This window comes from Shinella sp. (assembly GCF_052438155.1).
Lineage (GTDB): Bacteria > Pseudomonadota > Alphaproteobacteria > Rhizobiales > Rhizobiaceae > Shinella.
In genome coordinates this window covers 162,303-212,576 of sequence record NZ_JBQVPI010000010.1, presented here as the reverse complement: position 1 = coordinate 212,576, position 50,274 = coordinate 162,303, and the positions used below count along the sequence as shown (strand labels likewise).

The 50,274-nt window shown below is 64.3% G+C and carries 42 protein-coding genes (1 of these 42 cut by a window edge); 26 read left to right on the top strand and 16 right to left on the bottom strand.

All coding sequences use genetic code 11. The annotated features are described in order from the left end of the window. The first annotated feature begins 188 nt into the window (after positions 1-188). Together ACT6VE_RS19595 and ACT6VE_RS19590 are read left to right on the top strand one after the other, a co-directional pair. Positions 189-647: a YbaK/EbsC family protein gene (locus ACT6VE_RS19595; protein WP_444800190.1), complete on the top strand. Its 459-nt coding sequence runs from the start codon at positions 189-191 to the stop codon at positions 645-647. Positions 648-938: 291 nt separating this feature from the next. After that, complete coding sequence (locus tag ACT6VE_RS19590; RefSeq protein WP_444800189.1) at positions 939-2,231, top strand: NCS2 family permease; 1,293 nt, start codon at positions 939-941, stop codon at positions 2,229-2,231. A gap of 52 nt (positions 2,232-2,283) precedes the next feature. Here the strand turns inward: ACT6VE_RS19590 and ACT6VE_RS19585 are convergent, their stop codons facing one another. The 5 genes from ACT6VE_RS19585 to puuE form a co-directional block, all read right to left on the bottom strand. After that, the gene (locus ACT6VE_RS19585) at positions 2,284-3,081 is read right to left on the bottom strand and encodes an SRPBCC family protein (RefSeq protein ID WP_444800188.1); all 798 of its coding nucleotides are present in this window, start codon (positions 3,079-3,081) and stop codon (positions 2,284-2,286) included. Beyond that, a complete protein-coding gene (locus tag ACT6VE_RS19580) occupies positions 3,065-3,676 on the bottom strand; it encodes a winged helix-turn-helix domain-containing protein (RefSeq protein ID WP_444800187.1) in 612 nt (203 codons plus the stop codon). The genes ACT6VE_RS19585 and ACT6VE_RS19580 overlap by 17 nt, the downstream gene beginning before the upstream one ends. A gap of 97 nt (positions 3,677-3,773) precedes the next feature. After that, positions 3,774-4,259 carry an ureidoglycolate lyase gene (locus ACT6VE_RS19575; protein ID WP_444800186.1) on the bottom strand — a complete coding sequence of 162 codons (486 nt, stop codon included), beginning with the start codon at positions 4,257-4,259 and terminating at the stop codon, positions 3,774-3,776. After that, entirely contained in the window at positions 4,256-5,263 is a 1,008-nt protein-coding gene (gene alc / locus ACT6VE_RS19570; protein ID WP_444800185.1) for an allantoicase, read from the bottom strand. The genes ACT6VE_RS19575 and alc overlap by 4 nt, the downstream gene beginning before the upstream one ends. Positions 5,264-5,273: 10 nt before the next feature. After that, a complete protein-coding gene (gene puuE / locus ACT6VE_RS19565) occupies positions 5,274-6,692 on the bottom strand; it encodes an allantoinase PuuE (RefSeq protein ID WP_444800184.1) in 1,419 nt (472 codons plus the stop codon). Positions 6,693-6,853: 161 nt separating this feature from the next. Between puuE and uraH the strand changes: the two genes are divergently transcribed. From uraH to xdhC, 4 genes are read left to right on the top strand one after another with little or no spacing between them, the layout of a single operon-like run. After that, positions 6,854-7,219 (top strand): hydroxyisourate hydrolase, encoded by a 366-nt coding sequence (gene uraH, locus ACT6VE_RS19560; protein ID WP_444800183.1) that lies wholly within the window; start codon positions 6,854-6,856, stop codon positions 7,217-7,219. 4 nt (positions 7,220-7,223) lie between these two features. Beyond that, the gene (gene xdhA / locus ACT6VE_RS19555; protein WP_444800182.1) at positions 7,224-8,708 is read left to right on the top strand and encodes a xanthine dehydrogenase small subunit; all 1,485 of its coding nucleotides are present in this window, start codon (positions 7,224-7,226) and stop codon (positions 8,706-8,708) included. A gap of 3 nt (positions 8,709-8,711) precedes the next feature. Then, the gene (gene xdhB / locus ACT6VE_RS19550) at positions 8,712-11,066 is read left to right on the top strand and encodes a xanthine dehydrogenase molybdopterin binding subunit (protein WP_444800181.1); all 2,355 of its coding nucleotides are present in this window, start codon (positions 8,712-8,714) and stop codon (positions 11,064-11,066) included. 4 nt (positions 11,067-11,070) lie between these two features. Continuing rightward, the gene (xdhC, locus tag ACT6VE_RS19545; RefSeq protein WP_444800180.1) at positions 11,071-11,919 is read left to right on the top strand and encodes a xanthine dehydrogenase accessory protein XdhC; all 849 of its coding nucleotides are present in this window, start codon (positions 11,071-11,073) and stop codon (positions 11,917-11,919) included. Here xdhC and ACT6VE_RS19540 read toward each other — a convergent pair. Beyond that, positions 11,909-12,853 carry a LysR family transcriptional regulator gene (locus ACT6VE_RS19540; RefSeq protein ID WP_444800179.1) on the bottom strand — a complete coding sequence of 315 codons (945 nt, stop codon included), beginning with the start codon at positions 12,851-12,853 and terminating at the stop codon, positions 11,909-11,911. The two genes, xdhC and ACT6VE_RS19540, sit on opposite strands and share 11 nt — an antisense overlap. A 140-nt stretch (positions 12,854-12,993) precedes the next feature. Here ACT6VE_RS19540 and ACT6VE_RS19535 point away from each other — a divergent pair, with 140 nt between their 5' ends. Continuing rightward, positions 12,994-14,235, top strand: coding sequence for a urate hydroxylase PuuD (locus tag ACT6VE_RS19535; RefSeq protein ID WP_444800178.1), 1,242 nt, complete (start codon positions 12,994-12,996; stop codon positions 14,233-14,235). Next, a complete protein-coding gene (gene guaD, locus ACT6VE_RS19530; protein WP_444800177.1) occupies positions 14,232-15,575 on the top strand; it encodes a guanine deaminase in 1,344 nt (447 codons plus the stop codon). Before ACT6VE_RS19535 ends, guaD begins: the two co-directional genes overlap by 4 nt. On the opposite strand, the gene ACT6VE_RS19525 is transcribed toward guaD, so the two are convergent. Both ACT6VE_RS19525 and bhcR read right to left on the bottom strand, forming a co-directional pair. Continuing rightward, positions 15,576-15,872: a hypothetical protein gene (locus tag ACT6VE_RS19525; RefSeq protein ID WP_444800176.1), complete on the bottom strand. Its 297-nt coding sequence runs from the start codon at positions 15,870-15,872 to the stop codon at positions 15,576-15,578. A gap of 53 nt (positions 15,873-15,925) precedes the next feature. Beyond that, the gene (bhcR, locus tag ACT6VE_RS19520; protein WP_444800175.1) at positions 15,926-16,753 is read right to left on the bottom strand and encodes an HTH-type transcriptional regulator BhcR; all 828 of its coding nucleotides are present in this window, start codon (positions 16,751-16,753) and stop codon (positions 15,926-15,928) included. A 163-nt stretch (positions 16,754-16,916) separates the two neighbouring features. Here bhcR and gcl point away from each other — a divergent pair, with 163 nt between their 5' ends. The 4 genes from gcl (at position 16,917) to ACT6VE_RS19500 (ending at position 21,889) form a co-directional block, all read left to right on the top strand. Then, a complete protein-coding gene (gene gcl / locus ACT6VE_RS19515) occupies positions 16,917-18,701 on the top strand; it encodes a glyoxylate carboligase (protein WP_444800174.1) in 1,785 nt (594 codons plus the stop codon). Positions 18,702-18,712: 11 nt separating this feature from the next. Further along, a complete protein-coding gene (hyi, locus tag ACT6VE_RS19510; RefSeq protein WP_444800173.1) occupies positions 18,713-19,492 on the top strand; it encodes a hydroxypyruvate isomerase in 780 nt (259 codons plus the stop codon). A gap of 76 nt (positions 19,493-19,568) precedes the next feature. Then, on the top strand, positions 19,569-20,453 hold the full coding sequence (locus ACT6VE_RS19505; RefSeq protein WP_444800172.1) for a 2-hydroxy-3-oxopropionate reductase: 885 nt from the start codon (positions 19,569-19,571) through the stop codon (positions 20,451-20,453). A 167-nt stretch (positions 20,454-20,620) separates the two neighbouring features. Continuing rightward, the gene (locus tag ACT6VE_RS19500; RefSeq protein WP_444800171.1) at positions 20,621-21,889 is read left to right on the top strand and encodes a glycerate kinase type-2 family protein; all 1,269 of its coding nucleotides are present in this window, start codon (positions 20,621-20,623) and stop codon (positions 21,887-21,889) included. Between the two features lie 51 nt (positions 21,890-21,940). On the opposite strand, the gene ACT6VE_RS19495 is transcribed toward ACT6VE_RS19500, so the two are convergent. Further along, complete coding sequence (locus tag ACT6VE_RS19495) at positions 21,941-23,740, bottom strand: ABC transporter ATP-binding protein (RefSeq protein ID WP_444800170.1); 1,800 nt, start codon at positions 23,738-23,740, stop codon at positions 21,941-21,943. A gap of 256 nt (positions 23,741-23,996) precedes the next feature. Between ACT6VE_RS19495 and ACT6VE_RS19490 the strand changes: the two genes are divergently transcribed. Beyond that, a complete protein-coding gene (locus ACT6VE_RS19490; protein ID WP_444800169.1) occupies positions 23,997-25,199 on the top strand; it encodes a glycosyltransferase family 4 protein in 1,203 nt (400 codons plus the stop codon). Between the two features lie 17 nt (positions 25,200-25,216). Beyond that, positions 25,217-26,269: a glycoside hydrolase family 5 protein gene (locus ACT6VE_RS19485; protein WP_444800168.1), complete on the top strand. Its 1,053-nt coding sequence runs from the start codon at positions 25,217-25,219 to the stop codon at positions 26,267-26,269. Here the strand turns inward: ACT6VE_RS19485 and ACT6VE_RS19480 are convergent. Then, positions 26,216-27,550 carry a UDP-phosphate alpha N-acetylglucosaminyltransferase gene (locus tag ACT6VE_RS19480; RefSeq protein WP_444800167.1) on the bottom strand — a complete coding sequence of 445 codons (1,335 nt, stop codon included), beginning with the start codon at positions 27,548-27,550 and terminating at the stop codon, positions 26,216-26,218. The two genes, ACT6VE_RS19485 and ACT6VE_RS19480, sit on opposite strands and share 54 nt — an antisense overlap. Before the next feature lie 10 nt (positions 27,551-27,560). Then, positions 27,561-29,621 (bottom strand): GumC family protein, encoded by a 2,061-nt coding sequence (locus tag ACT6VE_RS19475; RefSeq protein WP_444800166.1) that lies wholly within the window; start codon positions 29,619-29,621, stop codon positions 27,561-27,563. Between the two features lie 372 nt (positions 29,622-29,993). Here ACT6VE_RS19475 and ACT6VE_RS19470 point away from each other — a divergent pair, with 372 nt between their 5' ends. The 5 genes from ACT6VE_RS19470 to ACT6VE_RS19450 are packed head-to-tail and all read left to right on the top strand — an operon-like array spanning position 29,994 to position 35,748. Continuing rightward, the gene (locus ACT6VE_RS19470) at positions 29,994-30,248 is read left to right on the top strand and encodes an acyl carrier protein (protein WP_444800165.1); all 255 of its coding nucleotides are present in this window, start codon (positions 29,994-29,996) and stop codon (positions 30,246-30,248) included. Next, positions 30,245-31,417 carry an acyl-CoA dehydrogenase family protein gene (locus ACT6VE_RS19465; RefSeq protein ID WP_444800164.1) on the top strand — a complete coding sequence of 391 codons (1,173 nt, stop codon included), beginning with the start codon at positions 30,245-30,247 and terminating at the stop codon, positions 31,415-31,417. Before ACT6VE_RS19470 ends, ACT6VE_RS19465 begins: the two co-directional genes overlap by 4 nt. 4 nt (positions 31,418-31,421) lie before the next feature. Further along, positions 31,422-32,336, top strand: coding sequence for an amino acid--[acyl-carrier-protein] ligase (locus tag ACT6VE_RS19460; RefSeq protein ID WP_444800163.1), 915 nt, complete (start codon positions 31,422-31,424; stop codon positions 32,334-32,336). Positions 32,337-32,338: 2 nt separating this feature from the next. Continuing rightward, positions 32,339-33,292, top strand: coding sequence for a DUF1839 family protein (locus ACT6VE_RS19455; protein ID WP_444800162.1), 954 nt, complete (start codon positions 32,339-32,341; stop codon positions 33,290-33,292). An 11-nt stretch (positions 33,293-33,303) separates the two neighbouring features. Next, positions 33,304-35,748, top strand: coding sequence for a beta-mannosidase (locus tag ACT6VE_RS19450; RefSeq protein ID WP_444800161.1), 2,445 nt, complete (start codon positions 33,304-33,306; stop codon positions 35,746-35,748). A 4-nt stretch (positions 35,749-35,752) separates the two neighbouring features. Here ACT6VE_RS19450 and ACT6VE_RS19445 read toward each other — a convergent pair whose 3' ends face one another. From ACT6VE_RS19445 to ACT6VE_RS19430, 4 genes are all read right to left on the bottom strand, one after another. Continuing rightward, complete coding sequence (locus ACT6VE_RS19445) at positions 35,753-37,546, bottom strand: alpha/beta hydrolase (RefSeq protein WP_444800160.1); 1,794 nt, start codon at positions 37,544-37,546, stop codon at positions 35,753-35,755. Between the two features lie 6 nt (positions 37,547-37,552). Next, positions 37,553-39,082, bottom strand: coding sequence for a lipopolysaccharide biosynthesis protein (locus ACT6VE_RS19440; RefSeq protein WP_444800159.1), 1,530 nt, complete (start codon positions 39,080-39,082; stop codon positions 37,553-37,555). 72 nt (positions 39,083-39,154) lie between these two features. Then, on the bottom strand, positions 39,155-40,039 hold the full coding sequence (locus tag ACT6VE_RS19435; protein WP_444800158.1) for a glycosyltransferase family 2 protein: 885 nt from the start codon (positions 40,037-40,039) through the stop codon (positions 39,155-39,157). Positions 40,040-40,235: 196 nt separating this feature from the next. Next, positions 40,236-40,427 carry a hypothetical protein gene (locus ACT6VE_RS19430; protein ID WP_444800157.1) on the bottom strand — a complete coding sequence of 64 codons (192 nt, stop codon included), beginning with the start codon at positions 40,425-40,427 and terminating at the stop codon, positions 40,236-40,238. A 152-nt stretch (positions 40,428-40,579) separates the two neighbouring features. Here ACT6VE_RS19430 and ACT6VE_RS19425 point away from each other — a divergent pair, with 152 nt between their 5' ends. Both ACT6VE_RS19425 and ACT6VE_RS19420 read left to right on the top strand, forming a co-directional pair. Beyond that, positions 40,580-41,161, top strand: coding sequence for an IMPACT family protein (locus ACT6VE_RS19425; RefSeq protein ID WP_444800156.1), 582 nt, complete (start codon positions 40,580-40,582; stop codon positions 41,159-41,161). Positions 41,162-41,418: 257 nt separating this feature from the next. Next, positions 41,419-42,078: a peroxiredoxin gene (locus ACT6VE_RS19420; protein ID WP_069060444.1), complete on the top strand. Its 660-nt coding sequence runs from the start codon at positions 41,419-41,421 to the stop codon at positions 42,076-42,078. Between the two features lie 116 nt (positions 42,079-42,194). On the opposite strand, the gene polA is transcribed toward ACT6VE_RS19420, so the two are convergent. After that, complete coding sequence (gene polA, locus ACT6VE_RS19415; RefSeq protein WP_444800155.1) at positions 42,195-45,182, bottom strand: DNA polymerase I; 2,988 nt, start codon at positions 45,180-45,182, stop codon at positions 42,195-42,197. 377 nt (positions 45,183-45,559) lie between these two features. On the opposite strand from polA, the gene ACT6VE_RS19410 reads away from it, so the two are divergent. From ACT6VE_RS19410 to ACT6VE_RS19390, 5 genes are all read left to right on the top strand, one after another. Beyond that, the gene (locus tag ACT6VE_RS19410; RefSeq protein ID WP_444800154.1) at positions 45,560-46,000 is read left to right on the top strand and encodes a MarR family winged helix-turn-helix transcriptional regulator; all 441 of its coding nucleotides are present in this window, start codon (positions 45,560-45,562) and stop codon (positions 45,998-46,000) included. A 136-nt stretch (positions 46,001-46,136) separates the two neighbouring features. Further along, on the top strand, positions 46,137-47,528 hold the full coding sequence (locus ACT6VE_RS19405) for a M20/M25/M40 family metallo-hydrolase (RefSeq protein ID WP_444800153.1): 1,392 nt from the start codon (positions 46,137-46,139) through the stop codon (positions 47,526-47,528). Positions 47,529-47,725: 197 nt separating this feature from the next. Next, the gene (locus tag ACT6VE_RS19400) at positions 47,726-48,673 is read left to right on the top strand and encodes a lysylphosphatidylglycerol synthase domain-containing protein (protein WP_444800152.1); all 948 of its coding nucleotides are present in this window, start codon (positions 47,726-47,728) and stop codon (positions 48,671-48,673) included. Between the two features lie 101 nt (positions 48,674-48,774). Next, positions 48,775-49,203 (top strand): BA14K family protein, encoded by a 429-nt coding sequence (locus ACT6VE_RS19395; protein ID WP_444800151.1) that lies wholly within the window; start codon positions 48,775-48,777, stop codon positions 49,201-49,203. Positions 49,204-49,397: 194 nt separating this feature from the next. Further along, positions 49,398-50,274: the 5' portion of a transglycosylase domain-containing protein gene (locus ACT6VE_RS19390; RefSeq protein WP_444800150.1), read on the top strand. The gene runs 1,355 nt beyond the window's last position; 877 of the gene's 2,232 nt are visible here — the first part of the coding sequence; it begins with the start codon at positions 49,398-49,400; its stop codon lies off the right edge, out of view.

Below are 50,274 nucleotides of genomic sequence, written 5' to 3'. Positions count from 1 at the left end.
CCCGGTAGCTCGTCAGGCTCATAACCTGAAGGCCGCAGGTTCAAATCCTGCCCCCGCAACCAAATCAAACAAAGCCCTCCCGCAAGGAGGGCTTTTTGCGTTCCGGCTGGGCGGAACCAAACATAGCCTGCAACCGCTTTGCAAGCTCCCTCTTGCGCAACGGCGGTGTCACTGGTTATGAAAATACCATGTCGCTCGAATCCGTCCGCACTTTCTTTTCAGAACACGCCCCCGATATCGCGGTGCTCGTCACCGAGCAGAGCTCGGCGACCGTGACGCTGGCCGCCGAGGCACATGGGGTGGCACCGGAGCAGATCGCCAAGACGATCTGCCTGCGGGTCGGCGAGGAGATCGTCCTGCTGGTCGCAGCCGGCACGGCGCGTCTCTCAAACCGGAAATTCAAGGATCGTTTTGCGGCAAAACCCCGCATGCTCGATGCGGAACAGGTACTGGCCGTGACCTCCCACCCGGTCGGCGGTGTGTGTCCGTTCGGTCTGCCTTCGCCCGTGCCGGTCTATTGCGATGTGTCGCTTCGGCCTTTCGACGAGGTCGTCCCGGCCGCCGGTGCCACGAATGCGGCTGTGCGCATTGCGCCGGAGCGCCTGGTGGGGCTTGTTCAGGGTGCGTGGGTCGACGTCTGCGAGTGACGCAGGCCGTCTGCGGATCAGGCAAAGTGTGCTTCCCATCGGAAGAATCATGAAAGAGTTTCGCTAAAATTCGGGGAAATGCCCGGCTGGCAAAATTCCGCTCAAACAAGCATTATAACGAAACTGTGATCAACCGCGGCCGGCTTCCGGCGGACAGCGGCGCGCGGGCGCGGGAAATCCGCGTGGGCGACGGTTCGCAGCGCGAAGCGTCGGTCGGGGCCGGGTGGCTGGAGGAGCTTTGACCCGGAAGTTTCGCACGGCGCAGCCGCTGGCGCGCCAGGGGGAGAAAACATGTTTGAACGGCTTTTCAAGCTGAGTGAGCACGGTACCACCGTGCGCACAGAGGTGATCGCGGGTCTCACGACCTTCCTCACCATGTCCTATATCATCTTCGTCAACCCGGACATCCTGTCGACGACGGGCATGGACCGGGATGCCGTCTTCGTCGCGACCTGTCTGGCCGCGGCCCTCGGCTCGCTGGTCATGGCGCTTGTCGCCAACTGGCCGATCGGCATGGCGCCTGGCATGGGCCTCAACGCCTTCTTCGCCTTCACCGTCGTCGCGGCCCTCGGCTTCACCTGGCAGCAGGCGCTGGGTGCGGTGTTCATTTCCGGCCTCATCTTCGTCATCCTGACGGTGACCGGGGTGCGCAGCTGGCTGATCGAAGGCATTCCGCATTCGCTGCGTAGCGCCATCGCTTCCGGTATCGGCCTCTTCCTCGGCATCATCGCGCTGAAGAATGCCGGCATCGTCGTCGACAACCCGGCAACGCTCGTCGGCCTCGGCAGCCTCAAGGAGACCGGTCCGCTGCTGGCCATCCTCGGCTTCTTCATCATCGCCGTGCTCGATGCGCTGCGGGTCAAGGGTGCGATCCTGATCGGTATTCTCGCCGTGACGATCCTCTCCTGGATCACCGGCGTCAGCCAGTTCCAGGGTGTCGTCTCCGCACCGCCGTCGATCATGCCGACCTTCCTGCAGCTCGACATCATGGGCGCGCTGCATGGCGGCCTGCTGCATGTCATCCTGGTCTTCGTGCTCGTCGAAGTGTTCGACGCCACCGGCACGCTGATCGGCGTCGCCAAGCGCGCCAATCTCATCCAGGAAGGTAAGAAGAGCCGCCTCGGCCGCGCGCTTCTCGCCGACAGCACGGCGATCGTCGCCGGTTCGCTGATCGGTACGAGCAGCACCACGGCTTACGTCGAAAGCGCATCCGGCGTACAGGCCGGCGGGCGCACGGGCCTCACCGCCTTCACCGTCGCCATCCTGTTCCTCGCCGCCCTCTTCATCTCGCCGCTTGCCGGCTCCGTGCCGACCTATGCAACGGCACCGGCGCTGCTCTACGTGGCCGGCCTGATGATGCGGGAACTGACGGAAGTCGAATGGGAAGACCTGACGGAAGCGGCCCCGGCAGCGCTCACCGCGCTCGCCATGCCCTTCACCTATTCGATCGCCAACGGTCTTGCCTTCGGCTTCATCAGCTATGTCGTGCTGAAGCTGTTCACCGGCAAGTGGAAGCAGATCCATCCGGCGACGGCGATCGTCGCGGTGCTCTTCGTCATCCGCTTCGCTTTCTTCGCGGAATAGGAAGTTTGCCATAAAGGAACGGGCCGCGCAGTGAGCGCGGCCCGTTTTCGTTTCAGGGCTTGGCAATGCCGTCGAGCCAGGCCTGCCATTGCGGCTCGCTCGCCGCGGCGGTCTCGTCGGCCTTCGGTCCGTAGAAGAAGCGGCAGACGCTGAGCCGGATCGTCTCGCCAGCACCATAGATGCCGAACAGGCCGACGCCCGGCACTTCTCCGTGGATATGCATCAGCACGTAGCGCTGCGCCGCGTCCTGCCGCACGGAAACAATCTCGCCGAAACATGTTTCGCCGGCTTCGACGGTCCAGTTCTCACCGACATCGGCCGTTTCGTGGCCGAGCCCGTCGAGCAGCTTGCGCCAGACGACGAGGGCGTCGCCCTTCGTCTCCGCTGTGAGCTGGAACGAACTGGCATTGTGGCTCGCATGGTGCGCGAGGTAGATCCGCAACACCTCGATGAAGCCTGGCCAGCCGGATTCGAAGCCCTCCATCTGGTCGTCCCAGTCACCCGTCGTGCTGAACAGGGAATGCACCATGCGCACGAGGCACTGGTCGCCGGAGCGGGCGACGATGGAGATTTCGGTGGCGATCGGCGGGGCGTTTTCGGCCCAGCCCACTTCGACATAGCCGAAGCGGTGTGGTGGCTCCCAACCCGTGACGGTTCCACCGGAGGCGACACCCGGCATGAATTGGAAGGTCAGTTGGCCACCGATCCTTTCCTCGATCTCGGCGCGGGTGAACCAGGCGGTGTTGCCGGGCCCGGTCGCCATGGCCTGCCAGACCTGATCCGGCGTGCCGGGCACGAGAAATTCCATTTCCACCCAGCGCTTGCCGCTGGCGTCAAATTTCGTCGGCATCGTGTTTCCTTTCGGTTTCTGGAGGGGCTGGATAGGCGGCGACCACCAGCCTGTGCGGCCGGCCGCCCGGGGTCGTATCGTCGTGGTAGCGGGCGGCGAGGGCTGCGACCGCGTGGGTCAGATCGGCGGTGAAGGCTGAACGGTCGGCCGGTGAGGCGAAGCGGATCGTCGTGTCGATGGAGAGGGTCGCCAGTCGCTTGTCCGTTGCCCGCGCACTGCGCCAGAGCGCGCCCACTTCCCGCACGATGCGGGCGGCGAGCGCAAGAAGATAGCTGGCGGAGAGCCGGTCGCCGTGGATGGCAGGATCGGCATCGAGCGGGCCAAGTGCTGCGGGGGAGACGACATAGGCGCGCGCCGTCGCCACCATCAGGCGCTCGGTAATGCCGCCCCATTGGCGCTCCTCGGCCTGTTGTACCAGCTTCTGCTCTTCCAGCGCCTTCAGGTGATAGTTGACCTTCTGGCGCGTCAGGCCGACCCGGCCGGCAAGGGCGGCCGCGGAGGCGGGAACCGAAAGCTCGGCAAGCAGGCGCGCCTTGATCGGATCGAGGGCGAGCATCGCGGCGGCCGGTGTATCGATGATGTCGAGGTCGAGCATGCCGCAGGATTCCATTGACAAGAAAATTTGTCAAGGAAGGCAAAGAAGTGCCGGCCCGTGGAGGCGGGCCGGCGGATCCGCGTCCCCGGTGGATGGATCAGCGGATCAGGAAGGTTTCGTCGTAAAAATGCTCTTCGAGGTTCACGCCCTCGCCGGCACGGTCGACCACGGCGAAGTCGGACACCGTTTCGAGCGGCGTCAAAATGCCGTGCCAGATGTTGCGGCCGATATTGACGCCCTGGCCGGGTGCGGTGCGGAAGGCGATCGGCTCAGCCGGGCCGTTTTCCGTTTCCTCGGCGACGACGACGAGGAACGGGCTTTCGCCGAGCGGAATGAAGGCCTGGCTGCCGAGCGGGTGACGCTCGACCATCTTCAGTTCCAGCGGCAGCGGATAGGGTTCGCCGCGCAGCAGGCTGATCATCGGACGGGCTTTTTCGCCGGTCGTCTCGATATTGGCGAGGTCGTGGTAGCGCGTGCACTTGCCCGCATTGATCGGGAAATTGTGCGCGCCGTCCTGCTCGATGACTTGGCCGAAGGGCGCGAAGGCCTCGCGGGTGAGTTCTCTGATTTCGATGGTCTTCATGTCTTTCCTCCCTCGGCCACTCGGCCAAAAACGCGCAGACGGCTGATGCCGCCGTCCGGATGGATGTTCAGACGGACATGCGTCACAGCACCCGCCTGTTTCACGAGATGGCCGTCGAACGTGTGGATACGGTCGGCTGCCAATTTCTGCTCGGGCAGGATTTCCTGCCAGAACATCGACGCGGCGGTGACAAGGGTGGGGAGGTCCCCCGTCGTGCCGGTCAGGTCGGCGGCCTGCATGGAGCAGGCATCCGGGTAGTTGCCCTTGAAATGGGCGGTATCGACGACGATGCTTTCCACCGTCGCTCGTGCACCAAGCTTGACCACGATCCATTCGTAGCCTGGCTCGCGGCGGCGGCTGGTCTCCCAGCCGTCACCCATATTGACGCCACGGCCGGGTGCGAGCAAGCGCTGATGGCCATAGTGCCCGTTCGAAAGTGCCACGACCTGGCCGCCGGAAAGGGCGGAAGCGAGGTCGATCGGCCCTTCGGCCGGGTCGAGCGCCGGAAGTCCATAGACACGCAGCCGCGCCACCCCGCCGTCGGGATAGATGCGCAACCGCACATGGCTGTAGAGCCCGCCCGAAGCGCAGTCGAAGAAATGCTGGGCGCCCGGCCCGAGCGGGCTTGCCGGCAGCAGTTCCGTCCATTCGGTCGTATCGTCCGGCGCATCCGGCGCGTAACAGCCTTCGATGGTGCAGGCCGTCGGGTAGTTGCCCGTGAAATAGGCCGTATCGACGTCGAAGCCGCGGATGCTGCCGGGTTTTGCCAGCGCGATGATGGCATGGTCGTGGCCCGGTCCGCGTCGCCGGCGTGTTTCCCAGCCGTCCATCCACTTGCCGTTTTCGTCGTAACGGCCGGGATGGTAGACGGCAGGCTCGTCGGCCAGCATGCGCGACAGCGGCCCGTAGAACTCGTCCGTCGCGAAGAGACCCCTCGCCCCGAGGCCTGCCGAGGCGAGATTGATCGTTCCGCGCGCGAAGGCGGGCAGGGCGGCGGTCGACATGGCCCGTCGCTCAGCTCGGCAACAGCGCTTTGAGCCGCAGCACTGCGATCCGCTCGACCTGCTTGCAGGCGGTGGCGAATTCCGTGTCGCGGTCGTTTGCGATGCGTTTTTCGAAGGCGGCGAGGATGCTGGCTTTCGTGTTGTCGCGCACAGCGATGATGAACGGGAAACCGAATTTTTTCACGTAGTCGGTGTTCAGCTCGGTGAAGCGCGTGCGCTCCTCATCGGTCAGCGCGTCGAGACCGGCAGAGGCCTGTTCGTCGGTCGAGCTTGCCGTCAGACGTTTTGCCTGCGCCAGTTTGCCGGCAAGGTCCGGGTGCGCGACGAGCACGCCGAGGCGCTGTTCTTCGCTGGCCGCACGGAACTGGAAGGTCAGCGCTGCGGCAAGGCCGATGGCGGTATCGTTCGCCGGCGAAAGTTCGCCCGCCCAGGCGCGTCTGGCGACCCAGGGGGAATGCTCGAAAATATCGCCGAAGCGGTCGACGAAGGCCGCTTCCGGCATCTGCGACGGGCGCTCGGTAGCGGGCCGCGGCGGATGGGTCTTTGCCCAGTGCTCGGCAATGTCGACGCGCCGCGCGATCCAGACCTTGTCGTGGCTCTGCACGTAGTCGATGAAGCGGGCGAGCGCCATGACGCGACCCGGCCGGCCAACCAGGCGGCAATGCAGGCCGATGCTTATCATCTTCGGGCTACCTGCCTTGCCTTCCGCATAGAGCGCGTCGAAAGAATCCTTCAGGTAGCTGAAGAACTGGTCGCCGCTGTTGAAACCCTGCGGGGTGGCGAAGCGCATGTCGTTGGTGTCAAGCGTATAGGGAATGATGAGCTGCTGGCGACCATTGTGCTCGTACCAGTAGGGCAGGTCGTCCGAATAGGTGTCGGAGATGTAGTCGAAGCCACCTTCTTCGGCGACGAGGTCGACCGTGTTCACCGAACAGCGGCCGGTATACCAGCCACGCGGCCGTTCGCCGGTGACGAGCGTGTGCAGGCGGATCGCCTCGGCGATCGCCGCGCGCTCCTCCTCGGCCGGCATGTCCTTGTGCTCGACCCATTTGAGACCGTGCGAGGCGATTTCCCAGCCTGCATCGATCATCGCTGCGACCTGGGCGGGCGAGCGCTGGAGTGCCGTGGCGACACCGTAGACCGTGACGGGCACGTTCTTTTCCGTCAGCAGCCGCTGCAGGCGCCAGAAACCGGCGCGTGCACCATATTCGTAGATCGATTCCATGTTCCAGTGGCGCTGGCCCGGCCATTGCGCCGCGCCGACGATTTCCGACAGGAAGGCTTCGGATGCCGCATCGCCATGCAGCACGCAGTTTTCGCCGCCTTCCTCGTAGTTGAGCACGAATTGCACGGCGACGCGCGCCTCGCCCGGCCATGCGGCCTTGGGCGGGTTCTCTCCGTATCCGTGCATGTCACGGCAATATCGCATGGGACGCTCCTCCAAACGCTTTTCGATGGCAAATGTCTAACCCGAAAATCCCCCGCGCCATTTCTCAGGAAAATTTGAAAGTCTCGAACGATACTGCCGCTTTTCAGGGGAATGCGCCTGACAGATAGTGGAAGGAGGAGCGCTGTGCTCGGGAGGAAAACATGCAGTCTCATCGCCAGGGAGCCGGGCGGCTCACGACCCACGTTCTGGACACCGCGCGCGGCAAGCCGGCGGAAGGGGTGCGCATCGATCTCTACCGGGTCGAGGGCGAGACGTTTCACCTGATCAAGACCACCGAGACGAACGATGACGGCCGCTGCGATGCGCCGCTTCTTTCGGGCGAGACCATGAAGGTGGGTACCTACGAGTTGCGCTTCCATGCCGGCGATTACCTCGGCCGCACCGGTGATGGCCCGCTGTTCCTCGATATCATCCCGATCCGCTTCGGTCTTGCCGATGAGGGCGCGCACTACCATGTGCCGCTGCTCGTCTCGCCCTTCAGCTATTCCACCTATCGCGGGAGCTAAACCCATGGCCGCCGCAAAAATCCGCTCCGAACTGCGCTTCATTCTCAATGGCCAGGACGTTGTTCTTCGCGACGTCGCGCCGGACCACACGCTGCTCGACTGGCTGCGCCTCTCCCGCCTGCTCACGGGCACCAAGGAAGGCTGTGCGGAGGGCGACTGTGGCGCCTGCACGGTGCTGGTCGGCCGGCTGACCCCGGAGGGCCAGCTTGTCTATGAGGGTGTCAATGCCTGCATCCGCTTCATGGGCTCGCTGGATGGCTGTCATGTCGTAACCGTCGAGCACGTCGCTGCCCGGGACGGAAAGCTGCATCCGGTGCAGCAGGCGATGGTGGACTTTCACGGCTCGCAATGCGGCTTCTGCACGCCGGGCTTCGTTATGTCGCTCTATGCGCTGTGGATGCAGGTGCCCAATCCGAGCGATCAGCAGATCGAGACGGCGCTGCAGGGCAATCTCTGTCGTTGCACCGGCTACGAGCCGATCCTGCGCGCTGCGCGCGCCATTTCCAGCTATGCCGGCACGGAGAAGGACCCGCTTCTCACGGAGCGTGCAACGATGATCGCGCGCCTGAAAGCCTTGCATGACGGCGCCCGCGTCGAGATGGGCGAGGGCAAGCACCGGTTCGTCGTGCCGGCCGACCTCGATGATTTCGCTGCCATTCTGGAGGCGTCGCCGACCGCGACCATCGTCGCCGGTTCCACCGATGTCGGCCTCTGGGTCACCAAGCATATGCGTGACATCACGCCGGTGGTCTTCATTGCCGGGCTCGACGAGCTTAAATCCATTGCGGTGACGGACGGTACGATCTCCATCGGCGCCGGTGTCACCTATAGCGAGGCGATCGCCACGCTCTCGAAGCACATTCCGGCCCTCGGCCCGCTGATCAACCGCATCGGCGGCCAGCAGGTGCGCAACATGGGCACGATCGGCGGCAACATCGCCAACGGCTCGCCGATCGGCGACATGCCGCCGGCCCTGATTGCGCTGGGCGCGACACTCACCTTGCGCAAGGGCACGGTTCGGCGCACCATCTCGCTCCAGGATTTCTTCATCGCCTATGGCAAGCAGGACCGCCAGCCCGGCGAATTCGTCGAATCCGTACATGTGCCGGTTCCCGCGGCGGGCGAAAAATTCGCCGTCCACAAGGTGACCAAGCGCCGCGACGAGGACATCACGGCAACGCTCGGCGCTTTCCGTCTGGCGCTTTCCGCCGATGGCACGGTGGCTGCGATCATCATCGCCTATGGCGGCATGGCGGCGACGCCGAAACGGGCGTTTGCGGTCGAAAAAGCGCTCCTAGGCAAGCCTTGGACGGAAGCGACGGTGGAGGCGGCTATGGAAAAGTACGCGGAAGACTATGCGCCGCTGACCGACATGCGTGCCACCGCCGAATACCGCGCGCTGGTGGCGAAAAACCTGCTTCTGCGGTTCTTTATGGAAACGACATCCAGCGATGCACCCGCTCAGGTGTCCAGATACGAGGCTGCGTGAGCCATGAACAAGCACACCCCTGATCTCAAGGCTGAAAAGATTGAAGGCGGCGTCCATTCCAGCGTGCGCCACGATTCCGCGCACAAGCATGTTGCCGGCACCGCCGTCTATATCGACGACATCACGGAACCTGTGGGCACGCTGCATGCCGGCCTCGGGCTTTCCACCGTCGCTCATGGCATCCTGAAGTCCATCGATCTTTCGGCGGTGCGCGCGGCACCCGGCGTCGTCGACGTGCTGACGCATGCGGACGTGCCCGGCGTCAATGACATCTCGCCGTCCAACATGAACGACGACCCGGTATTCGCCAACGGCAAGGTCGAGTTTCATGGCCAGCCGATCTTCTGCGTGATTGCCGAGACGCGTGAAGAGGCCCGCCGGGCCGCGCGGCTGGCAAAGATCGACTATGAGGAACTGCCGGCCGATATCGATATCTGGGATCTCGACGTCAAGACCCACCGGCAGGTCGTGACCCCGCTCACCCTGAAACGGGGGGATGCGGCAGCCGCGCTTGAAAGCGCCCCGCGCCGCGTCAAGGGTCGTATGCGGCTTGGCGGGCAGGATCATTTTTACCTTGAAGGCCAGATCTCGCTTGCCGTTCCCGGCGAGGATGACGAGGTTCTCGTCTATTGCTCGACCCAGGGGCCGAGCGAGACGCAGCACATGATCGCGCATGCGCTCGGCGTGCCGAGCAATGCGGTGACGGTCGAGGTGCGCCGCATGGGCGGCGGTTTTGGCGGCAAGGAAACCCAGGCGAACCAGTGCGCGGCGATTGCCGCCATCGCTGCCAAGAAGCTGAACCGCGCCGTCAAGGTGCGGCTCGACCGCGACGAGGACATGGTCGCGACCGGCAAGCGGCATGATTTCGCCATCGACTACGACGTCGGCTTCGACGACGAGGGCCGCATTCTCGGCATCGAGTATATGTTTGCGCTGCGCGCCGGTTTTTCGGCGGACCTTTCGGGGCCGGTCGGCGACCGGGCGCTGTTCCACTGCGACAACACCTATTTCTTCCCGCATGTGCTGGCCAAGTCGGCGCCGCTCTACACCAATACGGTGTCGAATACGGCGTTCCGCGGTTTCGGCGGTCCGCAGGGCATGGTGGGCGCGGAACGCGTCATCGACGAAGTGGCCTTTGCCGTCGGCAAGGATCCGCTCGAAATCCGCAAGCTGAATTTTTATGACGCCATGGGTGTCGAGGGGACACGCAACCTCACCCCCTACCACCAGAAGGTCGAGGACTGCATCATCCAGCGCATCGTCGCGGAACTGGAGGAAAGCGCGGACTATGCCGGTCGCCGCAAGGCGATCACCGAGTTCAACGCGAAGAGCCGTGTCGTCAAGCGCGGCCTGGCGCTGACGCCGGTGAAATTCGGCATCTCCTTCACCAAGACCGAGTCGAACCAGGCAGGCGCGCTGGTGCATGTCTATACGGATGGTTCCGTGCACATGAACCATGGCGGCACGGAAATGGGCCAGGGCCTGCACCTGAAGGTGGCGCAGGTGGTGGCGGAAGAATTCCAGATCGATCTCGACCGGGTGAAAATCACCGCTACGACGACGGCCAAGGTGCCGAACACCTCGCCGACCGCCGCATCTTCCGGCGCCGACCTCAATGGCATGGCGGCGCAGGATGCCGCGCGCCAGATCAAGGAGCGGCTCATCGATTTTGCCGCCGAAAGCCATCAGGTGCCGCGCGAGCAGGTGGTGTTCCTGCCCAACCGCGTGCGCATTGGCGAAGTCGAGATCTCCTTCAACGACCTCGTGAAGAAGGCCTATATGGCCCGCGTCCAGCTCTCGGCCGCCGGTTTCTACAAGACGCCGAAGATCCACTGGGACCGGTCCAAGGGCCGCGGCCATGCCTTCTATTACTACGCCTATGGCGCGGCCTGCTCGGAGGTTTCCGTCGATACGCTGACCGGCGAATACATCGTCGAGCGCACCGACATCCTGCACGATACCGGCCGTTCGCTGAACAAGATCATCGATATCGGCCAGATCGAGGGCGGCTTCATCCAGGGCATGGGCTGGCTCACCACGGAGGAACTGTGGTGGGACGGCAAGGGGCGGCTTCGCACGCACGCGCCCTCCACCTACAAGATCCCGCTCGCTTCGGATCGCCCGAAGATCTTCAACGTCGCGCTGACCGACTGGTCGGAGGCCTATGAGCCGACGATCCATCGCTCCAAGGCGGTCGGCGAGCCGCCGTTGCCGCTCGGCCTTGCCGTGCTGCATGCGCTGTCGGATGCGGTAGCGAGCGTGGCGGACCATAAGATCTGCCCGCGCCTTGATGCCCCGGCCACGCCTGAATGCGTGCTGATGGCGATCGAGCGGCTGAAAGCCCAGAAGAAGGGGTGAGACGATGCCGGCCGTCCGCGAAGACATCCGGGACTTTCTGCGCCGCGAACCGGGGGCGATCCTGGTCGAAGTGACGGGTGCCGCGGGCTCCACGCCGCGCGACACCGATGCCTGGATGCTGGTGTCGGAGCGGGCGATCTTCGCGACGATCGGCGGCGGGCAGCTGGAATATATGGCAATCGACCAGGCACGCCGGGCCTTGCGTTCCGGCCTTGCCGCCGAACCGATGAGCGTGCCGCTCGGGCCGGAGATCGGCCAGTGCTGCGGCGGCCGGGTGGGACTTTCCTTCACGGCGCTGAACCCAGCGCTGGCAAGGGACCTTGTCACGCGCAGCGATCGGGAAATGGCGTCGCGGCCGCATGTCTATGTCTTCGGCGCGGGCCATGTCGGCGATGCACTCGCCATGGCGCTGTCGCTTGCGCCGCTGCGCGTCGTGCTGGTGGATACGCGCGAGGATGAACTCGTCGCCTGCACGGTGCCGCGCATCGAAACCTGCCTGACGGCGATGCCGGAGGCCGTGGTGCGCGATGCACCGGCCGGCAGCAGTTTCGTCATCCTCACCCACGACCACGCACTCGATTTCCTCATCACCGCCGAGGCATTGCGGCGGGAGGATGCGGCCTATGTCGGCATGATCGGCTCGAAGACCAAGCGCACGACCTTCCGCAACTGGCTGGCGCGCGAAATCGACCGGCCAGACCTGTTTTCCAATCTGGTCTGCCCGATCGGCGGCACGGCGGTGAAGGACAAGCGGCCGGCGGTCATCGCAACACTTGCCGCGGCGGAGATCATGACGGCGGCGCTGACCTGGGTTGCCGCCAGGGCGGAGCGTCCCGTGGCGGTCAGCCGGTAGACGTTTCGGCCGCAGGCTCGTCTGCGAGCAGCTTGCCGATCAGCCGCTGACATCGCTCGGCCATGAAATCGATCATCAGGCGCAGTTTCGGATCCTGGAAGCGCTTGTGCGGATAGATCGCCGCGAGCTGCACGGCGGCCGGCGGCGCGTCCTTCAGGATTTCCACCAGGCGGCCTTCTTTCAGATGGGCCTTCACCTCGAACAGCGGCTTGTTGATGATGCCGCGATCCTCCAGCGCCCATTGGGTCAAGACATCGCCGTCGTCGCTGTCATAGGGGCCGGCGACCTCGAACTTGCGCGGGCCGTCCGCCGTCACCAGCGTCCAGTAATATTCCTTCGAGCCGGGATAGCGCAGCAGCAGACAGTCGTGTTTGTCGGCGATCAGTGCGTCGGCGTTCGCCGGTGTGCCGCGGCGGGCGAGATAGGTCGGTGACGCACAGAGCACGCGTTCACAATTGAGAATGCCGCGCATGCGCAGGTTCGAATCCTCCAGCACGCCGAGCTTGAAGGCGACATCGACGCCTTCCGCAAGAATATCGACATTGTGGTCCGACAGGCGCACGCGCACTTCGATATCCGGGTATCTATCGTGGAATTCCGGGATGCCCGAGGCGATGAGCCGCCGGCCGATGCCGAGCGGTGCGGTGATCCTGAGCGAGCCCTTCGGGTTGCGCGAGAGATCGGCGATCGCCGCTTCCGCCTCGTTCACCGCCTCGATGATCTTCACAGCACCATCGTAGAACACCCGGCCGTGTTCGGTCGGCGAGAGTTTTCGCGTCGTGCGGTTGAACAGCCGCACACCGAGATGGCGTTCCAGTTCCTTGATGCGATTGCTGGCGACTGCGGGGGTGACGCGCTGGTCGCGCCCTGCCGCCGAGAGGGTACCGAGTTCGACCACGCGAACGAAGACACGCACATTATCGAGATAGGACATGGTTTCTTCTACCACATTGGCGTGCAGATCAAAGTGGGGGCGATCTTATAGATTTTTTTGAAAGTGTTGGGGATTCACCGGGATTTCCGCGAAAATCACTTGATGGCAAACAAGCCCATGGAAAATGGGTGGAGGCCCCTATGTACGAATACGCCATTGCCTGGGACTGGCTCATGTTTGCCGTCCGCTGGCTGCACGTCATCACGGCGATCGCCTGGATCGGCTCGTCCTTTTATTTCGTCGCGCTCGACCTGGGCCTGAAGAAACATCCCGACCTGCCGCCGGGCGCGCATGGCGAGGAGTGGCAGGTCCACGGCGGTGGTTTCTACCACATCCAGAAATACCTGGTCGCGCCGGCCGCGATGCCCGAGCACCTCGTCTGGTTCAAGTGGGAAAGCTACGCCACCTGGCTCTCCGGTTTCGGCATGCTCTGTCTGGTCTATTATGCCGGGGCCGATCTATACCTGATCGACCCGAACGTGCTCGACGTCTCGAAGCCGGTGGCAATCGCCATCTCGCTCGCGTCGCTGGGCTTCGGCTGGATCATCTATGACCTGATCTGCAAGTCGCCCTTCGGCAATGACAACACGCGGCTGATGGTGGCGCTGTATTTCATCCTGGTCGCGGTGGCCTGGGGTTACACGCAGCTCTTCACGGGCCGCGCCGCCTTCCTGCATCTCGGTGCCTTCACGGCGACGATCATGTCGGCGAACGTGTTCTTCATCATCATGCCGAACCAGCGCGTCGTCGTTGCCGACCTCATCGCCGGCCGCACGCCCGATCCCAAATACGGCAAGATCGCCAAGCAGCGCTCCACGCACAACAACTACCTGACGCTGCCCGTGCTGTTCCTGATGCTGTCGAATCACTATCCGCTGGCCTTCGGCACGGAATTCAACTGGATCATCGCCTCGCTGGTCTTCCTGATGGGCGTCACGATCCGCCACTATTTCAACACCACATCCGCCAATGCCGGCAATCCGACCTGGACCTGGCTGGCAACGGCGCTGCTCTTCGTGCTCATCATGTGGCTCTCCACGGTGCCGAAGGTTCTGACGGGCGAGACGGCCGATGCCAAGGTCTCGGCTGTCCAGCAGCCGTTCATCACGGCGGAAGCCTTCCCGAAGGTGCGTGACACGGTGCTTGGCCGCTGTGCCATGTGCCACGCCAAGGAACCCGGCTGGGAAGGCATGGTCGTGCCGCCGAAGGGTGTCGTGCTGGAGACGGATGGCGACATCGCCAACCATGCGCGCGAAATCTATCTGCAGGCCGGCCGGTCGCACGCCATGCCGCCGGCCAATGTCACCCAGGTTTCGGACGAGGAGCGCAAGCTCTTCGTCGCCTGGTACGAAAGCGCTGTGAGCGGGGAGAAAACCCAATGAGCGAACTGCTGATCCGTGGCCGTGTACTGACCTTCGTCAATGAGCCGCAGGGCATCGACGACACCGCATCCTATCGCTACTTCGAGGACGGCGCGGTGTTCGTGCGGGGCGGCAAGGTCGTCGAGGCCGGCGACTACGCGGATGTCAGCAAGCGTGCCGGTGCCGAAGTCGAGATTGCGGACCACCGTCCGAACCTCATCCTGCCCGGCCTGATCGACACGCATCTGCATTTCCCGCAGACCCAGGCGATCGCCTCCTATGGCGCCCAGCTGCTCGAATGGCTGAACACCTATATCTTCGTCGAAGAACAGAAGTTTTCGCGCCCCGCCCATGCGGCGGCCGTGGCGGATCGCTTCATGGACGAGCTTTTGTCCAACGGCACGACGACCGCCGTCGCCTATTGCTCGGTGCATCCGGAAAGCGTCGAGGCCTATTTCTCGGCGGCCGAAGCGCGCGGCATGCGCATGATCGGCGGCAAGGTGATGATGGACCGCAATGCGCCGGACGCGCTGCGCGATACGCCGCAGCATGGCTATGACGAGACGAAGCGCCTGATCGAAAAGTGGCACGGCCGTGGCCGCGCGCATTATGCGATCAGCCCGCGTTTTGCCATCACCTCGACGCCGGAGCAGTTGGAGATGAGCCAGGCGCTCGTTGCCGAACATCCGGAATGCTACGTCCAGACCCATCTTTCGGAAAACCGCGACGAGATCGCCTTCGCGACCTCGCTCTATCCGGCGGCGAAGGACTATACGGACATCTATGCCCGTTACTGCCTGTTGAACGACCGCATGCTGCTCGGCCATTGCATCTATCTGAGCGACCGCGAAATTTCGGTTCTCGCCGAGAGCGGTGCCGTCGGCGTCTTCTGCCCGACCTCGAACCTCTTCCTCGGCTCGGGCCTGTTCGATCGCGACCGGTTCGACAAGCTTGGCGCCCGCTGGTCGGTTGCGACCGATGTCGGCGGCGGCACGAGTTTTTCCATGCTGGAAACGATGGACGAGGCCTACAAGGTGCTGCACCTGCAAGGCCAGCGGCTGACGCCGTTCGCCTCCTTCTACCGCATGACGCTCGGCAATGCCCGCGCGCTCGGCCTCGACAACCATATCGGCTCGCTGCATGCGGGCGCGGATGCGGATATCGTCGTGCTCGACTCCAGCGGCAAGTCGGCGATGGAATACCGCATGCAGACGGCCACTTCGCTCGCCGAAGAACTCTTCATCCTTCAGACCATGGGTGATGACCGCTGCGTGGCGGAAGTCTATGTCGCCGGCAAGCCCATGAAGGGCAAGGCGGCCAAGCGTGCGGCTGCGGCAAGCCGCCCGCTCGAAAACGCCTGACTATTTGAGGGTGCAGACACCATTCGCGCCGCCGTGTCCGGTATAGGAAACGGCGGGCGAACCATCCGGGTTGATCGAGAGCGAAATCGTCACCCCGTGGCCCTTGGCCTCGTAATAGTTGTCGTTGAAGACGTGCAGCTTGGCTTCCGTACCATTGAAATAGATCGGCCCGCCCTCGTCGGCATGAACTTCGATGTTGCCGGGACAGGTGGCGTTGACGAGCGGAATCTTTGCAACAGCGGGACTTGCTGCAAGAAGTGCGAAGGCGGCGATGGCAAAACGGGCTTTGGCTATCATCGGCAAATCCTTTCGTGACTACGCCGCGTAGACTGGCCGATGAGGCTTTAAAGTCAAGTGCGCTTCGCCCGCCCGCCCATCGCCTTGGTCAGCCCTTCCGCCGCCGCGCAAACAACCGGGCCGAAGGCATCGACCTTGCTGTCGGGCAGCCGCACCGCCGGCCCCGACACGGAAATGCCGGCGACCGCCTCACCATATTCGTCGAAGATCGGGGCTGCGACACAACGCATGCCGAGCGTATGCTCCTCGTCGTCGATCGACCAGCCGCGGATGCGGATCCTTGCAATATCCTCGAGCAGCGTCGGCACGGAATCGCGCGTCTTGTCGGTGAAATGCTGCAGGGTGCGGCCGGCCAGCAGCGCCTCGATGCGGGCGTCCGGCCAGGTCGAGAGGATGGCCTTGCCGATGCCCGAGGCATGGATCGGCCCGCGCCGGCCGGGGCGGAAGAAGGCGCGCATCGGCGCATGGCTCTCCACCTGCGAGATGAACACCACGTCGCCGTCGTCCTCGATGGCGATATTGGCGGTCTCGCCGCAGCCTTCCATCAACTGCTTGAGGAACGGCCGACTGATCGTGCCAAGCTTGCGGAAGCGCAGATAGGCGGTGCCGATCTCGAAGGCCTTGACGCCGATCGTCCAGGCGCCCGTCTCGCCGTCATGGGTGACCATGCCGTGCTGGGCAAGCGAGGTCAGCAGCCGGTGCACCGTGGAGGGCGCCATGCCGGACTGGTCGGCAAGATCCGTCAGGGCAGCGCCATCCGCCTGTGCCACCAGCTCCAAGAGCTTGAGGCTGCGATCCAGCACCTGCACGGAGGAGGCCACCGCGTTTTCCGCCGGTTTGCGCCCCGGCCTGCCCCGCGTCTTTTCCTGATGGTCTGCCATGTCATTTCTCCTGTCCGCCGCAGTCATGACATAGCCGGCCCGCGTCGATTGTTCCAGTTTTGTTGAAAATGTTTATTTCCATCTGATGGGATTGATTTCCATTTTGTGATTGCGCCGGATCATAAATGCGCTACCTTCCATCCCAAGAGACGGAGGAAATCCCATGGCTAAAATGCGTGCTGTCGATGCTGCGGTACTGGTTCTGGAAAAGGAAGGCATCGATTGTGCCTTCGGTGTTCCGGGTGCAGCGATCAATCCCTTCTATTCGGCGCTGAGGGCGCGCGGCACGGTCCGCCATGTTCTCGCCCGTCACGTCGAAGGCGCAAGCCATATGGCGGAAGGCTACACCCGAGCCCGTGCCGGCAATATCGGCCTGTGCATCGGAACGTCCGGTCCGGCCGGCACCGACATGATCACCGGCCTTTACTCGGCGCAGGCCGATTCGATCCCGATCCTCTGCATCACGGGCCAGGCGCCGCGCGCCCGCCTCGACAAGGAGGATTTCCAGGCGGTCGATATTGCGAAGATCGCAGCCCCCGTCACCAAATGGGCGGTCACCGTCATGGAGCCGGGCCTGGTTCCCTACGTCTTCCAGAAGGCGTTCCACACCATGCGTTCGGGCCGTCCCGGCCCGGTCCTGGTCGACCTGCCGATCGACGTCCAGCTCGCCGAAATCGAATTCGATATCGATGCCTATGAGCCGCTCGAGCCCTACAAGCCGGCCGCGACGCGGGTCCAGGCCGAAAAGGCGCTCGCCATGCTGAACGCGGCCGAACGCCCGCTGATCGTTGCCGGTGGCGGCATCATCAATGCGGATGCCTCGGACCTGCTCGTCGAATTCGCTGAAATCACCGGCGTTCCGGTCATCCCGACGCTGATGGGCTGGGGCACGATCCCCGACGACCATCCGCTGATGGCCGGCATGTGCGGCCTGCAGACCTCGCATCGCTACGGCAATGCGACGATGCTCGCCTCCGACTTCGTTCTCGGCGTCGGCAACCGCTGGGCCAACCGCCACACCGGCAATGTCTCGACCTACACGGAAGGCCGCACCTTCGTTCACGTCGACATCGAACCGACCCAGATCGGCCGCGTCTTCACGCCTGATTTCGGCATCGTCTCGGATGCGGGCGCAGCACTCAAAGTCTTCCTCGACGTTGCGACGGAGTGGAAGGTTGCCGGCAAGCTGCGCGACTGGTCCGGCTGGGCCGAGGAATGCCGCGAGCGCAAGCGCACCATGCTGCGCAAGACCCATTTCGACCAGGTGCCGCTGAAGCCCCAGCGCGTCTACGAAGAGATGAACAAGGCCTTCGATCGCGACACCTGCTACGTTTCGACCATCGGTCTGTCCCAGATCGCCGGCGCGCAGTTCCTGCATGTCTACAAGCCGCGCAACTGGATCAATTGCGGCCAGGCCGGTCCGCTCGGCTGGACGCTGCCGGCAGCGCTCGGTGTTCGTGCCGCCGACCCGGATCGTCCGATCGTCGCTCTGTCGGGTGACTACGACTTCCAGTTCATGATCGAGGAACTGGCCGTCGGCGCCCAGCACAAGCTGCCCTACCTGCATGTCGTCGTGAACAACTCGTATCTCGGCCTCATCCGCCAGGCCCAGCGCGGCTTCAACATGGACTTCGAAGTCTCGCTCGCCTTCGACAACATCAATGCCACGGCGGATTCGGAAGCCGGCTACGGTGTCGACCACGTCGCGGTTGCGGAAGGTCTCGGCTGCAAGGCCATCCGGGTGCGCAGTGCCAACGAGTTCCAGGAAGCCTTCGCCACGGCGCAGGCGCTGATGAAGGAACACCAGGTTCCTGTCGTCATCGAGTTCATCCTCGAGCGCGTCACCAACATCGCCATGGGCGCCGATATCAATGCCGTCGTCGAGTTCGAGGAGCTTGCCGAACGCGGCGAAGACGCCCCGACCGCCACGTTCGCTCTGCTGGATTGAGGAGAGATAATATGCCGAAATTTGCGGCCAACCTGACCATGCTCTTCAACGAGGCGCCCTTCATGGAGCGCTTCGCGCTGGCCGCCAAGGCCGGCTTCGAAGGGGTCGAGTATCTCTTCCCCTATGATTTCGACAAGGATGCAATCCGTGCCGAACTGGACAAAAACGGCCTGACCCAGGTGCTGCACAACCTGCCGGCCGGCAACTGGGCCGGCGGCGAACGCGGCATCGCGGTCCTGCCGGACCGTGTCGACGAGTTCCGCCAGGGCGTGGCCAAGGCCATCGACTATGCGACGGCGCTCGGCTGCAAGCAGGTCAACTGCCTGTCGGGCATTGCGCCTGCCGGCGTGCCGGACAGCGTGCTGCGCTCGACCTTCGTCGCCAACCTGAAGCTTGCGGCGACCGAGCTCGGCAAACACGGCATCAAGCTATTGATCGAGCCGATCAACCGCTTCGACATTCCGGGTTTCTACCTGAACACGCCGGACCAGGCGGCCTCGATCATCGCGGAAGTCGGCAGCGACAACCTGTTCATCCAGTACGACCTCTACCACCAGCAGCGCACCGAGGGCGAACTGATCGGCACGTTCAAGAAGCACCAGGCCAGGATCACCCACGTGCAGCTGGCCGACAATCCGGGCCGCAACGAACCGGGCACCGGTGAGATCGCCTATCCCTTCGTGTTCAAGACGCTCGATGCGCTCGGCTACGACGGCTGGATCGGCTGCGAATACAAGCCGCGCGCCACCACGCAGGAAGGCCTCGGCTGGCTGGCCGAAGTCGGCCGCTGAGCACAGCAATTCCAGCGGTTTTGCGTCCGGAATTGCGCAAAACAAGCAAATAGTTTCAAGATTGGGAGTTTAGTTCATGGCAAATATCGGTTTCATCGGCCTCGGCATCATGGGCACCCCCATGGCGCGCCATCTGCAGAACGCCGGCCACACGGTCGTCACCTCGAAGTTCTTCATCCCGCCGCACAAGGACCTGGTCGATAACGGCCTGCAGATCGTCGACAGCCCGAAGGCGCTGGCCGAGACCGTCGACACGATCATCCTCATGCTGCCCGACACCCCGGAAGTGCAGGACGTGCTGTTCGGCGAGAACGGCGTCGCCTATGGCCTTTCGGCCGGCAAGCTTGTCATCGACATGAGCTCGATCTCGCCGATTGAGACCAAGGAATTCGCCAAGAAGGTCCGTGCGACCGGCGCCGAATATGTCGATGGCCCGGTCTCGGGCGGCGAAGTCGGCGCAAAGAACGCCTCGCTCTCCATCATGGCCGGCGGTTCGCAGGAGAGCTTTGACCGTGCCCTGCCGCTCTTCGAGCTGATGGGCAAGAACATCACGCTCGTCGGTGATTGCGGTGACGGTCAGGTGACCAAGGTCGCCAACCAGATCATCGTGGCCCTCACCATCGAAGCGGTTGCCGAAGCTCTCGTCTTCGCCTCGAAGGCCGGCGCCGATCCGGCCCGCGTTCGCGCAGCACTGATGGGCGGATTTGCCTCCTCGCGCATCCTCGAAGTTCATGGTGACCGCATGGTCAAGCGTACATTCGATCCTGGCTTCCGCATCTCGCTGCACCAGAAGGACCTCAACCTGGCCCTCCAGGGCGCCAAGGCACTGGGCGTTTCGCTGCCCAACACTGCCTCGACGCAGGAACTTTTCAACCAGTGCGCCGCCCACGGCGATGCGGGCCTCGATCACTCAGGTCTCGTCACGGCGCTGGAGCGCATGGCGAACCACGCCGTCGCATGACGACGGCCTGACCGGGCGGGGAGGGGAGCCCCGCCCGGTCACCCTTTCCTGGAGGAGGAAGACAGCCTCTCATCCCGCCGTGCCAACTTCCGCTTTGGAGGATGGCACTGGCTTGCGGATGAGGGGCTGTGTTTAATACGACCACCCGCATGACCCGGAGGAACCGCATGCCCCCAATCGCCGATCCGCGCGCCTTTCTCGAAACCCTCTTTTCCGTTGCGGTCGCTGCCGCCGACCCGGAAAAGGTGCTGGCCGCCAACCTGCCGGAAAAGCCGAAGGGCCGCACGGTGGTGATCGGTGCCGGCAAGGGTGCCGCGCAGATGGCGCGCGCCTTCGAGCGCCTGTGGGATGCGCCGCTCACCGGCGTCATCGTTACGCGCTATGGATATGCCGTGGCCTGCGAGCGCATCGACGTTCTTGAAGCCGCCCATCCGGTGCCGGATGACAGCGGGCTACTCGCTTCCGGCCGGTTGATGGCCGCCGTGCGGGGCCTGACGGCAGACGATCTGGTCGTCGCACTCGTCTGCGGTGGCGGTTCCGCGCTTTTGCCCGCACCGGCCGGTGATTTGACGCTGGCCGATGAAATCGCCGTCAACAAGGCGTTGCTCGCCTCCGGTGCGCCGATCAGTGCCATGAACGCCGTGCGCAAGCAGGTCTCGCGCATCAAGGGTGGACGGCTTGCAGCCCTTGCCCATCCCGCCCGCGTGGTGTCCCTCGTCGTCTCCGACATTCCGGGCGACAACCCCGCCCTCGTCGCCTCCGGCCCGACCATTGCCGACGCCACGACGCGCGCCGATGCGCTTCGTCTCATCGAGCGCTACCGCCTCGACCTGCCCGAGGCCGTGATGCGCCATATCCGCGACGGCAAGGACGAGCCGCCGCTGCCGTCCGATGCCTGTTTTGCCCGCAACGAGGTCAGGCTCGTCGCCTCCGCCGCCGTTTCGCTGGAGGCGGCTGCCGAAGCCGCGCGGAAGGCCGGCGTCGAAGCCGTCATCCTTTCCGATGCGATCGAGGGCGAGGCGGCGGAAGTCGGTCGCGTCCACGCGGCGATCGCCGCCGAGGTGGTGCGTCGCGATCGGCCTTTCCGGAAGCCGGTTGTCATCCTCTCGGGGGGAGAGACGACCGTGACGATCAAGGGTAAGGGCAAAGGCGGCCGCAACGGCGAATTTCTGTTGTCTTTCGCCTGCACCACGGATGGTCTCGACGGCCTTTCCGCGCTCGCCGCCGATACGGACGGCATCGACGGCTCGGAGGACAATGCCGGCGCCTTCGCCGATGGGGGCACCGTCGCGCGCCTCGCGGACCAGGGCAAGGATGCCGCCGAATTTCTCTCCCGCAACGACAGCTGGACCGCCTTCGACGCGCTCGGCGACCTTTTCGTGCCCGGCCCGACCGGCACCAATGTCAACGATTTCCGGGCGATCCTCATCCAGTAGCGTGGCATGAAGACAGCCGGGTAAACCGGGGCCGAGTTTGACAACGGTGGCTCAGGCCGCCTCCGCGTGCCCCGTTTGGATGTTCCACAGGTTGCGGTAGAGGCCGGGGCACTCCACGAGCCTGTCATGCGAGCCGGACTGGATGATGCGGCCCGCGTCCATCACGTGAATGGCGTCCGCATGAACCACGGTGCTCAGCCGATGTGCGACGAGGATCACGGTGCGCTTGCCCTTCATCTTGGCGAGCGAGCGCTGGATTGCCGCTTCCGTCTCGTTGTCGACGGCGCTTGTCGCCTCGTCGAGGATGAGGATGGCCGGATCGATCAGCAGCGCGCGGGCGAGCGCGATGCGCTGGCGCTGGCCACCGGAAAGTTTCTGGCCGTATTCGCCGATCTGGCTTTCGTAGCCGTCCGGCAGGTCGCGGATGAAGCCATCGGCTTCCGCCATTCGCGCGGCCGCCTCGACCTCCTCGCGGCTCGCGGCCGGCTTGCCATAGGCGATATTGTCGGCGATCGAGCCGGCAAACAGCGTCACTTCCTGCGGAACCCACGCCATGCTCTTGCGCAGGCGCTCGCCCGACCAGTCGGCAAGCGGCACGCCATCAAGAGTAATGCGGCCCTTCTGCGGGCGGATGAACAGGCCAAGCAGCTTGATCAGCGTCGACTTGCCGCTGCCCGTCGGGCCGACCAGTGCCACCGTCTCGCCCGCCCGGATGGCGAGGTTGATATCGGTCACGCCGCCGGGACCGGTCGTATAGCGGAAACTTACGTGGTCGATCTCGAAGCGGCCAGAGACCTTTGCATCGTGCTCGCCATGCGGTTCGCCGCGCGGCTCGTCGAGCAGGCGCAGGATGCGGCGCGTCGAGGCCATGGCGCGTTCGTAGAGGTCGGCGATTTCCGCAAGCCCCGTCATCGGCCAGAGCAGGCGCTGGGTCAGGAAGACGAGCAGGCCATAGGCGCCGACCTGCATCTGCCCCGTCAGCGTCAGCCAGCCGCCGATCAGGAAGGTGGCCAGGAAGCCGGACAGGATCGCCATGCGGATGATCGGGATGAAGGCCGACGAGACGCGGATCGCCGCACGGTTCGCCTCGACATAACCGAGGCTTTCCTTCGTCAGCGCTGCTGTCTCGCGCACTTCCGCGCCAAAGGCTCGGATGGTCTGGAGGCCCTGCAGGTTGGTGGTGAGCCGTGCGCCGAGGCCGCCGGCGCGTGCGCGCACCGCGTCGTAGCGCGCCTGTGCGCGGCGCTGGAACCAGAAGGCCCCGGCAATGATCGCCGGCACCGGCGTAAAGGCGATGACCGCGATCAGCGGACTGACGATGAAGAAGACCGCGCCGACGAGAATGACGGCGGCAAAGGTCTGGATCAGCTCGTTGGCGCCGCGATCGAGGAACCGTTCGAGCTGGTTGATGTCGTCGTTCAGCACCGCGACGAGATCGCCGGAGCGGTTTTCTTCGTAAAAACTGGTCGGCAGGTGCTGGGCGTGGTCATAACAGAGGATGCGCAGGCGGTGTTGCACGTCCTGCGCCAGGCCGCGCCAAAGAATCTGGTAAAAATATTCGAAGAGCGATTCGCCGAACCAGATGAAGAAGGTCGCGATACCGAGCAGGGTGAGTTGCTGCACCGGATCGGTGATGCCGATCTGTGCCACGAAGGAATCCTTGCCGCGCACCACCACGTCGAGCGCGGTGCCGATCAGGATTTCCGGCATGACGTCGAAGATCTTGTTGATGACCGACGAGGCGACCGCCCGCGCCACGCGGCCCTTTTCCTCGCTGACAAGCGACAGCAACACCCGGAGCGGATGACGCTGGCCGGAGGAGAGCGGGGCAGACACTGGCGAGGCAGTCATGGGATCGGAACCTGTTTTCGAAGGGCGTAGCGCGCCCGAACGCCGGAGCTGGCGACGTTCACGCCTCTAGCCGGGAGAACCGGCGCTTGCAATCTCTTAATCCTGTTCGCCAAAGAAGCGCCGCCCAAAGCCTGCCTTAACGTCACCTTAAGGTTGCCCGCGCCTTGATCGGCGCGAAAGGGCGGATGACGCCGCCCGGCATCGCCCGAACCATGTGCGGGTGCAGCGTTTCAGCCCTTTGCGACGGATGACCGGAATGAGCCCAGCAACCATCACCTCCTCCGCCAATGCCTCGGCCCCGCTCGCCGTGCAGGTGGTGCGCCAGTACATCCCGAACCGCGGCGGGCTGGAGGATGTCGTCGCACAGCTTTCCCGCCAGCTTTTGTCGCGCGGCTTTCGCGTGCGGGTCGTCACGCTCGACCGGCTGTTTTCCGCCCCGGACAAGACCCTGCCCGCCCGCGAGATGATCGACGGCGTCGAGGTGGTGCGCATTCCCTTCTCCGGCAGCACGCGCTACCCGATCGCGCCAAAAGTCTTCCGCCATCTCGCTGACGCCGACCTCGTGCATGTTCACGCGATCGACTTCTTCTACGATGCGCTCGCCTGGGGCTGGCTCCTGCATCGCAAGCCGCTCGTCGCCACCACCCATGGCGGCTTCTTCCACACGGCGAAATTTTCCGGCCTCAAGACGCTGTGGTTCAACACGACGACGCGTTTTTCCTCCTTCGCCTATCGCCGGATCATCGGGTGCAGCGCGCAGGATACCCGCACGTTCCAGCGCATCGCCGGGCGCCGCGTCACCCGCATCGACAACGGTGCCGACACGCAGAAATTCGCCGATGCCGGCGCGCGCGAACCGCGCCGCCGGCTGATCACGATCGGTCGCTTCTCCGTCAACAAGCGCCTCGACCGGCTGATGGACGCCATGGTGCCGCTGGTGGCTGGTAATCGCGAATGGCATCTGGAGATCGCCGGCGTGCCGGGTGATCATTCCGGAGACGACCTTGCCGCCATGGTGCGCGCCCGCGGGCTCGAGAAGAATGTCGATGTGCATGTCGGCCTGTCGAACGGCGCCGTGCGCCACCTGATCGGCGATACCTCACTGTTCGCCTCGGCCTCGGAATATGAAGGTTTTGGACTTGTCGCCATCGAGGCGATGACGGCGGGGCTGGTGCCGGTGCTGCATCCGAACGTCGCCTATACGGATCTTGCGGCCAGCCATCCGGAAATCCGGCTTTGCGATTTTGCCGACGCACGGCTTGCCGCCGAAGGTCTTGGCGACGCCTATACGATGCTTTCGCGCGACCCGGCCGGCTATCGCCGCGCCGCAATCGAGGCGGCTGCGGCCTATTCGTGGGACCGGGTGGCGGATCGCTATGTCGACGTCTATCGTGCCGCCCTTGGCGACGGCCGGCGCGAGGAACCACGTGGCTTGCTCACGGAGCGGACCGGCGCCTGAGCCGAACGGAGACAGGCATGCGATCCTCATCCCGGAGCGGTACACTCTTTCGACTGGTGGCAGCCATGGTGGCCTTTTCGGTTCCCCTCCAGGCGAGCGCTGGATGCCTGCGCGGCATCAATCTCGCCGGCGCCGAATTCGGCGAAGGGCGTGGCACCTACAACAAGGACTATGCCTACCCTTCGGAAAAGACGATCGCCTATTTCGCCGGCAAGGGCTTCAATGCCGTACGGCTGCCCTTCAAGTGGGAGCGGCTGCAACCGCGGCTCGGCCGCGGCTTCGACAAGGCGGAACGCAAGCGGCTTGCCGAAACGGTCAAGGCGCTGCGCGGTGCCGGCATGACCGTCATCCTCGACCCGCACAACTACGCCTATTACGGCGACAAGCAGATCGGCTCGACCGAGGTGCCCAACAGCGCCTTTGCCGATTTCTGGAAGCGTCTTGCGGAGGACTACAAGGATGACGACGGCGTGCAGTTCGGCCTGATGAACGAACCGCACGACGTGCCGGCCGATCAATGGCTCGCCTCCGCCAATGCAGCCATCGCCGGAATTCGCGAAACGGGTGCCAAAAACCTCATCCTGATCCCCGGCACGATCTGGACGGGTGCGCACAGCTGGGAGGACGACCGGCCGGGCGGCGCAAACGGCACCGTCATGCTCGGTATCGAGGATCCGGCCGACAACAATGCTTATGAGGTCCATCAATATCTCGACAAGGATTTTTCCGGCACGACCGACACCTGCGAACGGGCGGATGACGCGGTCGGCGCTCTCCAGCATTTCACCGATTGGCTGAAGCGCAACGGCAAGCGCGGCTTTCTCGGCGAGTTCGGTGCATCGGCCAATCCGGCCTGCCTGGACGGGCTAACCCGCATGACGGCGCTGATCGGTAAGGAAGCGGATGTCTGGACCGGCTGGACCTACTGGGCGGCCGGCGACTGGTGGCCGGCGACGGAGCCGCTCAACATCCAGCCGACCGCCGAGGGCGACCGGCCGCAGCTCGCAGCCCTCGTTTCAGGCGGCAACCTGCCGGCCCGGCCCGGCAGCTGCCTTGCGCTTCGCCGCTAAAAGCGTCGCCAGTTCCTTGCCGTGGTCGAAGGCATTGGAACTGCCGAGGATGAACCACATCAACGCGGCCGTCTTGATCGAATAGAACGAGTCGCTGATCAGCATCAGAAGCAGCATGTAGACGATGACCATCGAGTGGAATTTCCACGCCTTCGCATGGACGACCGGTGCATGCACGAACAGGCTCCAGAGCATGATGAAGCCAAAGAGGCCGAACGCCACCAACGAATAGGCAAGGCCTGAATCCGAGACGAACTGGCTGGTCGTTTCGATACCGAGCACGACTCCGATCGTCAGCTGCGTCAGGATATGCGCCGTCACCGCGAAACGCCCGGCAAGATCGTTCGGCCCGCCACCCTCCACCGAAGTCACGCCATAGACCGCCAGCACCGCCAGCAGCAGGAAGGGCAGCACGCTCCAGAAGATGCGCGGCAGGAGCTGATAGAACGGGTAGAGCAGCGTGATGAGCACGCAGGTGTAGAGGCCGAAACGCGCATCCGCCAGCGCCACCACGGTGAAGGCAAGCAGGAAGGTGAGCCAACGCCCCTTGAAGGCCTGCCCGCGAAACAGCGCCCAGGAATAGATGATCACCGCGAAATTGCCCATGGAGACCGGCTCCAGGAACACCGAGGAGACGCGGTGCTGGCCGAGGAAGGGCAGGATGGTGCGTGCTTCCGGGCGTTGGCCGGAGATGAACAGGCCCTTGGTCTGTCCGAAGGTCTGGTCGAGCGTCACGGAACCACGCGCGAGGTAGTAGCCGATCACGTTGAAATATTCGAGGAAGGTTTCGAGGAAGAGATATTCGAACAGACCGAAGACGACGACGATGACGGCGCTTGCCACCACCAGCCGGTCGCAGAGTTTCAGGTCGGCGATGCGCCGGCCCATGAAATAGAAGACCAGCGGGATGAGGATGTCGCGGATCGGCTTCGGGTTCACCGCGCCGCCGCGCAGCATGAACAGGAAGACCATGTAGGTGAAGAACACGGCGAGGAAGATGTAGAGGCCGGATTTTCGCGTCATCGCGGCGATGAAGGCGCATCCGACGATCGCCAGTTCGGCCAGCATCACATGGCTGTCGGCCATGCCCATGATGCGCGTGTTGACGAAGGCGAGGAACGGGTTGAACACCAGCGCGCCCAGCACGGTGATGATCGCGAGAAACCGGTAGAGCCGCATGGCAAGCGGCAAACCGCCATCCGCCTTGTCAGGCGCCGGCACGGCATGACGGACGAAGCCGCCGGAGCCGGGATGTCCTGCATAGGCTTGCCGCGCCGCCATCTCGATCTCCTCAGGCGGCCCGGTCGCCGATAAGGATGTTGCCGACCAGCTTGTCGCGCCATGGCGCGATTTCGGAGACCAGCGCCGAGAGCGCCTCGCTGCCGGTCGTGCCGATGGCGGAGACGACCAGGATGCCGTCGACATGGCGCAGCACGGCGGGAAGGATCGCTTCGGCCGGCGTGCCGCAGCAGTCGATGATCGTAAAATCGGCCGCTTCGTCGCGGAAGGACGTGCTGACGCGGGCCGACGAGAGGGCCGCGACCTTGCGCAGCCCGCCGGAGCCGAGGCGGCGGAAATGCAGCATGTCTTCCAGCGTCTGGGCGTGGCCGCGCGAATGCCGCTCGCCGGAGGGCCGTGCGAAATCGGTGCGGATCTTCACCGAGCCGGTTGCGCGCAGCGGGCTCTGCGCCACGCGGCGAAGCTCGCCGTCGGAAAACAGCACGTCCTGGCCGAGCATCTGCAATTCGCGGGCAATGCCGAGTGCGGCATTGCCGTAGCCGGCGCTGCCGGCGGAGAGCACGGCGATGGTGACCGGAACCCCCGGCTCGAACTGCGCGTCGAGCAGATGTGCCGCGCGTGTGAGGCCGGAGACGCGCGGTGTCGCGTCATGCCGTGCCGCATCGCGGCCGAACGGCACCACGCGGGCGAACTTGTCGCTCCAGCGGGTTTCGCTGCGGCCGGCATTCTCGTTTTCGATGACGGCGATGACGGGCGCGCCGGTCTTCGTGACGAGGTCCTTTTCCGAACGCACGGTGCCGCCGAACAGTTCGCGCACCACGGCGAGCGCCGCACCGGCGGCCGTGCCGAAGAGAATGGCGGCGATGAGCACCAGCAGTTTCGGCGCCTGGATGGCTTTGCCGGACGGCGTGGCAGCCGAGATGATGCGCGAATTGCCGTTGCCGAGACCCTGCTGGCGGCCGAGTTCCTCGGCGCGCGTCAGGAACGACTTGTAGACGGTGTCGATCGCGTCCGCCTCGCTGATGAGCTGCGCCAGGCGGTAACGCACGTTGCCATTGTCGCCCGTCGCCGTGGCCTGTTCATCGAAGCGCTTCTGCACCGAGGCGAGGTTCGTCTGCGCCCGCTGATAGGTGTTGGCCGAGAGCTGGCGAATGCGCACGAGCTCTTTTTCGATCGCGCCACGGATACTGGCGATCTGCGAGCGCACCGCCTTCATCTGCGGATGGCCATTGCCGAGATTGGCCGAAAGCTCCGCCTGACGGTCGAGCATCTGCGAATAGCGGCTGCGCAGCCCCGTCAGTGCGGTGGATTGCAGGGCTTCCGGAATGGCGCCCGATTCGACGTTGGACATGTTGAGCTGTTGCGCCTGGTCATAGGCCGTCTTCTGCTGCTCGACCTGCTGGCGGGCGGCGATCAACTGCTGATTGAGCGCGGCAAGCTGCTGGTCGGCGATGAGCCCCTGCTCACCGGTCGTCAACAGGCCGTTCTCGGCCCGAAAATTCTCCACCATGGCACGGGCATCGAGCACGCGCTTGCGCAGCTCTTCCGTCTGCTCCTCGATGGTCCTGGAGGTACGCAGATTGACGTCGAGGCGCGACGTGTCGGCGATGCGCAGGTAGCTTTCGGCGATGGCATTGGCGATCTTCGCGGCCATTTCGCTATCGCGGTGCTTCATCTGGATGGTGAAAACGAAGGTGTCGCCGTTGCGGGCGACCAGCAGGTTTTCGAGGATGGCATCGACGGCGCCGTCGGTCGCGTCCCCCGCCGGCGGCTTGCGCCCGAGGATTTTCGAGACGAGGCCACCGCCCCCACCCGTGAGATACGGGTCCTTCTCGAGGTCGAGACGCTTGACGACGTCGCGCAGCACTTCACGCGACTGGAACAGGAAAAGCTGGCTGCCGATCAGCTGCTGCATGTTCATCGTGCCGCCGGTATCCGTACCGACGACGGGGCCGCGCTGGATATCGACAAAAACTTCCGCCGTGGAGCGATAGAACGGCTTCTGCGTCATCACGAAGCCGAGCGCGAGCACGGCACAGGCAAGCGCGCAGAGAATCACATAGTGGATTCTCTTCAGTACAATTCCCGGCAACTGAAAAATATCTATGTCCATGGAACGCCTGAACGGCCGCCTCTGGCAACCAGCCTGCTGAAATGATGCTCTGCCACGGCGCAATGGTCACGCGATGGCTAGGTCGCACATTCTCAGGATATGGTTAACAAAGCCTCAATTTGGTGGGCGCGTATCAGCATGGGACAGCTGCAATCCCGCGCAACCCATTGAAAAACAAACGTCGGTCAGACTTTCTTTAGCGGGTCGCGCAAAACAGCGTCCCACGCCCGATCAGGTGGCCGAAGCGCTTCACCGAATCTTATCCATGTCCCTTCAGCCGATCTTATCAACCGTCGGTTATGTTTTTGCGGAAGAATACGACGACGGCCCGCTGTCCGGCCGTGAACGACAAACAAAGCGATGGAGAACAACATGAAGCAGAAGATCCGTGACATTCTGGGCAAACACGGCGGTCTCCCGGTGCCGGTCGAGACGCTGGCCGACGATGCCGATCTCTATGCGGCGGGCCTGTCGTCCTTCGCCTCCGTACAGGTGATGCTCGGCATCGAGGAAGCCTTCGACGTCGAGTTTCCCGACAATCTCTTGAACCGCAAGTCCTTCCAGAGCATCGCCGCGATCACGCGGGCGGTCGAAGGTCTGACCGGCAATGCGGAGGCGGCCGAATGACCATGACCGTCGGTACGAGCCTTGCGGAACGCGCCCAGCGCGTCGCCGCCGTGGCCGCAGTGCATGCCGACGACGTGGACGCCAAAGGTCGTTTCCCCCGGGAAGCGGTCGATGCGATGATCGCCGAACGGCTGCTCTCCATCCAGATCCCCAAAAACCTCGGCGGCGAGGATGCCTCGGTCTCCGAGATCGCCGAAGCCTGTTCGCTGATCGGCCAGAGCTGCTCGGCGGCCGCCATGGTCTTCGCCATGCACCACATCAAGCTGTCGAGCGTCGTCTCGCACGGCGCCGGCGACACCTGGCACGCCACTTTCATGCGCCGGGTCTCCGACGAACAGCTGCTGCTCGCTTCGGCAACGACGGAAGGCGGCATCGGCGGCAACCTGCGCAACAGCATCTGCGCCATCGAGGTCGACGGCGACACCTGCCGCCTCACCAAGGACGCCACCGTCATCTCCTACGGCGCGCATGCCGACGCGATCCTCATCACGTCGCGGGCGCACGCCGACGCCGCCTCGACCGACCAGGTCATGACCGTCTTCACCAAGGACCAGTACACGCTGGAGCAGACCCATGTCTGGGATACGCTCGGCATGCGCGGCACCTGCTCGGACGGCTGGCTGTTCAAGGGCGAAGCACCGAAGGAACAGATCCTTCCCAAACCCTTCGCCGAGATCGCCGCCCAGTCGATGCTCGCCACCTCGCACCTGCTGTGGAGTGCGGTCTGGTACGGCATCGCCGTCAACGCGGTTTCCCGCGCCCAGGCTTTCGTCCGCGCCGCCGCGCGCAAGAGCCCCGGTGTCGCACCGCCCGGCGCACTGCGCCTCGCGGAAGCCTCGAACCTGCTGCAGCTCGTCAAGTCGAACACCATCGCCGGCCTTCGCGAATACGAGGCCGCCAAGGCGGATCCGGACAAGCTGTCCTCGATGGGCTTTGCGGTCGCGATGAACAACGTGAAGATCGCCTCCTCGGAAACGATCCTCGCCATCATCAACCAGGCGATGCTGATCGTCGGCATCATGGGCTACAAGAACGGCACGCCGTTCAGCCTCGGCCGGCACCTGCGCGATGCCCATTCCGCCCAGCTGATGATTTCCAACGACCGCATCCTCGGCAACACGTCAAACCTCCTGCTTGTCCACAAGCAGGACACCAGCCTGATCGGGTGACACCATGGATATGCAGACCTCCCTTCTCGACAGGCTCTTCGATTCGGGCCTGCTCATCGATACCGGCGTCGAAGGCCTCTATGGCCGCAGCGGCGCCTTCGAGGACGTCATCGCCCGCTTCGAGCGGCTGATCGACGTCTATGGCGGCCCCGACGGCGCGGAAGCCATGCGCTTTCCGCCCGGCATGAACCGCGCGCATTTCGAGACCTCCGGCTACATGAAGAGCTTTCCGCAGCTCGCTGGCACCGTGCACGCCTTCTGCGGCGCCGATCTCGACCATATGAGCCTGCTGCAATGCATGGAAGTCGGTGGCGACTGGACGAAGGACCAGAAGGCGACCGACATCGTGCTGACGCCGGCCGCCTGCTATCCGCTCTATCCGACGATCGCCAAACGCGGCCGCCTGCCGGCCAAGGGCGGTCTCTACGACCTGCAGTCCTATTGCTTCCGCCACGAGCCCTCCAACGACCCGGCCCGCCAGCAGCTTTTTCGCATGCGCGAATATGTCTGCATGGGCACGCAGGAGCATGTGACCGAGTTCCGCCAGACCTGGATGGACCGCGGCCTGGAGATGATGGCCAAGGTTGGCCTCGACGTGACGATGGACGTGGCGAACGACCCGTTCTTCGGCCGCGCCGGCCGCATGATGGCCAACAACCAGCGTGACCAGAACCTGAAGTTCGAACTGCTGATCCCGGTCACCTCGGCCGCCAAGCCGACGGCCTGCATGAGCTTCAACTACCATCAGGACGCCTTTGGCACGAAGTGGGGCCTCAACCTCGAAAACGGCGACGTCGCGCACACCGCTTGCGTCGGCTTCGGCCTGGAGCGCATCGCGCTCGCCCTCTTCGCCCGCCACGGCATGGATATCGCAACCTGGCCGACGGATGTCCGCAAGGTTCTGGGATATCAGGACTGAACATGGCTGCCGTCTTCGCCGGGGCCAATCCCGAGACCCATAGGCCGCACGCGCTGCACGATGCGGAGCGCATGTGGCCGGAGACGAATTGTTACGTCGACCTCTGGATCGAGGTGCTGAATGCGTTCGGCACCCATCCCGAGGCGATGCTCGGCTTTTCGCTGACCCAGGATTTCGAGGGCGACCAATTCACCTTCTTCAAGGTGCCGTTGGAAGACCTCGAAACGCTCTACGGCATCCGCGCGACGGAACTCGCCATCTTCGACAAGGTCGAGAGCCACGTCGCGACCCAGATCGCCCGCGGCCGCCTCTGCCTCGTCGAGATGGACAGCTTTTTCATGCCGGACACCCGCGGCGTTGCCTACCGCCAGGAGCACGGCAAGACGACGGTCGCGATCAACCGGCTGGATCTCGAAAACAAGCAGCTCGACTATTTCCACAATGCCGGCTTCTTCCGGCTGGAAGGCGAGGATTTCGACGGCCTGTTCCAGCTGAACAACGGCCCGGACGATCTTCCCTTCCTGCCCTATACGGAATTCGCCAGGTTCCCGGAAAAGCGGGCCGACGACGCGCATCTGCGCCGCGAGGCAAAACGCCTGCTCGCCTTCCATTTCGGCCGGCGTCCAACGGAAAACCCGGTTGCGGCCTTCGCGAAGGTGTTTCCAAAGCAGGTCGAGGCCGTGGCGGAGCGACCCTTCGGCTTCTTCCACAAATACGCCTTCAACACATTGCGCCAGCTCGGCGCCAATTTCGAGCTGGCCGGCAGCCATCTCGACTGGCTGGGCCTTGATGGCGGCGACGCCGCGCGAAAAATTTCCGAGACGGCGAAGTCCGTGCAGTTCCAGCTCGCCCGCGCGGTAACGCGCCGGAAGTTCGATCCGCTGGCGACGGCGCTCGACCCGGCGATCGAGGCATGGGATACTTTGATGTCGAGCCTTGCCGCCCGCATCGACTGAAGGAAGACGGAATGTCCGAGATCGGAAAGGCGCTTTCCACCGGCTGGCGCATGGCCCTGACAGCGGCCAACGCTGCCGCTGACCTCGCCGCGCTGCAAGACCTTTCCGATGTCCTGGATGCCCCCGTGCCCGGCACGGTTGCCGGCGCCCTCGAACGCGCCGGCAGGTTCGACCGCACCGCGCCCGAGCCGCTCGACCATCTCGACGCCTGGTACGTGCTCGACCTCTCGGGCGAAGCGCCGGGTGACGCCGTGCTGCATTTCGATGGTCTCGCGACGATCACCGAGATCTGGTGGAACGGGGCGCTTGTGCTTTCCTCCGACAGCATGTTCGTGCGCCATGCCTTGCCCGTGACGCTTACCGGCAACGACCGGCTCGCCCTCTGCTTCCGTGCGCTAAAACCGCATCTCGAAAAGCGCGGCCCCCGTGCCCGCTGGCGGCCGCAGATGATCACGCCGCAGGGCCTGCGCCTTGTGCGCACCACGCTGCTTGGCCGCATGCCGGGCTGGTGCCCGGAGGTCCATGCCGCCGGCCCCTGGCGGCCGGTGCGCCTGTCGCGGCCGACGCCCGCTATTGCCTCCGATATCCGTCTCTCCGCGCGCCTTCATGAAAACGGCAAGGGCCAGTTGGAGATCGGCTTCACGCTCGACAGTGCCACGGCGCCCATGGTGGAATGCGCCGGCGTTACCGTCGAAGCGATCGCGAACGGAGACCGCAGTTTCAGTGCCAGCCTCACCATCCCCGAGGTCGAAGCCTGGTGGCCGCGCACGCATGGCACGCCGGCTCTGCACGATATCTCGCTCGTGGTGGATGGCGTGCGGCAAAAACTCGGCCGCACCGGTTTTCGCCGCATCGAGATCGACCGCGGCGCGGACGGCCGGGATTTTGCGTTGCGCGTCAACGGCACCAAAATCTTCTGCCGCGGTGCCGTCTGGACCACTGCCGATATCGTCGACCTGCCGGGCACGCGCGACCGCTACGCGCCGCTGCTGAAACTTGCTGCCGACGCCAGCATGAACATGCTGCGCATCGGCGGCACGATGGCCTATGAGACGCCGGATTTCTTTGCGCTGTGCGACGAATTCGGCCTGATGGTCTGGCAGGATTTCCAGTTCGCCAATTTTGATTACCCGGCGAACGATCCGGCCTTTGTCGAAAACGTCCGCATGGAGGTCGCGCAGTTCCTCGACGCGACCGCCGCCTCGCCGTCGCTTGCCGTGCTCTGCGGCGGCAGCGAGATCGACCAGCAGGCGGCGATGCTCGGCCTGCCGGAAACGGCCTGGGCCGGGCCGCTGACGCTCGACATCCTGCCCGCCCTCGTCGCGGCGCACCGCCCGGATGTGCCCTATATCGAAAATTCGCCTGTTGGTGGGGCGATGCCCTTCTCGCCCAATGTCGGCGTCACGCATTATTACGGCGTCGGCGCCTATTGCCGGCCGCTGGAGGATGCGCGCCGCGCCGAGGTGCGCTTTGCCGCCGAAAGCCTCGCCTTTGCCAACGTGCCGGAACAGCAGACGCTCGATGCGCACCTGCCGGTACCACCTGTGCATGATCCGCGCTGGAAGGCGCGCGTGCCGCGCGACCGCGGTGCCTCCTGGGACTTCGAGGATGTGCGCGACCACTATCTCGGCCTGCTTTATGGCCACGACCCGGCGCGCTTGCGCCGCGAGGACCCAACCCGCTATCTCGATCTCTCCCGTGCCGTCGTGGCGGAGGTGATGGAGGCCACCTTCGCCGAATGGCGCCGCGAAAAGTCCACCTGCAACGGCGCGCTCGTCTGGACGTTTCAGGACCTGTTGCCCGGCGCGGGCTGGGGCATCGTGGATGCCACGGGCCTGCCGAAGTCCGCCTGGCATGCGCTGCGCCGCGCCTTCCGGCCGGTGCAGGTTACGCTGTCCGACGAGGGCACCAACGGGCTTGACGTGCACGCGATCAACGACAGCGCGCACGAACAATCCCTGACGCTGGAGCTCTCCTGCCTGCGGCACGGCCGTCAGCCGGTCGTCAGCGGCCGGCGCGAGATCTCGCTCGCCCCGCATTCGGCGCAGACCGTGTCGGCAACGGCACTGTTCGGCGCCTTCTTCGACACGACCTATGCCTTCCGTTTCGGCCCGCCCTCCCATGACGTGACGGTCGGCCGGCTGATCGATGCGGCAGGAACGGTCGTCGCGGATGCCTTCCATTTTCCGCGCGGCCGGGCGGAGGCGATGACCTCTCCGGCGATCAGCGCTACACTCCTCGAAAGCCTTGAAGGCTGGAGCCTCGAGCTTTCAACGGACCGTTTCGCCCAGTCCGTCGCAATCGAAGTCGACGGTTTTCTGCCTTCGGACAACTGGTTCCATCTGGCACCGGGCGGCGTGAAGACCATCCGGCTTGTGCCGCTCGATGCAGATCCGGTTAAAAAACCCTCCGGCACGATCGGCGGTGTCGGCGTCGAGGCCCTGCTTTCGTTCTAAAAAATCAGGCGATCTTGAGGGCAGCTTTCAGCAGCAGCGCGCGATAGGCAGCCTGGGCGTGCGGCGGGGAGAGATTGTGATCCGCATCGGGGATCATCTCGACCGCCACGTTGTGATAGCCATCCAGCCCGGTGCGGCCGAAATCGAGCTTCAGCCGCTCCAGCCCGACGTCACCCTCGCTGTAGACCAGCAGCACCGGCACTTCGCGTTTCGCAAGCAGGCGGAAATCCGCCTGTGTATCGCCCCGCAAGCGGCCGAAGCGGGAGAAACGACCGAGCGTGCGGGGTGCGATGACGGCAAGGCGGCGAGCAATCTGCACGCCGACATTGGCCGCTGCGCGGCGCAGGTCGATATCCCCGGAAATCAGCCTCCGGAAGGTGGCGGGGTCGAAGGCGCGCTGGCGATAATCGTCAAGCGAGCGCGGATTGGCCCTGAGCGCCTCGTCGACGGACATGTCCGGATCCCAGCGGAAGGTGAAGGGATTGACCGACACGACGCCGGCCGCGCGTTCGTCCGTGACGGCGGCGCGGAAGGCAAGATAGGCGCCGCTGCACCGGCCCGAAAGAAGGACTGGCGCGAGATCACGCGACACGAGAAAATCCATCGCCGCCCGGACATCGGCAAGCTGCGTCTCGCTGTACTGTACCTGTTCGGGCGCGTTTGGTGCTGGCGGGCTGTCGGCGACATTGGCGGCATCGAAGCGCAGCGACACGATGCCGTGCTGTGCAAGGTAGCGCGCCGTCTCGGTCGTGCCTCGCGCCCAGCCGGCCTGCCGGTCATAGGCGGTGCCGAGCAGCAGAACGGTCGCGCCATGGCGCTGCCCCCGCGGGCCGCAAAGCGTGCCAAACAGCCGGTTGTTTTCGCCGAAACGCAACGGCTCTTCGACGAAGCCATCGCCCGTCAGCGGCGCCGAAGCGACGTGGTCCGTCGCGGCCCGCGCGCGTCCGCCCGCCTTGGCCACGTCGGCGATCCACTGGACGACGCCATCGATGACCGCCTGCGGTTGGTGCGCCAAAGTGGGGTTGGAGACGAGATCGTCGTAGCCGGCGTAGTCCATGCTGGCGACGTCGGCGCCGAGGCTGGAAAGATGGGCGGCAAGGGCCGCATCCTTTTCGCGGGCGGGTCGCGCGACCACCAGGGCTTTTGCAAACGGCAGCGCATCCAGCCGGTCGATGCTGAAGCTCTTGACGGCTTCGGCGACCTGGTCCGGCATGACCAGCCCGGCGATGGCGACGCGGCCGGCAATGCGCTGCTCCGATCGCAGGCCGAGCCCCTCATCCACCATCTTCGACCAGGCGGCCAGTTCGCGCAGATAGAAGCGGCCGCTGACCACCGGGGCCATCAGCACGGCCGCCTCAGTATCGAGCGCCTTGCCGAGCTTTGCCGCAAAGGTCGCGCCAAGGCCGTGACCGACCAGCATCAGGCGAGCGGCACCGGAAAGCCGGCGCACCTTGCGCGCGGCCGCCAGGATGGCCTGCGACCAGGTCTCGAGGCTCTGCTCGTCAGGCGTATCGAGCGCATCGCCCGTGCCGGGATAATCGAAGCGCAGGCTGGCGACGCCGTGAGCGGCGACGCGCTCGGCGATGATCCGCCAGAGTTTTCGAGTGCACATTTCCTCAAAACCCCAGGGGCTGAGAAAGAGCACGGCGACATCCGCGGGCGGTGTGGTGGCGGCAGCGGGCGTGTAGAGGCCGACCGTGCCCTCGAAGGTCACGGGAAGGGCTGCCTCCCCGGCGCGCCAGCGGGGTGCGGCGTCATGCTGCTCGATATCGTCTTGCCTGGTCTCCCCGCGCAGCATGGTGTCTCACTCTCCGACCGGCTGGGACAGTGGTGGCGGCACCACGAGGGCTAGCAGCCGGCGCGCGATCCGGCCGGGTTTCATGGGCAGGCGCTCCAGCATCTTGTCGATGACGGCCCCATCCTCCGGCGGCACTGCCTTCAGCAGGCGCAGCAGAACCCCGTAGGCGACAGCCCCTGCAAGGATACCGATGACAACGCCGGTAAATCCGCCAATCTTTTCGGCAATCGGCCAGGCCGTAAGGCCGCAGCCGGCGGCGGCAACGCCCACCTTCAGCACGATGACCGACAGGCCGGCCGACATGGCGCCACGGCCGACGCCCGTCAGCAGCAGCACGACCATGATGGCGAAGACGACGCCGCGCACCGCCGCGGCCCCCGCTCCACCGGCAACCGGTACGACGAAAAACAGGCCGATGACCATCAGGGCCGCGCCGACGCCGCTTGCCACCAGGCGGATTTTTACCCGGTCCATGGAATAGAGATATTGCGTGACAAGCTGGCCGAAGACATAGGCCGGCGAGCCGGCGGCGAGGATCGCGACGATCAGCCCGGCCTCGGCGAAGGGCGCGCCGTAGACGGCGGTCACCAGCGGATGGGCAATGGCCGCGAGCCCGAAGCAGAGCGGGAAGGTGATATAGGCGAAACTGCGCACCACGCCGTCGAAGATGCTGGCATGCACGCTGCCGCCCGATGCCTCCCGCCGCTCCGCGTAGAACGGCAGCAGGCTTCCAGTCAGCTGCACGGGAAGCTGGAGCGCGAGATTGGCGAGCGACAGGGCGACGGCATAATAACCGACTTCGCCGAGCGTCTGGAAATGCTGCAGGAAGAACAGTTCCGGCCGGTTGAGGAAGACCGCGCTGACGGCGAATTCGAAGAACAGCACGGCGGAATTGGCCAGCAGATAACGCCGGCGATAGCCGGCATTGTCGCGGCGGACCCCGAACAGGCCGAGCGTGTAGACGAACTGCACACATTGCCCGGCAATGTAGCCGACGAGTGCGCCGGCGATGCCGTACCCGATGGCGCCTGCGACGACGAAGACGAACTGGAGAAGCGAGGACAGCGCGGTGATGCGGAAGAAGGTGCCGAGGCGCTGTTCGCCGATCAGAAAATTCTTCGAGAAGGAGCCGACCGACTGGATGAACAGCAGCACCGCCGTCAGGACGATGATGCCGGTGGTCACATCGGTGCCGTAGAGCAGCTCGGTCTTGAAGGAAACGCCGAAATAGAGCGCCACGAGAATGATGGTGGAGGCGATGACCGGCAGCGCCAGATAGGCGGCAAAGCCACGCCGTCCCGCATCGTCGACGCCGCGTGCCTTCAGCTGCGGCAGGAGGCGCAGCAGCAGCACGCCGGTGCCGAGCTCGGCGACGAGCGAACCCGTCGCGCCGATCCACAGGGCAAAGGCAATGGTGCCGTTGGCTTCCGGACCGAGCAGGCGCGCGACAAGGATCGAGCAGGCGAATCCGGTCACCAGCAACAGCATGCCTGCTGCCGCATTCATGATCGAATTGGACATGATGCCCTTGCTCATCGGCCGTTCCATTCACCGTACGCGGCCGGCGATTTTTCGCGGCCATACAGCGGGCACCCTAGGACGAAACCCTTAAGATATCGTCGTTCCGGCAGGGGCGGCGCGCCAGCCGGACCAGCGGCCGGCCAGGATTTCCCGCGAGCGGCGGGCAAGTGCGGGACGCCCCGTCAGCGTGTAGACGGCAATACCGGCAAGCGGGCGCAGAAGATGCGGAAGGTAGTCGGTGAAACGATAGCCGTGTTTGCGCATGACATAGCCAAGGCCGGCGCCGTAGACGCGCATCTTGTGCGCGCCGTCGGGCGTTGCCGCCTGGAGGCGATCATCCGGGTGGTGGCCGGTGAGCGACGGGTCGTAGTGACCGCGCGCACCTGATGACAGCAGGTTCAAGGCGAGGTCCTGCACCTCGTAGGCCCCCCAGGGCGTGCCGGAGCCGGGGCCGATGCGATCATCGAAGCCGCCGGCCTTCTCGAAGGCGGAGCGGCGCACGAACAGCATCCATTCGATCAGCGTGGTCCAGATGTTTTCGCGCTCGATCGGGCTTGGCGAGAGTTCGAAGCGGCCCATGATGGTTTCGCCTTCGGCATTGACCGCTCGGCCGCAATAGAAATCGGCCGGCACCGTCTGCGATATCGCCTCGAAACGCTGGAGCAGATCGGCCGGATACCAGCAGTCGTCATCCGGAAAGAGCAGCCAGGTGCCCGTGGCCTTGGAGGCTCCGAGATTGCGCGCCCGGCAGACGCCCGCGCGGTCGGTCCTGACATGCTGGATGTGGAGGCGGTCCTGCCATTGCGAGACGATCGGCGCAAGGCGCTCGTCGGCATTCTGATCGACGAGGATAACTTCGAAATCACGGCGGCCGAGCGCGGCAAGCGACGCAAACAGCAGCTCGAGCTCGTTTGAACGGCCGAGCGTGGCGACAACCATCGATATCAGGAAAACCGGATCATCCGGAAACATGGAGAAGGCCTTGCAACAATCGATGGCGGCGACGACCCTTCGGTCTTCTGCTCGTTCCTGCAATTTGTCTACGAAACCTTAATGCAGGATGAATGCCCCCAAGAAAGCCGTCCCATCGTGCAAATCCGCGTGGCCTATCCACCAATGCCTACAGGAAATCATCGACGATTTCCTGTAGGCGCAGCAAGCGCCTGGGTCAGAAGAAGACGTGAAGCGGCCACTGAACGGGGCGGCGCGAAGAGGAGAGGCGGCTGCCTTCGAGCGGCAGGCGGTCTTCCGTCACGGTACCTGCGACCCTGTCGTCGCGTTGCGCCTGCTCGTCCTTCGGCTGGAAGCCGACCGGATAGAGGTTGAAATAACCAAGCGTCACGCCACCGAGATAGATCATGCGTTGCTCCCATTCCGTTTAACGTCCCGGCAAACATCATGGCGAAATCGTGGCCGCTGTCAATAGTCTATAGAATTAGTGCTCTATTCGCCCCTTGATGCACCGGGCGTGGAAGGGATACGAGACGGGTTCACGCCAATGGAAACCGCCCCTTGTACACGCTGGACCGCACCGAGATTTTCGAGCAGGACATCCGCAAGAGCCGTTTTCTTGCGACCGCCTGCCCGCTCGACAGCGAGGCGGACGCGAAGGCGCTGCTGGCGGACCTGTCCGACCCCTCGGCGAACCACAATTGCTGGGCCTGGCGCGTCGGCCAGGCCTACCGGTTCAGCGACGACGGCGAGCCGAGCGGCACGGCGGGAAAGCCCATTCTCCAGGCAATCGACGGTCAGGCGCTCGACCGCACGCTCGTCGTGGTCACGCGCTGGTTCGGCGGCATTCTCCTGGGTAGCGGCGGCCTCATGCGCGCCTATGGCGGTACCGCGGCCGCGTGCCTGCGCGCCGCGGCCAAGACGGAATATGTGGAACGGGCAGCACTGTCCGTCTCGCTCGGCTTTTCCGATCTGGCGCTGGTCAAGGCGCGGCTTGGCGCTTTTGCCGGGCTGGTCATGGACGACGAGACCTATCACGAGACGGGGGCAAGACTTTCCTTTCGCGTGCCCGCGGAGAAGGCGGAGGAAATCGGCCGGATGATCGTCGACCTCACCAGTGGCCGCGCCGAAATCGGCAATTGACGCGCACGCTGCCCGCCTGACGAAAAGAAAATCACCTTCCACTGTGCGGCGACTTCGGAGAACGGTTTGGCGCAGGCACAGCGAACCGCCGAACGCCTTCGTCCAACCGGCGGTAAAAGCGCAAAGATGCGCTCGTCCCCGACCCGGCAGCGACGGCCTGCCGCTATAGGCAAGCCAAATTTTTCGGTCTATCTACCGCCCGGATATATTCTCGCGGGCTTTTCGCCTGCGACCCCGCACGAGAGAGGACGAGACCCATGAGCCTGCGCATCAACGACATCGCTCCGGACTTCACCGCCGAAACCACGGCCGGCACGATCGGCTTCCATGAGTGGATCGGCGACGGCTGGGCCGTGCTCTTCTCGCACCCCAAGAACTTTACCCCCGTCTGCACCACCGAGCTTGGCGCGATGGCCGGCCTCGAAGGTGAATTCCGCAAGCGCGGCGTCAAGATCATCGGCATCTCGGTCGACCCGGTCGAAAGCCACGCCAAGTGGAAGAACGACATTCGCACCGCCACCGGCTTCGACGTCGAGTATCCGCTGATCGGCGACAAGGACCTCGCGGTCGCCAAACTCTATGACATGCTGCCGGCCGGCGCGGGCGAGACCTCCGAAGGCCGCACACCCGCCGACAATGCCACCGTGCGTTCCGTCTTCGTCATCGGCCCGGACAAGAAGATCAAGCTGATCCTCACCTACCCGATGACCACAGGCCGCAACTTCGCGGAAATCCTGCGCTCGATCGATTCGATCCAGCTCACCAGCAAGCATCAGGTGGCAACACCCGCCAACTGGCAGCAGGGTGAGGACGTCATCATCACCGCCGCCGTCTCCAATGAAGACGCCATCGCCCGCTTCGGCGCCTTCGATACGGTGCTGCCATACCTGCGCAAGACCAAGCAGCCGGCCGCCTGATCACGAACAACGGGTGACGGGCAGGGTTTTAACGCCTTGCCCGCCCATTCAATCTGCCATCGTCTTCTCTCCATGGGGAGAAGACGCCGCCAGGCGGGGAGGGGCCTTGTTTCCCCTCAGTGCGCCTCGTCCCAATTGCGCGCGGCCCGCGCATCCACCTTCAGCGGCACCTTCATCGACAGCGCTGGCATGGAGGCGTTTTCCATGACGTCGACGATGATCGGGATCGCCTTTTCGACTTCGCCATCCTCGACCTCGAAGATCAGTTCGTCGTGCACCTGAAGCAGCATGCGGGCCGAAAGGCCGGCAGCGGCGAGCGCCGGTTCCATCTTGATCATGGCGCGGCGGATGACGTCTGCGGCCGAACCCTGGATCGGGGCGTTGATCGAGGCGCGTTCGTTGAAGGCGCGCACCGACGGGTTGGATGACTTGATTTCCGGGTAATGCGCGCGACGGCCGAAGATCGTCTCGACATAGCCGTTCTCGCGGGCAAAGGCCTTGGTGGAATCCATGTAGTCCTTGATGCCGGGAAAACGCTCGAAATACTTCTTGATGTAGTCGCCGGCTTCAGACCGCTCGATCGACAGCTGGTTGGCAAGGCCGAAGGCCGAGATGCCGTAGATGATGCCGAAGTTGATCGCCTTCGCACGGCGCCGCACTTCGGACGGCATGCCCTCGACCGGTACGCCGAACATTTCCGACGCCGTCATCGCATGAATATCGATGCCGTCGGCAAAGGCCTGCTTCAGTTGCGGAATGTCCGCCACATGGGCGAGCACGCGCAGCTCGATCTGGCTGTAGTCGGCCGAGACCAGCTTGTTGCCGGGCGTCGATATGAAAGCCGTGCGGATTTTTCGACCTTCCGCGGTGCGTACCGGAATGTTCTGCAGGTTCGGGTCGGAAGAGGAGAGGCGGCCGGTCGTCGTCGATGCGAGCGCGTAGGACGTATGCACCCGCTTGGTTTCGGGATGCACGAAGCCCGGCAGCGCGTCGGTATAGGTGGATTTCAGCTTGGTGAGCTGGCGCCAGTCGACGATTTTTCTGGGCAGCGGAAGGCCCTGCGCGGCGAGGTCTTCCAGCACCTGTGCCGAGGTCGACCACTGGCCGGTCTTGGTCTTCGAGGCACCGGAAAGGCCCATCTTGCCAAACAGGATGTCGCCGAGCTGTTTTGGCGAGCCGATATTGAAGCGCTCGCCGGCAAGCTCGTAGATTTCCTCTTCGAACCGGGCAGCACCCTGCGCCAGTTCGCCGGACAGGCGCGACAGCACCTGCCGGTCGATGGTGATGCCGCGCTCTTCCATGCGCGCGAGCACGGGCACGAGCGGGCGTTCCAGCCGCTCGTAGACGGTGGTCATGCGCTCGGCGGCCAGGCGCGGCTTCAGCACGTGCCAGAGGCGCAGCGTCACGTCGGCATCTTCCGCCGCATAGGCCGTGGCGCGCGAAATATCGACCATGTCGAAGGTCTGCGCGCCCTTTCCGGAGCCGGCGACGTCCTTGTAGGCGATCGGCTTGTGGCCGAGCCAGCGTTCAGACAACGTGTCCATGCCATGCGTCGTCGTGCCCGCGTCGAGCGCGTAGGACATCAGCATCGTATCATCGAAGCCCTGCACGGTAATGCCGTGGCGGCGCATGACGAGATAGTCGTATTTGAGGTTCTGCGCGACCTTCAGGACCGACGGGTCCTCCAGCAGGCTTTTCAGCCGCTCAAGGGCGGCGCGGATCGGGATCTGCCCATCGGCAAGCCCGCCGCCCAGAAGATCGCCGACGCCGGTCTTGTGGTTCAGCGGCACGTAGCAGGCGCGGACGACCGTGCCGGTCGGGTCCTTGGCATTGTCGGCAATCGCCAACGAGAAGCCGCAAAGCTCGGCCTGCATGGCGTCGAGCGAGGTCGTTTCCGTGTCGAACCCGACAAGGCCCGTTTCGCGCGCGGCGGCGATCCAGCGGTCGAGCGCCTCGAGGTCACGCACCGTCTCATAGGTGGAATGGTCGATCGGGGCTGCGGAGAACCGTTCGGCGCGCGAGCGGGCGAGCGAGGCGGGTGTCGCATCGTCGGTGCCGGCTGCGGGAGGCGCCGCTCCGGCGGCCTCGGTCGCAGTCTCGTTGCCGTCAAGGGCCAGAGCAGGACCGGCCACGCCACCCTTGTCGAGGTCCGGGCCACGCGCCTGGGCGCCCCATTCCACCGGCACGGTCGCCGGCTCGATGGCGCTGGCATCGCAGGCGCAATCTTCCGCGACACGACGCGTCAGCGTGGTGAATTCCATGGTCTTGAGGAAGGCGATCAGCTTGGGCCCGTCCTGCGGATGCAGCACGAGTTCGTCCAGCGTCGTGTCGAGCGGCGTATCCGTCTTCAGCGTGACGAGCTTTCGGGACAGCAGCACGAGCTCGCGGTTCGCCACGATGTTCTCGCGGCGCTTGACCTGCTTGATCTCCTCGGCGCGGGCGAGCAGCGTGTCGAGGTCACCATACTCTTCGAGCAACTGTGCGGCGGTCTTCGGGCCGATACCGGGAACGCCTGGCACGTTGTCGGTCGAATCGCCCGTCAGCGACTGGAGATCGATCATCTTCTCCGGTGGCACGCCCCATTTCTCGATGACCTCGGGAATGGAGATCTGCTTGTCCTTCATGCTGTCATACATCGAGACATTGGCCGTCACGAGCTGCATGAGGTCCTTGTCGGAGGAGACGATGGTGACGCCCGCGCCGTCGGCTTCGGCGAGGCGCGCATAGGTGGCGATCAGGTCGTCGGCCTCGAATCCTTCCTTCTCGATGCAGGGCAGGTTGAAGGCGCGCGTTGCGTGGCGGATCAGGCCGAATTGCGGGATCAGGTCTTCCGGCGGCGCCGAGCGGTTCGCCTTGTACTGGTCGTAAAGTTCGTTACGGAAGGTTTTCGACGAATAATCGAAGATGACGGCAAAATGGGTCGGCGTCACGCCCACGTCCGTATTGCGCGCATCCTTCAAGAGCTTCCACAGCATGTTGCAGAAGCCCGAGACGGCATTGACCGGCAGCCCGTCCGATTTTCGGGTGAGCGGCGGGATGGCGTGGAAGGCGCGGAAGATGAAGCCGGAGCCGTCGACGAGGAAGAGATGATCACCTTTTTTCATGGGTGAATGGATAGCGCGGGGCGCTTTCCGCGTCCATCTCTCATTGATGGTTTGGCAGCCGATCAGGCGGCCGGAAAGCCTCACGCGAACGTTACCAATTTGTAATTTTCGCGCGCGTTTGAATCCCTTGAAAAGCCACATTCGGATCCACAAATATTCATCAACGGCACCTGATAAAGCCGTTGTCTGGCATCCCGGCCTGTCCCCCGCCGCGCCAGACAAGGACAAAGGCCTCATCCCCCTCTCCGGGCCTTTGTCCGTCATTCGAAGAAGCCGCCGCGACAAGCCTCCTGTCGTCGGCGGCTTCTCTCATTTGGGGTGATTGCATCGTCTGCGATCCATTGTTTTCGGTTGCAAACCGGCATAGCCTTGCCGCCATGGACTTTGACCGGAAGGAGTCGGCCGCGTACCTCGCCAATCTCCTGGCGAAGGGAGCGTCCCGCGCGCTGCAGGCGCGGGCGGACGGGGCCGGCTTTGCGCCCGGCCAGTTCCCGGTTCTTGTGGAACTGTGGAGCGGCGACGGCCTCACCCAGCGCGAACTTCTCGATCGGCTCGATATCGAACAGGCGACGATGGCCAACACGCTCGCCCGCATGCAGCGCGATGGCCTGATCTCGCGGCGCCGCCACCCGAAGGACAAGCGGGCGCAGCTGGTCTTCCTGACGGCGCGCGGTACGGCGCTGCGCGATGCGGCCCTTGCTGCCGCCGCGGCGACCGAGGACGCTCTTTTCCAGGGCTTCCGGCGGTTCGAGCGGGAGCTGTTGCTCGAATATATGCGCATGGCGCTGACCAATCTCGGCCGCGATCCGCGCGTGTGATCTTCGCGCAACCGTCATACGATTTGCCCTTCCCGACGCGATCGGTCTAATGTCGCGCCGAAATTTTGATTTGCCGCATGTCGTCATCGCAATACCGCTCATACACTTTGGCGGAGCATGCTTCAGGGATTCGACCATGACCAATATTCTGCCCGTCCTCGATCACGCCAGCGCCGGCATTCCGGCAAGCCTCGAACGCCTGTTCGAGCTGGTGCGCATCAAGTCCATCTCCACCGATCCGGCCTTCAAGGCGGAATGCCGCCGCGCGGCCGAATGGCTGGTGACGGAATTGCGCTCGCTTGGCTTCAACGCGACGGTGCGTGATACGGCCGGCCATCCCATGGTCGTTGCCCATCACGATGGCGCCAGGCCCGATGCGCCGCACGTGCTGTTCTACGGCCACTATGACGTCCAGCCAGTCGATCCGCTGAACCTCTGGGATCACGATCCCTTCGAGCCGGCGGTGCGCAACACGGGCGACGGTCGCCGCATCATCACCGGCCGCGGCACGTCCGACGACAAGGGCCAGTTGCTCACCTTCGTCGAAGCCTGCCGCGCCTACAAGGAAACGGCGGGTTCGCTGCCCTGCCGCGTGACGATCCTCTTCGAAGGCGAAGAGGAATCCGGTTCGCCGTCGCTAAAGCCTTTTTTGGACGCCAACGCCGCGGAACTGACCGCCGATTTTGCCCTTGTCTGCGATACCAGCATGTGGGACGCCGACACGCCGGCGATCTCGGCGGGGCTTCGTGGTCTCGTCGGCGAGGAGGTCGTCATCAAGGCGGCCGATCGTGACCTGCATTCCGGCTATTTCGGCGGTGCGGCGGCAAACCCGATCCACATTCTGTCGCGCATTCTCGCCGGCCTGCATGATGAGACCGGCCGCGTGACGCTCGACGGCTTCTATGACGGCGTCGAGGAAACCCCGACGCAGATCAAGGCGGCCTGGGAAAAGCTCGGCAGCTCGGCCGAGAGTTTCTTGGGCGAAATCGGCCTGTCGATCCCGTCCGGCGAAAAGGGCCGTTCCGTGCTGGAATTGACCTGGGCGCGACCGACGGCGGAAGTGAACGGCATCACTGGCGGTTATACCGCCGAAGGTTTCAAGACGGTGATTGCCGCCGAAGCCTCGGCAAAGGTCTCCTTCCGCCTCGTCGGCAAGCAGGACCCGGCGAAGATCCGCGACGCTTTCCGCGCCTATGTGCGGTCCAAGATCCCGGACGACTGCTCGGTGGCGTTCCACGCCCATGGCGGTTCGCCGGCCATCCAGCTGCCCTACGATTCGGAATTGCTCGGCAAGGCGAAGAACGCGCTCTCCGACGAATGGCCGAAGCCCGCCGTCGTCATCGGCATGGGCGGATCGATCCCGATTGTCGGCGATTTCCAGAAAATGCTCGGCATGGAATCCTTGCTCGTCGGCTTTGCGCTGTCGGATGACCGCATCCATTCGCCGAACGAGAAATACGAGCTGCGCTCCTTCGAGAAGGGCATCCGTTCCTGGGTGCGCATTCTTTCCGCGCTCGCGGCGCGCTGACGCAGATGTGATGACAAAGTTGGTTGGCTTTAACCGAAGGGAACGGAAAAGCTGGCGAACTGAATGACAAGGGCCGCATCGCGGACAGGCGATGACAGGCCCGCACGATGGGGAAGGGTTGGGATGGCATCAGGAAAGATTGCGAGAAACCCTCGCAGCTCAGGCGATCGCGCGCCGGGCGCAGGGGGCAAGGCAGGATGAAGCGGCTGAAAAAATTCTTCTGGCCGCTCGTCAGCACCGCCGCGATCGTCCTGTCGGTCTATATCCTGTACAAGGATCTAAGGGGCCTTTCACTCGACGATTTCATGGCGAGCATTCATGCCATTCCGGTCTCCGGCTGGATCCTCGCCTCGCTTGCCACGCTCGTCGCCTACGCCGCGCTTGCCGCCTACGACCACCTGGCGCTGGAGCATCTTGGCCACCGCATCTCGCTGTGGTTCATCACAGTCACCTCCTTCACCACCTATGCGCTCTCGCACACGATCGGTGCCTCGGTGTTTTCCGGCGCGCTGGTGCGCTACCGCGCCTACACGTCGAAGGGTCTGACGGGATCGGAGGTCGGCGTCCTCGTCGCCTTCTGCTCGTTCACCTTTGCGCTCGGCACCATCATGCTGTTTGGTCTCGTGCTGGTGCTGGAACCGGAGATCATCGCGCGTTTTTCCCATGTCCTGCCGATCGGGGCGGCTTTTTCGACCGGTATCGTCATCCTCGCGCTCGTCGCGCTCTATGTGGTGGGCAGCCTTGTCGGCTTCCGGCCGGTCAATACGCGCTGGCTGAAGCTCGAATATCCAAAACCCTCCCTCGTCTTTCGCCAGCTGTTCATCGCGCCCATCGAGTTGATCGGCGCGGCGGCGATCATCTATTTCGTGCTGCCGGCGGAGGGTAATCCGGGTTTCTTCGTCGTGCTCGGCATCTTCCTCGCCTCCTTCTCGGTGGCGCTGCTGTCGCATGCGCCTGGCGGTATCGGCGTGCTGGAGCTGGTCTTCATTGCCGGCCTGCCGGATATGGATCCGGCAACGGTGCTTGCGGCTCTTGCCGTCTTCCGGCTGTTCTACCTGATCATTCCGTTCATCATGGCGTTGGGAGTCATTCTGATCTTCGAACGCCAGCGATTTCTCGCCCGATTGCGCGGCGGTGACGACTGATCCGGCGGACAGATTCGGTTCATCTCGGGTTCAGCCGAATTCTTTCATGGTGTGATCCGTCTTGATCACTGTAAAACAGTGACAGTCCAAGGGAGACCGGCATGAAGACAACGTTCAAGGGCGGCATTGCCGCAGCCATGGCCGTCGCCATGTTCGCCACGACATTCGTCCCGGCAGAGGCCTTCGCCATGCCGATGCCGAAGGTCGGCGCTTCTCAGTCCAGCGATGTCCAGCAGGTGCAATGGCGCGAGCGTCGCGGCTGGCACGGCGGGCACCGCGGCTATCGTTATGAGCGCCACGGCTATCGCCGTCATTCGGATGGCTGGTGGTATCCGCTGGCAGCCTTCGGTGCCGGTGCGATCATCGGCGGCGCGATCGCCAATGACAGCTATTCCCGCCCGCGTTACGAAGGCATCAATCCTCGCCACACCGATTGGTGCTATGCGCGCTACCGGTCGTATCGGGATTACGACAACACGTTCCAGCCCAATTATGGCGGTCGCCGCCAGTGCTACTCGCCTTACTACTGAGGCAAACCATCGGGCGGCCCAAAAGGCCGCCCGAAGTCTTTGAGGCGACCGGCGGGCTTCGAGCGCCTCACGACTTGTCGCGGAAGTGTTTGAGAAATTGGAGCTTTCCGTTTCCGATTTCTTAACCACCCCTTAAATCGCCGCATTTAAGGTTCACCCGACGGCGACATTCACGAGGGCTTATCCGACCGCTTATGGCAGGCAACCGCAAATCCGAGCGTATTGAACCATCCTTCCAGGGATCGAGAGGGCGCGACGACGACGATTTTCACGTCGGCGCGGCTGATCGCGTGGTGGGTGGCGGTGGTCGCAAGGGACGCGGCAAGCCACCGAAGGCCGAGCGGCCGCAGCGCGGCTCCAGGGCGCGCCGGCAGTCGTCCGGCGGTGGCTTCTTCGGTTTCTTCCGCAGGCTCGTCTACTGGTGCTTCGTGCTCGGCCTGTGGGGCGCCATCGGCGTTGGCGGGCTGGTGCTCTACTACGGCGCGCGCATGCCGAGCGCCACGAGCTGGTCGATCCCCGACCGGCCACCGAACGTCAAGATCCTCGCCGTCAGCGGTGAGGCGATCGCCAATCGCGGCTTGACCGGCGGCGAGGCGCTGAACCTCGAAAACATGTCGCCCTATATCCCGCAGGCCGTCATCGCCATCGAGGACCGCCGCTTCTATTCGCATTTCGGCGTCGATCCGCTCGGCCTTGCCCGCGCGATGCTCACCAACATCACGACCGGCCGCATGGTGCAGGGCGGCTCGACGCTGACCCAGCAGCTGGCAAAAAACATGTTCCTCTCGCCGGAGCGCACGCTGGAGCGCAAGGTGCAGGAAGTGCTGCTCGCCTTCTGGCTGGAGCACAAATATTCCAAGGACCAGATCCTTGCGATGTATCTCAACCGTGTGTTCTTCGGCTCGAATTCCTACGGTGTCGAGGCCGCTTCGCGGCGCTACTTCAACAAGTCGGCGCGGGACGTGAACCTCGGCGAGGCAGCCCTTCTCGCCGGCCTGCTGAAGGCACCGTCGCGCCTGTCGCCGGCGCGTGATCCGGAAGCGGCGGAAGCCCGCGCCCAGGTCGTGCTCG

Bases quoted from the DNA above. Each gene is read 5' to 3' on its own strand.
- ACT6VE_RS19595 (WP_444800190.1), top strand. From the start codon at position 189: ATGTCGCTCGAATCCGTCCGCACTTTCTTTTCAGAACACGCCCCCGAT.
- ACT6VE_RS19590 (WP_444800189.1), top strand. From the start codon at position 939: ATGTTTGAACGGCTTTTCAAGCTGAGTGAGCACGGTACCACCGTGCGC.
- ACT6VE_RS19585 (WP_444800188.1), bottom strand. From the start codon at position 3,081: ATGCCGACGAAATTTGACGCCAGCGGCAAGCGCTGGGTGGAAATGGAA.
- ACT6VE_RS19580 (WP_444800187.1), bottom strand. From the start codon at position 3,676: ATGCTCGACCTCGACATCATCGATACACCGGCCGCCGCGATGCTCGCC.
- ACT6VE_RS19575 (WP_444800186.1), bottom strand. From the start codon at position 4,259: ATGAAGACCATCGAAATCAGAGAACTCACCCGCGAGGCCTTCGCGCCC.
- alc (WP_444800185.1), bottom strand. From the start codon at position 5,263: ATGTCGACCGCCGCCCTGCCCGCCTTCGCGCGCGGAACGATCAATCTC.
- puuE (WP_444800184.1), bottom strand. From the start codon at position 6,692: ATGCGATATTGCCGTGACATGCACGGATACGGAGAGAACCCGCCCAAG.
- uraH (WP_444800183.1), top strand. From the start codon at position 6,854: ATGCAGTCTCATCGCCAGGGAGCCGGGCGGCTCACGACCCACGTTCTG.
- xdhA (WP_444800182.1), top strand. From the start codon at position 7,224: ATGGCCGCCGCAAAAATCCGCTCCGAACTGCGCTTCATTCTCAATGGC.
- xdhB (WP_444800181.1), top strand. From the start codon at position 8,712: ATGAACAAGCACACCCCTGATCTCAAGGCTGAAAAGATTGAAGGCGGC.
- xdhC (WP_444800180.1), top strand. From the start codon at position 11,071: ATGCCGGCCGTCCGCGAAGACATCCGGGACTTTCTGCGCCGCGAACCG.
- ACT6VE_RS19540 (WP_444800179.1), bottom strand. From the start codon at position 12,853: ATGTCCTATCTCGATAATGTGCGTGTCTTCGTTCGCGTGGTCGAACTC.
- ACT6VE_RS19535 (WP_444800178.1), top strand. From the start codon at position 12,994: ATGTACGAATACGCCATTGCCTGGGACTGGCTCATGTTTGCCGTCCGC.
- guaD (WP_444800177.1), top strand. From the start codon at position 14,232: ATGAGCGAACTGCTGATCCGTGGCCGTGTACTGACCTTCGTCAATGAG.
- ACT6VE_RS19525 (WP_444800176.1), bottom strand. From the start codon at position 15,872: ATGATAGCCAAAGCCCGTTTTGCCATCGCCGCCTTCGCACTTCTTGCA.
- bhcR (WP_444800175.1), bottom strand. From the start codon at position 16,753: ATGGCAGACCATCAGGAAAAGACGCGGGGCAGGCCGGGGCGCAAACCG.
- gcl (WP_444800174.1), top strand. From the start codon at position 16,917: ATGGCTAAAATGCGTGCTGTCGATGCTGCGGTACTGGTTCTGGAAAAG.
- hyi (WP_444800173.1), top strand. From the start codon at position 18,713: ATGCCGAAATTTGCGGCCAACCTGACCATGCTCTTCAACGAGGCGCCC.
- ACT6VE_RS19505 (WP_444800172.1), top strand. From the start codon at position 19,569: ATGGCAAATATCGGTTTCATCGGCCTCGGCATCATGGGCACCCCCATG.
- ACT6VE_RS19500 (WP_444800171.1), top strand. From the start codon at position 20,621: ATGCCCCCAATCGCCGATCCGCGCGCCTTTCTCGAAACCCTCTTTTCC.
- ACT6VE_RS19495 (WP_444800170.1), bottom strand. From the start codon at position 23,740: ATGACTGCCTCGCCAGTGTCTGCCCCGCTCTCCTCCGGCCAGCGTCAT.
- ACT6VE_RS19490 (WP_444800169.1), top strand. From the start codon at position 23,997: ATGAGCCCAGCAACCATCACCTCCTCCGCCAATGCCTCGGCCCCGCTC.
- ACT6VE_RS19485 (WP_444800168.1), top strand. From the start codon at position 25,217: ATGCGATCCTCATCCCGGAGCGGTACACTCTTTCGACTGGTGGCAGCC.
- ACT6VE_RS19480 (WP_444800167.1), bottom strand. From the start codon at position 27,550: ATGGCGGCGCGGCAAGCCTATGCAGGACATCCCGGCTCCGGCGGCTTC.
- ACT6VE_RS19475 (WP_444800166.1), bottom strand. From the start codon at position 29,621: ATGGACATAGATATTTTTCAGTTGCCGGGAATTGTACTGAAGAGAATC.
- ACT6VE_RS19470 (WP_444800165.1), top strand. From the start codon at position 29,994: ATGAAGCAGAAGATCCGTGACATTCTGGGCAAACACGGCGGTCTCCCG.
- ACT6VE_RS19465 (WP_444800164.1), top strand. From the start codon at position 30,245: ATGACCATGACCGTCGGTACGAGCCTTGCGGAACGCGCCCAGCGCGTC.
- ACT6VE_RS19460 (WP_444800163.1), top strand. From the start codon at position 31,422: ATGGATATGCAGACCTCCCTTCTCGACAGGCTCTTCGATTCGGGCCTG.
- ACT6VE_RS19455 (WP_444800162.1), top strand. From the start codon at position 32,339: ATGGCTGCCGTCTTCGCCGGGGCCAATCCCGAGACCCATAGGCCGCAC.
- ACT6VE_RS19450 (WP_444800161.1), top strand. From the start codon at position 33,304: ATGTCCGAGATCGGAAAGGCGCTTTCCACCGGCTGGCGCATGGCCCTG.
- ACT6VE_RS19445 (WP_444800160.1), bottom strand. From the start codon at position 37,546: ATGCTGCGCGGGGAGACCAGGCAAGACGATATCGAGCAGCATGACGCC.
- ACT6VE_RS19440 (WP_444800159.1), bottom strand. From the start codon at position 39,082: ATGAGCAAGGGCATCATGTCCAATTCGATCATGAATGCGGCAGCAGGC.
- ACT6VE_RS19435 (WP_444800158.1), bottom strand. From the start codon at position 40,039: ATGTTTCCGGATGATCCGGTTTTCCTGATATCGATGGTTGTCGCCACG.
- ACT6VE_RS19430 (WP_444800157.1), bottom strand. From the start codon at position 40,427: ATGATCTATCTCGGTGGCGTGACGCTTGGTTATTTCAACCTCTATCCG.
- ACT6VE_RS19420 (WP_069060444.1), top strand. From the start codon at position 41,419: ATGAGCCTGCGCATCAACGACATCGCTCCGGACTTCACCGCCGAAACC.
- polA (WP_444800155.1), bottom strand. From the start codon at position 45,182: ATGAAAAAAGGTGATCATCTCTTCCTCGTCGACGGCTCCGGCTTCATC.
- ACT6VE_RS19410 (WP_444800154.1), top strand. From the start codon at position 45,560: ATGGACTTTGACCGGAAGGAGTCGGCCGCGTACCTCGCCAATCTCCTG.
- ACT6VE_RS19405 (WP_444800153.1), top strand. From the start codon at position 46,137: ATGACCAATATTCTGCCCGTCCTCGATCACGCCAGCGCCGGCATTCCG.
- ACT6VE_RS19400 (WP_444800152.1), top strand. From the start codon at position 47,726: ATGAAGCGGCTGAAAAAATTCTTCTGGCCGCTCGTCAGCACCGCCGCG.
- ACT6VE_RS19395 (WP_444800151.1), top strand. From the start codon at position 48,775: ATGAAGACAACGTTCAAGGGCGGCATTGCCGCAGCCATGGCCGTCGCC.